Raw genomic sequence first — 57,671 nt, 5'->3', positions numbered from 1 at the left:
GTCCCTTCTTCCCGACCGGCCGCACAGCCTTCGACCACGTCGGAAAAGGCTTCATTCATCGTAACCCGATAAGGTGATTGCTGGTGAAAGCGCTTCATACTGCGGCTGAGGTGAAAACGGTCTGGGAGTAACACCGCGCGAGGGTCGGGTGACCACCACAGAATCGGATCGCCTGGGGAAAACCAGGGAAAAATCCCCTGCTGATAGGCGTTGAGCAGGCGCGCAGGCGAGAGATCACCGCCCATAGCCAGCAGGCCATTGGGCTCGCGCAGCGCCGTTTCCGGAGGAGGAAACAGCAACGATTCCCGTGACAGTTGAACCAGTCTCATCGCGTTAAGTTATCCATCAGCTTTTACAAAACTATAACGCAAAGCGTTGCTGGAAACGCCAGTAACGTCCACCTTTTGCGACTAATTCGGAATGATTTCCCTGCTCAATGATCTTCCCGCCGTCCATAACGCAAATTTTATCCATCTGCGCCAGTCCGGTCAGACGATGGGTAACCATAATCACGGTCTTACCCGCTGTCAGCTGCTGCAACAGGGACAGAATATGCTGCTCGGTCGCGGCATCCAGCCCTTCCGTCGGCTCATCCAGCAACCACAGGTCGCCGTTGTGCAGCAGCGCACGGGCAATCGCCAGGCGTCGCAGTTCGCCGCCCGACAGCGGCCGGCCGCCTTCGCCCAGCCAGGCATTTAATCCTTCTTCGTTATCCAGCAGACTCTGCAGGCCGGTCTGCATTAACGCCACGGTAAGGGTTTCATCACTGGCATTAGGGCAGGCCAGCAATAAATTATCACGCAGGGTCTGGCTGAAAAGATGAACGCGCTGGGTGACAACGCTGATGCGCTGGCGGAGTTGCGCTTCATCCCATTCGGCAAGCGGGACGTTGTTCAGCGCTATCTCGCCATGCTCAACATCCCAGGCGCGCGTCAGGAGGCCAAGCAGGGTGGATTTTCCGCAGCCGGTAGGCCCGAGTAGCGCGACATGTTCACCCGCCGTAATGTGCAGGGAAAACTGGTTTAACACGTTTTCAGGCCGGCCCGGATAGCTGAATTCAAGCGCCTGCACGCTCATGCTGAGCGCGCCGGGTGGGACAGCGGCTGCGGAGGGGAAAACGATCGCCGGCGTTTGCTCGATGATCTCATTGACGCGCTGGGCGGCGGTAATCACCTGAGACAGGGGCAGAAAGGCACCCGCGACCGGGGCCAGCGCTTCAAAAGCGGCCAGGGCACAGAACACCACCAGCGCAATAAAGGGACCGGGAAGATGCTGCTGCGCAATGCTTTCAGCGCTAAGCCAGAGCAGGGCGGTCACCGTAATACCGCTGCACATCAGCAACAGACTCTGCGCCAGTGCCTCTAAACGTGCCTGCTGGCGCTGCGCGTCCTGCCACTGTCGTTCGCTGCTGTCCAGCCGTGCGCGCCAGGCGGAGGCGTTACCGTACAACGTCAGTTCTGCCTGGCCCGCCAGCCAGTGCATTAACTGCACGCGCCAGTGCGAACGCTGCCGGGTTATCGCCACGCCCGCCGGGGCACCCAGATGGTAAAACAGGGGAGGGAAAAGACAGAGCAGGGCAAGCAGGGTACCGCCCAGCAGCAGTGCCAGCTGCGGATCAATCAGGCTTAAACCGGCTGTCACCACCACAATAACGATAAATGCGCCAAGCAGTGGCGATATTACCCGCAGGTAGAGGTGATCCAGCGTATCCACATCCCCAACAAAACGGTTTAACAGATCCGCCTGGCGAAAGGCCGCAAGCTGACCCGGTGCCAGTGAAATCAGACGGCTGAAGGTGAAAACGCGCAAATGCTGCAGCACCCGGAACGTGGCATCGTGCGTAACCAGCCGTTCGAAGTAACGTGCCGCGGTACGTATAATGGCCGCGCCACGCACGCCGGCGGCCGGGAGCATATAGTTAAAACTGTACAGGCCCGCGACGCCAACAACGGACGACGCCGCCAGAAACCAGCCAGACAGGGTGAGCAGGCCAACACTGGCCAGCAACGTGACTATCGCCAGTATAATGCCCAGCGCCAGCCGGAAGGGATGACGCAGCCACAGCCGCAGAAAAGGACGCAGAGCAGACATCAGATGCACTCCTGTTGACGATGTTGCAGCAGTGCACGGAAAGGACCGGGCTGGGTCGTCAGTGCCTGCCAACTGCCTTGCTGTACTATTTTTCCCGCCTCCATGAGCCAGATTTCATCCCAGTCGCGTAGCGAATCGATCTGATGCGTAATCATCAGGGTGGTTTGCTGTCGCGCGGCCTGATGAAGTGCCTGCATGACATGATGTTCACTCAGCACATCCAGACTGGCTGCAGGCTCATCAAGGAGCAATAGCTGAGCCGGTTTGTACAGCGCCCGCGCAACCGCAATGCGCTGTGCCTGACCCACGGAGAGCGCGCTGCTGGCATCGCCCGGCGCGGTATTCAACCCGTCAGGCAGTCGTGAGAGAAACTCGTGGATGCCACAAGCCGCTGTTAAGGCATCCAGACGTGCGGCGTCGAGGGGCGCGCCCATCAGGATATTTTCACTTAGAGTTTCTGCCGGTAACTGGGGGTTTTGTCCGACCCAGGCAAGATGCCGATGCCAGTCGCGTTGAACCAAATCGCGTAACTCAATCCCATTGGCTTTAAGCGAGCCCTGATAAGGTAAAAATCCCAGCAGCGCATTCATCAGCGCGGTTTTGCCTGCGCCGCTTTTACCGACCAGCGCGATGCGTCCGCCCGAGCGCAGCGTGAAATGTAAAGGGCCACAGAGGATTTTACCGTCAGGCGCGCAGACCATCAGGTTGTCAGCAACCAGCTCCAGCGGTGCGGCGGCGGCAAACGGGACAGTGCCGTTGCTCGCTTCCGACTGCGGCGTCGCCTGCATAAAGCGCTCAATGGCATCGGCGCCGCCAATGGCCTGCGCTTTAGCATGGTAAAAGGTGCCGAGATCGCGCAAAGGCTGAAAGAATTCCGGGGCCAGAATCAACACCAGAAAACCGGCAAACAGCGTAACGCCCTTGCCATAATCGCCAAAGTGCAACTCACCCAGATAGGAGAAACCAAAATAGACCGCGACCACAGCGATAGCTAATGACGCAAAAAACTCCAGAACGGAGGAGGAGAGAAAAGCCAGCCTTAAGACATCCATGGTGCGTTGACGAAAGTCCGTCGTGGTGGCGGCAATGGCCTGTTTTTCTGCTTCGGCCCGATGAAACAGCCTCAGCGTCTCCCGTCCGCGCAGGCGATCAAGAAAGTCACCACTCAGGCGCGCCAGGGCCAGAAAATTGCGCCGATTGGCATCGGCCGCGCCCATGCCCACCAGCGCCATAAACAGCGGAATCAACGGTGCCGTAGCCAGCAGAATCAATCCGGCAGCCCAGTTTAAAGGAAACAGCGCAAGCAAAATGGCACAGGGGATGACGGCCGCCAGCGTCATCTGCGGCAGGTAGCGCGCATAGTACGCCTGCATATCTTCTGTCTGTTCCAGTAGCAAGGTTGCCCAACTGCCGGCCGGTTTACCCTGAATCCAGGCGGGACCCAGCGCGGATAAACGGTCCAGAATCTGTTTGCGCAGCGCCTGGCGAATAGCCTGACCGGCGCGTAATCCTGCCTGCTCGCGCGCATAGTTCAGCATCGCCCGCAGCACGAAGCACAGCAGCAGTAACATAAACAGTGAAAGAAGCGACGGGGGCGATTGGTGCGACACAATGAATGCCTGAAGCAACGACGCCAGCAGCCAGGCCTGCAGAATAATCAGCAACGCACTGGCGGAACCTGACAGTGAGGCGAGCCGTAACCAGGGACCGGCATGATGCCGCTGTTGACGAAGCCAACGGGTAAGGTGCTGCTGCCGTGATTTATTCATGCGAAACCCACAGTGGCGAAGAAAAAGGAAAAGAGGAGAGCCCCTCCCGCCTGGCGCATGAATTTAGCATGGTGATAATAAAAAAGGCGACTGAAAAACAGTCGCCTCAAACAATTAAGATCAGGTTATTAACAACTTACTTATCGTTTTTAACCAGACCATCAAGATAACGTTCTGCATCCAGAGCAGCCATACAGCCGGTGCCCGCAGAGGTAATTGCCTGGCGATAGATATGGTCCATCACATCACCTGCGGCAAACACACCCGGAATACTGGTCTGAGTTGCATTGCCGTGCAGGCCGGACTGAACCTTGATATAGCCATTTTCCAGCGCTAACTGGCCGTCGAAAATCGCTGTATTTGGGCTGTGACCAATCGCCACAAACAGGCCAGCAACTTCCAGCGACTCGGTTTTTTCGTCCAGCGTTGAACGCAGCGTCAGTCCGGTCACGCCCATCTGATCGCCAACCACTTCTTCCAGCGTACGGTGGGTATGCAGCACAATGTTGCCGTTGCTGACTTTTTCCATCAGGCGATCGATCAAAATTTTCTCGGCGCGGAAGCTGTCGCGACGGTGAATTAAGTGCACTTCAGCGGCGATATTGGCCAGATAAAGTGCTTCTTCTACTGCTGTATTACCGCCCCCGATCACGGCGACTTTCTGGTTACGGTAAAAGAAGCCATCACAGGTCGCGCAGGCCGAAACGCCTTTGCCTTTAAACGCGTCCTCTGACGGCAAGCCGAGGTAGCGTGCCGATGCACCTGTGGCAATAATCAGAGCATCTGCGGTGTATTCGCCGCTGTCACCAGTTAAACGGAACGGACGATTCTGCAGATCCACCGAATGGATGTGGTCAAAAATGATCTCAGTGTTAAATTTCTCGGCATGCTCATGCATGCGTTCCATTAACGATGGACCTGTCAGATCGTGCGGGTCGCCCGGCCAGTTTTCCACTTCCGTCGTGGTCGTCAGCTGTCCGCCTTTTTCCAGACCGGTAATTAACACCGGATTCAGATTCGCGCGTGCAGCATAAACGGCTGCGGTATAACCTGCTGGACCAGAGCCCAGAATGAGCAACTTACTGTGTTTAGCCGTACTCATGCGTTCCTCAGTTTCATTCGCCTGACATAGCCAGCGATTGTAGGGAATAAGCCGTGCCATTGACAACATTTGCGCGTCTTTGTTAGCGATTACTGCAAACGGCGTAGACGATGAATGCGCTTTTTGCCTGGGGTTTGCGCCAAAAGGGGGCAAAAATTCACGTTGTTGCACCTTATCACCCGAAAATACTCATTTAAAAACAGTGACCCAGCGATGTGTCTGGCATCTTGTCCTGAATTTAGACATTTTACTTTGACAATCGCCTGCGCATTTGCGAAAACAGTGTGAGAAGCGAATGACATCTTCGGAACAAAACGGGTTTTGCCGGCGGGTTTTGGGCAATGTGCCGAACGAATTTTGTCGTCTGATATGAGTCATGACGCATGATGTGGACAGACAACATGCGTCATACACATAAGTGCGACAGCACTGAGACGCCGTTATTTCACTTCAAAAAATGCCCCGAACAATGAGCGTTTTCAGGGGATGGCAGGTAAAGGGAAGGAATGAAGAGAGACAATAATAATGGTAGATAATAAGAAACGCCCCGGTAAAGACCTCGACAGGATCGACAGAAATATTCTGAATGAATTGCAGAAAGACGGTCGTATCTCAAACGTGGAACTTTCCAAACGTGTAGGATTATCGCCTACACCTTGTCTTGAGCGTGTACGTCGTCTTGAACGCCAGGGATTCATCCTTGGTTACACTGCGCAACTTAACCCTCACTACCTGGACGCCTCATTACTGGTATTCGTTGAGATTACTCTGAATCGTGGCGCACCAGATGTGTTTGAGCAATTTAACGCCGCTGTGCAAAAACTTGAGGAAACTCAAGAGTGTCACCTGGTTTCTGGTGATTTCGACTACCTGCTGAAAACACGCGTGCCTGATATGTCCGCCTACCGCAAGCTGCTGGGGGAAACCCTGCTGCGCCTGCCGGGTGTAAACGACACGCGTACTTACGTGGTGATGGAAGAGGTCAAACAGAGTAACCGTCTGGTGATCAAAACGCGCTGATGCGTGGCAGGTGCAAAGCCTGTGAAATTTCGGTACACTCCTGTGAATACATACAGGACCAGCGTCGGGTGAGCCCGACGCTGTTGTTTCTTACTTTACAGGCACCTGGAGAGTTCTCTTGAGCCAGGAATACACAGAAGATAAAGACGTTTCGTTACAGTCGCTGAGCAGTGGACGCCGTCTGCTGGAAGCGTTGCTCATTCTGGTGGCGCTGTTTGCCGTCTACCTGATGGTTTCCCTGGTCAGTTTTAATCCTTCCGACCCGAGCTGGTCGCAGACGGCCTGGCACGAGCCTATCCATAATATTGGCGGCACGGTAGGAGCATGGCTGGCTGACACGCTGTTGTTCATCTTTGGCGTGATGGCTTACGCCATTCCACCGGTGATCCTTGGATTGTGCTGGATAGCCTTTCGCCAGCGCGATAATCAAGATTACTTCGACTATTTCGCCGTAGGTTTGCGCTTAATTGGCGTACTGGCCCTGGTCGTGACGACCTGCGGCATGGCTGCACTGAATGCTGACGACATCTGGTACTTTGCTTCAGGCGGCGTGATCGGCAGCCTCGTCAGCAATGCGATTTCACCCTGGTTTAGTCCTGCTGGTGGCACCCTCACTCTGCTTTGCATCTGGGCAGCGGGCATTACGCTGTATACCGGTTGGTCGTGGTTGACCATTGCAGAACGAATCGGTGGCGTGGTTATGGGCGTGCTGACATTTGCCAGCAACCGTTCACGTCACGACGAACCCTGGCAGGAAGAGGACGAGGGCGAACATCATGAAGATGATGCGCCTGTTCTTCACGCGCAGCCCCATGACGACGATGACGTTCTGCTCTCTGCGCCCCGTAAGGTGCAGCCCGATCTGGACGAGCACGATCCGCTGCTGGCTAAGGCGGCAACAGCGACCCGCGCTGCCGTTGCGGCAACCACCGACGCTGCTGAAATGCCGGTGGCTCCCGTCCAGCAACCTGCAGCCAGCGTGGCGCCAACCTTTACCCCGGCTGCCGTGCCGCCGTCAGCCCCATCTGCAGCCCAGCCTGCGGTTGCGCCCGTGCATTCTGTCGCCGCGCCCGCTCAGGAAACGTCTGTACCTCATCCTGCTCCAGAGCGTCATTTTGCACCGCGTGATCCTGTTCCGCAGGATAAACCGGTCAGTGAACCGCCTCTGTACCGGTTTGAAATGCCGGATGAAACTCCCGCATCCTCAGCACCCTTTACGGCCTATGAGGATGATGCGCCGAAGATGGGCAACTGGCGCGAGGCAGCCTCTGCCGCAACCCTGAGCAGTGCGGTAACGGCAGGCGCGGCAGGAAAAGCCGCGGCCTCGATGTCGCCGCTGTTTGAACCTGTGCCTGAAAATCAGGCAAATCCACAGGTGAAGCAGGGGATAGGTCCGGCGTTACCGCGGCCAAACCCGGTTAAATTACCGACCCGACGCGAACTGGCTTCTTACGGAATTAAACTTCCTTCCCAGCGCATGGCAGAAGAGAAAGCCAGACTGTCTGAAGCCCCGGCGGCTTCGCAGGCTTCCGATCAGCCACACAGTTCAGACTGGTCAGCGGAGGAGCAGGATGCCCTGCAACAGGCTGAGTTACGTCAGGCGTTTCAGTCTGAGCAGCAACAGCGTTATGGCGAGAGCTGGCAACAGGATGAACAGAGTGAAGACGATGAACTGGCTCTGGAGCAGGCATCCCTGGCCCGTCAGTTCGCCGAGCAGCAGCAGCAGCGTTATGAGACCGAACCTGCCAATAATGCGGCGGCATTTAATCTGGACACGTCTGCGGCCTTTGATTTCTCACCGATGAAAGATCTGATTGACGATGGCCCGGTTGAGCCGCTGTTCACCATTGCGGCATCGCCGGAAACGGATGAGGTCGCGGCAAAACATGAGCCGTGGCAGCAAGTACAGGCTGCGCCGACGCATGCGGCCGCGCAGAGAAGCATGCCGACGCAGAACGTTGCGTCGGATACCTTCGCGGCCCCTGTCGAGCCGCCCGAACCTGTGGAAGAGGCGAAGCCGTCGTTGCATGACAGCCTGATTCATCCTTTCCTGATGCGTCATGAACAGCCGCTGGAAAAACCCTCCACGCCGTTGCCTTCTCTGGATCTGTTAACCGCACCGCCTGCAGAAGAAGAGCCGGTTGACATGTTTGCCCTTGAGCAGACGGCGCGCCTGGTTGAGTCGCGCCTGGGCGATTATCGTGTTAAGGCCGAGGTCGTTGGCATCTCTCCCGGCCCGGTGATCACCCGCTTTGAACTGGATCTGGCGCCTGGCGTGAAAGCCGCGCGTATTTCTAACCTGTCACGCGATCTGGCCCGTTCACTGTCCACCACGGCGGTGCGTGTTGTTGAAGTGATTCCAGGTAAGCCCTACGTCGGACTGGAATTACCGAATAAGCACCGTCAGACCGTTTACTTACGTGAAGTGCTGGATTGTCCAAAATTCCGTGACAATCCTTCACCTCTGGCCGTGGTACTGGGGAAAGACATTGCTGGTCAGCCGGTAGTGGCCGATTTGGCGAAGATGCCACACTTACTGGTAGCGGGTACCACCGGTTCGGGTAAGTCAGTCGGTGTGAACGCCATGATTCTCAGCATGTTGTATAAAGCCACGCCGGAAGAAGTGCGCTTTATTATGATCGACCCGAAAATGCTTGAGCTGTCGGTCTATGAAGGCATTCCGCATCTACTCACCGAAGTCGTCACCGATATGAAAGATGCGGCGAATGCGCTGCGCTGGAGCGTCGGTGAGATGGAGCGCCGCTATAAACTGATGTCGGCACTTGGCGTGCGTAATCTTGCGGGCTACAACGAGAAAGTTGAGCAGGCTGAGGCGATGGGCCGTCCAATCCCCGATCCCTTCTGGAAACCGGGCGACAGTATGGACATGACGCCGCCGGTGCTGGAAAAACTGCCTTACATTGTGGTGATGGTGGATGAGTTCGCCGACCTGATGATGGCCGTGGGTAAAAAAGTCGAAGAGCTGATTGCCCGCCTGGCGCAGAAAGCGCGTGCGGCCGGTATCCACCTGGTGCTGGCCACCCAGCGTCCCTCGGTGGATGTGATTACCGGCCTGATCAAGGCTAACATTCCAACGCGTATCGCCTTTACCGTGTCGAGCAAAATTGACTCGCGTACTATTCTCGACCAGGGCGGCGCGGAGTCGTTGCTGGGCATGGGTGACATGCTGTATATGCCGCCAAACTCCTCCATGCCGGTTCGGGTTCACGGTGCCTTCGTGCGCGATCAGGAAGTGCATGCGGTGGTCCAGGACTGGAAAGCGCGTGGACGTCCGCAATACATTGAAAGCATTACAGCGGGCGAAGAGAGCGAAGGTGCGGGCGGCATCGACAGCGATGAAGAACTGGATCCGTTGTTCGATCAGGCGGTGGGTTTCGTGGTGGACAAGCGCCGCGCCTCGATTTCAGGCGTTCAGCGTCAGTTCCGTATTGGCTATAACCGCGCCGCGCGCATCATTGAGCAGATGGAAGCCCAAGGCATCGTTTCGGCACCGGGACATAACGGTAACCGCGAAGTGCTGTCACCGCCTCCCCATGATATGTAGAGCCTGAACGATAAGCTTTGAAACATAAAACAATGAGCCAGTTCTTGCTGGCTCATTGTTTTTTAGCCGTTTACCCCCATAGTTGATTAGGCTTTCGGTTTTTTCTCCTGTATTAAACGCAGGACAGCGACCAAGCTTAGTAGCGTTATCAACGGGAAACGATTTAATAAGGATTTAAGCAGATGAAACTACGCGTAATTGCCTTAGGCCTGTTGGCCGCTTTGGGCTCAGCCAGCGCTTTCGCTGATGCATCAAGTGACCTGCAACAGCGTTTGAATAAAGTGAACAGCTTCCACGCCAGCTTTACGCAAAAGGTGACCGATGGCAGTGGAGCTAACGTGCAGGATGGAGAAGGTGAACTGTGGGTCAAGCGCCCAAGCCTGTTTAACTGGCACATGACCGCGCCTGACGAGAGCATTATTGTCTCTGACGGAAAATCGTTGTGGTTCTACAACCCGTTTGTAGAGCAGGTTACGGTAAGTCTGTTAAAGAATGCCACCAGCAATACGCCGTTTATGTTAATTGCCCGCAATCAGTCCAGCGACTGGCAGCAATACAACGTTAAGCAGCAGGGCGATAAATTTGAACTGACGCCGAAGAAAAGCGACGGCAACCTCAAGCAGTTCACTATCGACGTCACGCCAGATGGCACGATTAATCAGTTCAGCGCTGTAGAGCAGGATGGACAGCGCAGTAACTACCAGCTGAAGAGCCAGAAAAACGGCCCTGTCAGCCCGGATAAATTCACCTTCACCCCGCCGAAAGGCGTCACGGTGGATGATCAACGTCAGTGAGGTGGTAGTGGGCAACCTGTCTCTGGATTTCTCCAGCGAAGATTTTAAACCTCTGGCCGCGCGTATGCGGCCAGAAACCCTGAAGCACTATATTGGTCAGCAGCACCTGCTGGCCGCGGGCAAACCGCTGCCGCGCGCCATTGAGGCTGGCCATTTGCATTCAATGATTCTCTGGGGACCGCCAGGAACAGGCAAAACCACACTGGCCGAGATTATCGCGCACTATGGTAATGCGGACGTTGAACGCATCTCTGCCGTTACCTCCGGCGTCAAAGAAATTCGTGAAGCGATAGAGCGTGCGCGCTTGAGCAAGCAGGCAGGCCGTCGCAACATCCTTTTCGTGGATGAGGTGCACCGTTTCAATAAAAGTCAGCAGGATGCCTTCCTGCCCCATATTGAAGACGGCACCATTACCTTCATTGGCGCCACCACTGAAAATCCCAGTTTCGAACTTAATTCCGCACTGCTGTCACGCGCCCGCGTTTATCTACTGAAGTCCCTGACCACAGAAGATATTGAGCAGGTGCTTGACCAGGCCATGCACGATGCCGATCGCGGCTATGGCAACAGCGATATCCTGTTACCGAATAATACGCGCCGCATGATCGCTGAGCTAGTGAGCGGCGATGCGCGCCGTGCGCTGAACACGCTGGAGATGATGGCCGATATGGCCGAAACCAACGCGCAAGGCAAAAGAGAACTAACGCCACAGCTGTTGACTGAAGTGGCCGGTGAGCGCTCTGCCCGGTTTGATAACAAGGGTGACCGCTTTTACGATCTTATCTCAGCATTACATAAATCGGTCCGGGGCTCGGCACCCGATGCCGCCCTGTACTGGTACGCCCGAATCATTACTGCAGGGGGCGATCCGCTGTATGTCGCGCGTCGTCTGTTGGCCATTGCCTCTGAAGACGTGGGCAATGCCGATCCGCGCGGCATGCAGGTGGCGATATCGGCGTGGGACTGTTTCACCCGCGTCGGTCCGGCAGAAGGGGAGCGGGCAATTGCCCAGGCCATCGTCTATCTCGCCTGTGCGCCAAAAAGTAATGCCGTTTATACTGCCTTTAAAGCGGCGATGCGCGATGCGCGCGACCACCCTGATTTTGATGTTCCCGATCATCTGCGCAATGCCCCCACTAAGCTGATGAAAGAAATGGGCCTGGGTGAAAGCTATCGCTATGCCCATGATGAAGCTAACGCCTATGCGGCCGGTGAGGTCTATTTCCCTCCGGAAATGGCACAAACACGTTACTATCATCCCACCCAACGCGGTCTTGAAGGCAAAATTGGCGAAAAGCTGGCCTGGCTTACTGAACTCGATCAAAATAGCCCGACAAAACGCTACCGCTAAAACAGACGTTGCGGTAATGTGGTCAATGTTTTCAACGCATTCCAGCTGGAATGCGTCCCTTCTTTCAACTCATAAATACACAGGATAAGCATGCTCGATCCCAATCTGCTGCGTAATGAGCCAGACGCAGTCGCAGAAAAACTGGCACGCCGAGGATTTAAACTGGATGTGGAAATGCTGCGTTCGCTCGAAGAGCGTCGCAAAGTCTTGCAGGTAGAAACTGAAAATCTGCAGGCCGAGCGTAATTCCCGATCCAAATCCATCGGTCAGGCCAAAGCACGTGGGGAAGACATCGAGCCACTGCGTCAGGAAGTGAACAGCCTGGGCGAACGCCTTGATGCTGCCAAAGCAGAACTGGATGAACTGCAAAACCAGATTCGTGACTTCAGCCTGGCGCTGCCGAATCTGCCTGCAGACGTTGTGCCGCTGGGTAAAGACGATACCGAGAACCTGGAAATCAGCCGCTGGGGTGAACCGCGTCAGTTTGATTTTCAGGTGAAAGATCATGTTGAGCTGGGCGAAGCCGCGAAAGGCCTGGATTTTGCTGCGGCGGTCAAACTCACCGGTTCACGCTTTGTCGTGATGCAGGGCCAGATTGCCCGCCTGCACCGGGCGCTCAGCCAGTTTATGATTGACTTGCATACCGAGCAGCATGGCTATCTGGAAACCTATGTGCCTTATCTGGTCAACCATGCAACCCTGTACGGAACAGGACAGTTGCCAAAGTTTGGTGAAGATCTGTTTCACACCCGACCGCTGGAAGAAGAGTCAGAAAGCAGCCACTATGCGTTGATTCCTACTGCCGAAGTGCCGCTGACCAATCTGGTGCGCGATGAAATCGTCGAGGAAGAAAACCTGCCGCTTAAGCTAACGGCTCACACGCCGTGCTTCCGCTCTGAAGCGGGTTCCTATGGCCGTGACACGCGCGGGCTTATCCGTATGCACCAGTTCGATAAAGTCGAGATGGTACAGATAGTGGCGCCTGAAACCTCAATGGATGCCCTGGAAGAGCTGGTCGGTCACGCCGAAAAAGTCTTACAGCTGCTGAATCTGCCTTATCGTAAAGTGCTGCTGTGCACCGGCGATATGGGCTTTGGTGCGACCAAAACCTACGATTTAGAAGTGTGGTTGCCGGCGCAGAATACGTACCGTGAAATCTCCTCTTGTTCAAACATGGGGGATTTCCAGGCTCGCCGTATGCAGGCAAGGACCCGCAGTAAGCAGGATAAAAAGCCGCGTCTGGTGCATACCCTGAATGGTTCTGGCCTGGCCGTTGGCCGCACCTTGGTGGCGGTGCTGGAAAACTACCAGCAGCAGGATGGCCGCATCGCCGTGCCTGAAGTATTACGTCCTTATATGAACGGCCTGGAATTTATTGGTTAATCGCCCGTTATTCTCTGAAAAACCCAGCGGCTGCTGGGTTTTTTTTTGGTCCGAAAAGGCGGATCGATGCCAAAGGAGGGGATGAGAATTTATCACAAATAAACGTTATCGATGTCTCCCGGTGCCGAAAGCGTAAAAATCTACATTATCAGTAAGATAGCTTTATTTCCCCTGCGGTAAATTATGCCGCTAACTTACTGAAGATAAATAAATTAAATTGTCGGCCAGCAAAATGTGCTGCGGTGCGTTTGGCCCCGTTGACTTTAAAAAACGCAGTGGCAAACTGCGCGCAATTTCTTTCATTTCTTTTGGTTTTAATTCCCTATGTCGACCTGGTCACGTCCTGTGATACTGCTGCTTTGCGGCCTGCTGTTAATGACAGTTGCAATTGCTGTGCTGAATACGTTAGTGCCTCTCTGGCTGACGCATGATGCTCTGGCTACCTGGCAGGTGGGCGTGGTGAGTTCGTCGTATTACACCGGCAATCTGCTTGGCACGTTGCTGGCGGGCTGGCTGATTAAAAAGTATGGATTTAACCGTAGTTATTATCTGGCAACTGGCCTGTTTGCGGTGGCAACCCTGTGTATGATGGTGCTGGCAGGCTTCTGGTCATGGACGCTGTTGCGTTTTAGCGCGGGTGTTGGCTGCGCCTTAGTCTGGGTCGTGGTTGAAAGCGCTTTATTGTGCAGCGGCACAGTGCGTAACCGTGGGCAGCTGCTGGCTGCCTATATGATTGTCTATTATCTGGGAACGGTTGCCGGGCAGCTACTGGTGAGCAAACTTTCCACAGCGCTGTTGAGTGTGATCCCCTGGGTAACCGCGACGGTGATTTGTGCCATTTTACCGCTGATCTTCACCCAGGTTGCTGCCAGCAGTGATCCGGCAGAAGCTTTGCTTGGTGGCCGTATCTTACCCATGCTACGCCGCCGCACTTCGCGCCTGGGCATCAATGGCTGCATCATCGCCGGGATTGTTTTAGGTTCGTTGTATGGCTTGATGCCGCTCTATCTTTCCCATCAGGGTATGAGCGATGCAAACGTAGGTTACTGGATGGCGTTACTCGTGAGCTCAGGTATTGTCGGGCAGTGGCCAATTGGGCGCCTTGCCGATCGCTTTGGCCGCATGATGGTATTGCGTGTGCAGGTATTTGTGGTCATCCTGGGCGCGATTGCCATGCTGACCAATGCCGCAATGGCACCTGCCTTGTTTGTTCTGGGCCTGGCGGGTTTTACGCTTTACCCTGTGGCGATGTCGTGGGCCTGCGAAACCGTGGCGCATCACGAACTGGTGGCCATGAATCAGGCGCTGTTACTGAGCTATACGCTGGGCAGTCTGGCGGGACCGAGCATGACGGCAATGCTGATGCAGAGTTACTCAGACCGTTTGTTGTTCGTGATGATTGCGGCAGTGGCGCTGGTATACCTGGTGATGCTGTTGCGTAAAGCCGATCATCATGCCACGCCCGTGGCGCATGCCTGAATGTCTTCTGGAGAGGAGGGCAGCACTGTGCCTCATTGTTGCATGGTGGTCGGTGCGCCTTCCTGTGTTCCTGCGGGGCGATAGAGATTTCCGCCCCGTTTTCAATACATGACTTCATGTCCGTAGCGGAGAAGAATGTTTTTTACCCGCTCCATCGTCTCTTTAGTGGGCGGTTTCACGCCATCAAGCTTGTACTCTTCGCCCATCGCGATCCACTTATGTTTACCCAGTTCGTGATAAGGCAGAAGCTCGATCTTTTCAACGTTCGCCATATCCTGGGTAAACGCCCCCAGGCGATGAACGGTATCGTCGTCATCTGAGTAGCCAGGCACGACGACAAAACGGATCCATGTCCGTTTGCCTTTTTTCTGTAGATAGCGGGCGAAATCAAGCGTGCGATGGTTAGATACGCCAACCAGAATCTGGTGAACCTCGTCATTCATCTGTTTAAGGTCCAGCATCACTAAATCTGTTGCGTCCAGTAACTCATCAATGACCGGATCGTAGCGGCGAACAAAACCATTGGTATCCAGACAGGTATGTATGCCTTCTGCCTTGCAGGCACGAAACCAGTCACGCACAAACTCAGCCTGAAGAATAGCTTCGCCACCCGATGCGGTGACGCCACCGCCAGAGGCATTCATAAAGTGACGGTAGGACAGAACGTCCGCCATCAGCGCCTCAACGGTGATTTCTTTACCGGCGTGCGTGTCCCAGGTATCGCGGTTGTGGCAGTAAAGGCAACGCATCAGGCAACCCTGGAAAAAGGTAATAAACCGGATGCCGGGACCGTCTACGGTTCCGCATGATTCGAATGAGTGGATGCGACCTATGGCTGACATTGCGATGTTTCTCCAGGTAAGCCTGCGGAGCAGGTGGCACACTCTCTGGTGTGCTCTGAACAGGAAATCAATTTTGGTGGTTATCCGTATGTCAGATAACGACCAAAGCAGACTTTGAATATGAGGCTCCATGAAGGAGCCTCAGAAAGGGCTGATGGCGACAGCGCTTACAGCGATTGTGTAAAGGTACGGGTGATCACGTCCTGCTGTTGCTCTTTTGTCAGCGAATTAAAGCGAACGGCGTAGCCGGAGACGCGAATAGTTAACTGAGGATATTTTTCAGGATTATCCATCGCGTCCATTAACATCTCCCGGTTCATTACGTTCACATTAAGATGCTGACCGCCTTCAATACTGGTCTCATGATGGAAGTAACCGTCCATCAAGCCTGCCAGATTGGTTTTACGCACGTTGTCATCTTTGCCTAACGCATTTGGAACGATAGAGAAAGTGTAGGAGATACCGTCTTTTGCGTAAGCAAAGGGCAGTTTCGCCACCGAGGTCAGCGAGGCCACGGCACCTTTCTGATCGCGACCGTGCATCGGGTTAGCGCCCGGACCAAAAGGCGCGCCTGCACGGCGACCGTCTGGCGTATTACCGGTTTTCTTGCCGTAAACCACGTTAGAGGTAATGGTCAGCACAGACTGGGTCGGTACAGCGTTGCGGTAGGTTTCGAGTTGCTGAATCTTTTTCATAAAGCGTTCAACAAGGTCGCAGGCCAGATCGTCAACGCGGGGATCGTTATTCCCGAACTGCGGATACTCTCCTTCGATGTCGAAATCGATGGCCAGGCCATCTTCGTCACGCACCGGTTTCACCTTCGCGTATTTGATGGCAGACAGCGAGTCGGCCGCGACAGAGAGTCCGGCAATACCGCATGCCATGGTGCGGTAAACGTCACGATCGTGCAGTGCCATCAGCGCGGCTTCATAGCTGTATTTATCGTGCATGAAATGGATGATGTTCAGTGCAGTGACGTACTGTTTCGCCAGCCAGTCCATAAAGTGATCCAGACGCGCCATTACCACGTCAAAATCAAGCACCTCATCGGTAATCCTGGCTTCTTTTGGTCCGACCTGCATTTTCAGTTTTTCGTCCACGCCGCCATTGATTGCGTAGAGCAGGGTTTTCGCCAGGTTGGCGCGGGCACCGAAGAATTGCATTTGCTTACCGACAATCATCGGGCTGACGCAGCAGGCAATTGCATAGTCATCGTTGTCGAAATCGGGACGCATCAGGTCGTCGTTTTCATACTGCAATGATGACGTATCAATAGACACTTTCGCCGCATACTTTTTAAAGTTAACCGGCAGCTTCTCAGACCACAGAATGGTCATGTTAGGCTCAGGTGAAGGGCCCATGGTGTAGAGGGTATTGAGGAAACGGAAGGTGGTTTTACTCACCAGCGTACGCCCGTCAACGCCCATACCGGCCAGCGATTCCGTTGCCCAGATGGGGTCGCCAGAGAACAGTTCATCGTACTCAGGCGTGCGCAGGAAGCGGACCATGCGCAGTTTCATCACCAGGTGGTCAATCAGTTCCTGCGCCTGCGCTTCGTTCAGCTTACCGGCGTTGAGATCGCGCTCAATGAACACGTCCAGGAAGGTTGACACACGGCCAAAGGACATGGCTGCACCGTTCTGTGATTTTACTGCGGCAAGATAGCCGTAATAGGTCCACTGAACGGCTTCGACGGCATTGGTCGCCGGACCTGAGATATCATGACCATATTTGGCTGCCATCTCTTTGATTTGTCCAAGCGCCCGATGCTGGTCAGCAATTTCCTCGCGTAAACGAATGGTGGCTTCCAGGTTGACGCCATTTTCCAAATCGCTTTGCAGAGACGCAAACTGAGCAAACTTATCGGCCATCAGGTAATCAATGCCGTATAAGGCGATACGACGGTAGTCACCGATGATGCGTCCACGACCATAGGCATCAGGCAGGCCGGTTAATATACCTGATTTACGGCAGCGTAAAATGTCAGGGGTATAAACATCAAACACGCCCTGATTGTGCGTTTTACGATAGTCGGTGAAGATTTTTTTCAGTGACGCATCAAGTTCGCGCCCGTAAACTTTGCAGGAACCCTCGACCATCTTAATGCCGCCATAAGGAATAATGGCGCGTTTCAGCGGCGCTTCCGTTTGCAGGCCAACGACTTTTTCCAGCGATTTATTGATATAACCGGCATCGTGCGAGGTGATGGTAGAAGCAAGATCGGTATCGAAATCGACGGGTGCGTGGGTTCGGTTTTCAACTTTGATGCCTTCCAGCACGCTTTCCCACAATTTAGTGGTGGCTTCGGTGGCGCCAGCGAGGAAAGATTCATCGCCCTCATACGGCGTATAGTTTTTCTGAATGAAGTCGCGTACGTTGACGCTGTTCTGCCATTCGCCTTCAGTAAAACCCTGCCAGGCTGAGGCCAGTTTTGCGTTAAGTTCGGTCATATTATACCTGCCTTATTTAAGGAGACTTTTGCTCTTGGGTCAATCCGGTTGGGATGAACCCTCGAGGCTGGATTAGTGCGCTTCGTGTCCACCGCGTAAGTAAATTACCCAGTAGGTCAATCCGACCAGCACGCCACCGCCGATAATGTTGCCGAGCGTGACTGGAATCAGATTGTCGAAAATAAAGTTTTTCACAGAAAGGGCCGGAAACTGCGCTGCTGTCGCGCCTGCAGCATGCCAAAACTCCGGGCCAGAAAAATCGCGAATGATGATGGCGAAAGGAATTAAAAACATATTTGCGATACTGTGTTCAAAACCACAGGCAACAAACATCGCCACCGGCAAAATCATAATCAGGCTTTTATCCATTAAGGTCCGTCCTGAATAACTCATCCAGACCGCCAGACAGACCATCAAATTAGCCAGAATACCCAGACAGACCGCTTCAACAAACGTGTGATGCATTTTATGGTCGGCAGTCTGCAACACGTTTAAACCCCATGCGCCGTTGGCCACCATATGCTCACCGGAAAACCACATCAGCGCGACAAAAAACAGCGCACCGACCAGGTTACCGACATAAACGTTGATCCAGTTACGTGCCAGCTGCCCCCAGGTGATGCGGCCACTCGCTTTCGCAACGACGATCAGCACGGTGGAGGTAAACAGGTCGGCACCGCATACCACAACGAGTATCAACCCGAGTGAGAAACAGATACCCCCGACGAGCTTAGCCATACCGAAAGCCATTTCACCGCTGCCGGTGGTGGCTGTGATGTAAAAGACGAAAGCAATGGAGATAAACATGCCTGCGGTAAACGCGAGAAAGGTTGTTGTCAGTGGATGCTTGGTGGCTTTGTAAACGCCAGCGTCTTCAGCCACTTTTGCCATCGCGGCGGGTAATAACAGATTAAAAGGATTGTCAGCTTTCACACTAACTCACTCCAAAAGTTGTCTGAAAAAAATAATAACAAATACACCTGTCATGAACGTTGATATAGATCATGTCCAGCAGAGCAACAACGGTAAAGGTTTAATAAGAAAGGGGGTTTTTTTGGGTAACGTCATGAAAAATAATGAATAAATTTATTTTAAATAATGCAAGTTTTGTTTAAAGAGAGGGCGCAATCAAGGCTGAGTATTGTAGATTCGTTAACAAGGTAGGTTGTTGGTGGCGCTATTTAGCAGAAAAATAATGACGTTGATCTATTAATGGCAGGAATACATAAGGATCAATAAAAAGGCACTGAACAGGTTCAGTGCCTCAGGCATGATTCTCAGACTACCCCGCGTGAATGCTCAACGCTGGCTCAGGTATTTTTCCAGTAGCGGCGTTTAGCGCGCTGCAATTTTTCATAAGCCGCCAGTAGTGCCTGATGAGCAGGAAAAGCGGTCAGGTCGCTGTCTACCGACTGCAGACCGTTGAAGGCCGCTTCACCACTGATCGCTGCGGATGCCGCTTCTACCGCCTCTGCGCCATACATACGAACGAAGGCGGCGTGATATTCCAGTGAATTCCGCTCGTCTTCCATGGCCAGAAGGAGCAGAGTTTGCAGGCAACGATAATAATTTGCCCGCGCTGGGCTGAACACGGAGCCGTTGAATTCCATGGTCCATTCTGTCCAGATCAGTGCCTGATCCAGATCGCCGCCAGCCAGCGCCAGCATGGCTTTAAGCTCCCCAATGCGTAAGGTATACCAGCCATTATCTTTACCCGTTGCCAGGCCAAGCAGCTCACGGACGCGGGTGAAGTCATCAAAACCTTCTTCATCCAACTGCGAAATGAGATCAAGATACTCTTCTGGATTCCAGTTGCTGCCGGGCAGGGCAAGCAGCGTGTCACGAATATCAGCGCCCATGCTGTTATTTGCCAGCAGCAGGTCTTCGGCCGGATAGATATCGGACATGCCCGGCACAATAATGCGACAGGCATAAACGCCTAAGTGCTCGTAGTCCGCGATATAAACTTCCTGATCTTCGGCAGCAAAAATGGCCATCAGTGTGCTGAACTCTTGCTCGGTAGTACCTGCAAACGTCCAGTCAACAAAGGGATAATCGGCCGTTTCTTTAAACATATCCCAGGAAATCAGGCCGCTTGAATCAATAAAGTGAGTTTCCAGATTGGCGTGCTCTGCCACTTCTTCATCATCAAAGGTGGGCGGGGTAAAGACGTCCAAATCCTTGAGGCTGCGGCCCTGAAGCAGTTCAGTAACGGTGCGCTCTAGCGCAACGCCAAAGTCCGGATGCGCACCGAAGGACGCGAAACAGGTGCCATTGGCAGGGTTAAACAGGACCACACAGATAACCGGATAGTTACCGCCCAGCGACGCGTCATACGCAAAAATTGGGAAGCCTTCCGCTTCCAGGCGCGCAATGGCCTCGACCACGGAAGGGTAGCGCGCCATCACTGACTCAGGGATGGCTGGGAGGCTGATCGATTCGGCAATGATACGGTTCTTAATGTAGCGCTCAAAGACCTCGGATAATCCCTGTACCCGCGCCTCATTGGCCGTATTGCCGGCCGACATGCCGTTCGATACGTAAAGGTTGCCAATGATATTCATCGGGATATAGACGGTTTGCTGATCCGACTGGCGGGTAAAAGGCAGGGCGCAAATACCGCGTTCGCTGTTACCCGACTGGAGATCGATCAGGTCTGATGCGGCCACCGCATTTTCAGGATCGTAAAAGGCACGCAGGCGTGAGTCCAGGATCCCCTCAGGCAGGCTGTCATCTTCCGGAAGCGCAAACCATTTTTCATTTGGGTAATGAACAAAATCGCTTTGAGCGATGCGGTTACCCAGCCAGAAATCGGCAAAAAAATAGTTCGTGGACAGGCGCTCAAAATATTCACCCAATGCGGAGGCCAGGGCGGCTTTCTTGCTGGCACCTTTACCGTTGGTAAAGCAGAGTGGACAGTCGCGGTCGCGAATATGCACAGACCAGACGTGTGGAACAGGATTAAGCCAGGAAGCTTCTTCTATATTAAAGCCCAGATCCTGCAATTTGGTCTGGAAACGCGTAATGGAGTCTTCCAGGGCGGCATCTTTGCCCGGGATAAAAGTTTGCGTCATGGTGCCGCTCTCTCTGTGTATAGGGTGCCTAAAGCGCGCAATGATACGTTTTTTACCGCCTGTTCGCTATCAAGTCGCTGCAATTTTACTGGACGTTTTCTCATGTCAGGGTTTGTCTGCCAATACCGGCAATGAGTGAAAGGAACGCCCCTCACAATATTTTGTGTTGGCTTGCATTGGTAACATAACCTCCGGTGCGCCGTGCTGAAAAAATGTGACCGGTGTTAGATTTATGATTGCAGCCACCAGAATGCAGTGATAAAACCGAATCGTTATTCATAACCGTTCGATATGACAGTGGTGAGGGAAATGACGCAAATTTATAATTTTAGCTCTGGCCCAGCGATGCTGCCGAGCGAAGTGCTCCGCCGTGCAGAACAAGAATTGACAAACTGGCATGGTCTGGGGACTTCAGTAATGGAGATCAGTCACCGCAGTAAAGAGTTTATTCAGGTGGCCGAGGAAGCGGAAGCGGACTTCCGTGATCTGCTAAAAATCCCCTCTAATTACAAAGTTTTATTCTGCCACGGCGGCGCACGTGCGCAGTTTGCTGCGGTACCGGGCAACCTGCTGGGCAGCGCCACCAGTGCAGATTATGCCGACGGCGGCTACTGGGCGCACAGCGCCATTAAAGAAGCGGCAAAATATTGTTCGCCCCGCACGCTGGATGTCAAAACGACCCTTGAGGGGAAACGCGCCATTCTGCCTATGCGTGAGTGGGACGTGAGCGATGCCGCAGCCTATTTGCACTTCTGCCCGAATGAAACCATTGACGGCGTTGCCATTGATGAAGAACCTGATTTCGGCGACAAGGTCGTCGTGGCCGATCTCTCTTCCACGATTTTATCCCGCTCTATTGATGTCAGCCGCTATGGCGTGATTTATGCGGGCGCCCAGAAAAATATTGGTCCGGCGGGCATTACCCTGGTCATCGTCCGGGACGATCTGTTAGGTAAAGCGCATCAAAGTGTACCTTCCATTCTGGATTACAGTGTTCTGGCGGAAAACGACTCCATGTTCAACACGCCGCCAACGTTCGCCTGGTATCTGAGCGGTCTGGTCTTCAAGTGGTTGAAGCAGAAAGGCGGCGTCGGTGAAATTGAAAAAATTAATCAGGCAAAAGCCGGCTTGCTTTACGCCCTCATCGATAAGAGTGATTTCTACCGTAATGATGTCGCTCTGCTGAACCGTTCGCGAATGAATATTCCTTTCCAGCTGGCGGATGCGTCACTCGACGGCCTGTTCCTGGAGGAGTCATTTAAAGCAGGTTTGCATGCCTTAAAAGGCCATCGCGTTGTTGGCGGCATGCGTGCATCCATCTACAATGCAATGCCGCTGGAAGGTGTTAAAGCCCTCACAGACTTCATGATCGATTTCGAACGCCGCCACGGCTGATTAGTCCCCAGTCAGTGGGGTTGCTGACACCTGACTCCGCCATACGGCGGAGTTGTCGTTTTTTTGAGGATAGAGTTTCACATGCAAGATTCCCTGACCCTTCAGCCCATTGCTCGCGTAAATGGCACGGTTAATTTGCCCGGCTCCAAGAGTGTTTCAAACCGCGCGCTGTTGCTGGCCGCATTGGCGAACGGCAAAACCCGACTCACTAATCTGCTGGACAGTGATGATGTTAAGCACATGCTTAATGCGCTTAAGGCTCTGGGCGTCGATTTCACGCTTTCCAGCGATCGTACCGTTTGCGACGTTATCGGAAAGGGCGGACCGCTTCAGGCGTCACAGCCCGTTGAACTCTTCCTGGGCAATGCGGGTACGGCTATGCGTCCGCTGGCTGCGGCGCTGTGCCTTGGCGAGCAGGATGTGGTGCTGACGGGCGAACCGCGGATGAAAGAGCGGCCGATAGGGCATCTGGTTGACGCGCTACGTCAGGGCGGCGCCCAAATCGATTACCTTGAGAATACGGATTATCCCCCTGTTCGTCTGCGTGGCGGCTTTACGGGCGGAGAGGTCACTGTGGACGGTAGCGTATCCAGTCAGTTTTTGACCGCATTGCTGATGACGGCGCCGTTAGCTGAAGAGGACACGCGAATCACAATTAAAGGCGATCTGGTCTCGAAACCTTACATCGACATTACCCTGCACCTGATGCGCTGTTTTGGCGTGGAGGTTGAAAATCAGCACTACCAGCATTTCCTGATCCAGGGAAAACAGCAGTATCAGTCACCGGGGGAGTATCTGGTGGAGGGCGATGCGTCTTCTGCGTCCTATTTCCTGGCGGCGGCCGCGATTAAAGGCGGCACTGTGCGCGTGACCGGTATCGGTCGAGACAGCGTGCAGGGCGATATTCGTTTTGCTGACGTGCTGGAAAAAATGGGTGCCACCATTGAGTGGGGTGACGATTTCATTGCCTGTACGGCGGGCAAGTTACAGGCTGTTGATATGGATATGAACCATATTCCTGATGCCGCGATGACCATTGCCACTGCCGCGCTGTTTGCTGAAGGCACGACCCAACTGCGCAATATCTACAACTGGCGGGTTAAAGAAACCGATCGCCTGACGGCGATGGCAACAGAACTCCGTAAGGTTGGGGCTGAAGTCGAAGAAGGGCACGACTTTATCCGTATTACCCCGCCGGCAAGGCTGATGCATGCTGACATCGGAACCTATAACGACCATCGTATGGCCATGTGTTTTTCGCTGGTGGCGTTATCAGACACACCCGTAACGATTCTTGACCCGGGCTGTACTGCTAAAACCTTCCCTGACTATTTTGAGCAACTGGCGAAAATTAGCCATAACGCCTGAGTCTTGTGCCCGGTGAGTATTTCACCGGGCCGTTTCCCCCGTCCCATTTCTCGCGTCAAAAAAGCCCTTTTTCTGACGAAATTTCGCCTAACCTTCTCTCTTAAGGGTAACGCCGTGTCGCAGGGCAGCGTATAATGCCCGACATTTGTGATGGCCAACTGGCCAAAATGCGCGCAGCAACAGGAGGGAATAATGACAGCAACTGCCCCGGTCATAACTATTGATGGGCCAAGTGGTGCGGGAAAGGGCACCCTGTGCAAAGCGATGGCGGAAGCATTGCAGTGGCATTTACTGGACTCTGGCGCGATTTACCGTGTTCTGGCGTTAGCTGCTTTACATCACCAGGTTGATATCGAATCTGAAGAAGGACTGGTGCCGATTGCCGCTCACCTTGATGTGCGCTTCATCTCACAGAACGGTGAGATGCAGGTCATCCTTGAAGGCGAAGAAGTCACCAGCGAAATTCGCACCCAGGAAGTGAGCAATACCGCGTCGCGGGTTGCGGCATTTCCTCGCGTGCGTGAAGCCCTGTTACGCCGCCAGCGTGCCTTTCGCGAGGCTCCCGGCCTGATTGCCGATGGACGTGATATGGGAACCGTTGTTTTCCCCGACGCGCCTGTGAAAATTTTCCTTGATGCCAGTCCGGAAGTCCGTGCAGAACGACGTATGCTACAGTTGCAGGACAAGGGCTTTAATGTTAACTTTGATCGCCTTTTAGCCGAGATAAAAGAGCGCGATGACCGCGATCGTAACCGCGCTATAGCGCCATTAGTGCCTGCTGAAGATGCGTTAGTGTTGGATTCAACACAGATGTCTATCGAGCAAGTTATTGATAAAGCGCTGGATTATGCCCGCAAAACGCTGGGCATTTAACATTTTGGCTTAAACGAATTGTATTAACCCTGTGCCAGGGATCCGGTGCAGGGCATGTGAAACAACCCCATCCGACATGAAGTCAGATGGACGTTAAATTGAAGAATCCTAAGATTATCAATATGACTGAATCTTTTGCTCAACTATTTGAAGAATCCCTGAAAGAAATCGAAACCCGCCCGGGTTCCATCGTTCGTGGCGTCGTTGTCTCTATCGACAAAGACGTTGTTCTGGTTGATGCGGGCCTGAAATCTGAATCTGCAATTCCTGCAGAGCAGTTCAAAAACGCAGCCGGCGAACTGGAAATCCAGGTTGGTGACGAAGTTGACGTTGCTCTGGACGCAGTGGAAGACGGCTTCGGTGAAACTCTGCTGTCCCGTGAGAAAGCTAAGCGTCATGAAGCTTGGATCACGCTGGAAAAAGCTTACGAAGAAGCTGAAACTGTTACCGGTATTATCAACGGCAAAGTCAAAGGTGGCTTCACAGTTGAGCTGAACGGTATCCGTGCGTTCCTGCCAGGTTCACTGGTAGATGTGCGTCCAGTGCGTGACACGCTGCACCTGGAAGGCAAAGAGCTTGAATTCAAAGTGATCAAGCTGGATCAGAAACGCAACAACGTCGTGGTTTCACGTCGTGCGGTTATCGAATCTGAGAACAGTGCAGAGCGCGATCAGCTGCTGGAAAACCTGCAGGAAGGCATGGAAGTCAAAGGTATCGTTAAGAACCTGACTGACTACGGTGCGTTCGTTGATCTGGGCGGCGTTGACGGCCTGCTGCACATCACTGATATGGCCTGGAAGCGCGTTAAGCATCCAAGCGAGATCGTGAATGTTGGCGATGAAATCAACGTTAAAGTCCTGAAATTCGACCGCGAGCGTACCCGTGTATCTCTGGGTCTGAAGCAACTGGGCGAAGATCCATGGGTGGCTATCGCTAAGCGCTATCCAGAAGGCACCAAGCTGACTGGCCGTGTGACCAACCTGACTGATTACGGCTGCTTCGTAGAAATCGAAGAAGGCGTTGAAGGTCTGGTACACGTTTCAGAAATGGACTGGACCAACAAAAACATCCATCCGTCTAAAGTTGTCAACGTAGGCGATGTGGTTGAAGTCATGGTTCTGGACATCGATGAAGAGCGTCGTCGTATCTCCCTGGGTCTGAAGCAGTGCAAATCTAACCCATGGCAGCAGTTCGCCGAGACGCACAATAAAGGCGATCGCGTTGAAGGTAAAATCAAGTCAATCACTGACTTCGGTATCTTCATCGGCCTGGACGGCGGCATCGACGGTCTGGTTCACCTGTCTGACATCTCCTGGAACGCGACTGGCGAAGAAGCCGTTCGTGAGTACAAAAAAGGTGACGAAATCGCTGCCGTTGTACTGCAGGTTGATGCAGAGCGCGAGCGTATCTCTCTGGGCGTTAAACAGCTGGCAGAAGATCCGTTCAACAACTACATCACTTTGAACAAGAAAGGTGCCATCGTCACCGGTAAAGTGACTGCAGTTGATGCTAAAGGTGCTACAGTTGAATTAGCAGACGGCGTTGAAGGTTACCTGCGCGCTTCTGAAGCTTCACTGGACCGTATCGAAGACGCTACACTGGTTCTGAACGTAGGCGACGACGTTGAAGCTAAATTCACCGGCGTTGACCGTAAAAACCGCGTTGTTAGCCTGTCTGTTCGTGCGAAAGACCAGGCTGATGAGAAAGAAGCCATCAATACTGTTAACACCAAACAGGAAGAAGGCAACTTCTCTAGCGCTATGGCTGAAGCGTTCAAAGCGGCTAAAGGCGAGTAATCGACCTTGCACCGGGCGGATTTATTCGCCCGGTTTCGGTAAAAGCTGTCATACATTCCTGTAGGGATTAACCGGAGGTTACATGACCAAGTCAGAACTGATTGAAAGGCTGGCGGGACAGCATACTCATATACCGGCGAAAGTCGTTGAGGATGCAGTCAAAGAAATGCTGGAGCACATGGCCACGACGCTGGCACAGGGCGAACGCATTGAAATCCGGGGATTCGGCAGCTTTTCGTTGCATTATCGCGCTCCGCGCACCGGTCGTAACCCGAAAACGGGTGACAAAGTGGATCTGGAAGGTAAATACGTTCCCCACTTCAAGCCGGGCAAAGAACTGCGTGATCGTGCAAACATTTACGGCTAAGCCGATACCGAACCGCCTAAACGACATCTCCGGATGTCGTTTTTTTTTGCCTGTCACCTGCGATGGATCTCTCTTCCAGAAAAATGACTCTTCGCTGTAACGGCCGATTTTTACTGCGATCCTTCACCTGCTGAACAACGAATGCACTTTATCCTGAGAAGTCGTGCGGCATACTTGTGGCACGACAGGAGCGGGATGCATTATGTTGACATGGATTTTACTGGCAAGAATCGCCGCGATCACGACGTTACCCTTACTGGTGTTACCCGGGCTGCCTTCCCCTTTCACCATGGTGGTGCTGCTGTTAAGTGGTGTCTGCCTGCTTGCCTTGTCTCATCAAAATATCCGCATCGCCGGCGTGACGCTCCTGTTCACGGCATGGGGGCTTTTTAATGCACAATCACTGGTAAACGATACCGAAATGATGATTGCTGCCCCGGGGAAGTTTGATGTGCAAATTGAGGACGTCCAGCAGGCGCATTCGCGCATCAAAGTCAGATTGCTAAAAATGGACGACCACATTCTCTTCCCGCCACGCTTTGCGTGGCTTTCGTTGCCGGATAACGCCAGTGAGTATTGCCCCGGTCAGCGTGGAAAGATGATGCTCAGGCTGAGAGCGGTGCATGCCAGGCTCAACGAAGGGGCGTTCGATGCGCAGCGCTTCGCCATGGCGAATCATGCACCCGTGCAGGGACGCATTGTTTCCCAGACCATCACGCACGCCTCCTGCAGCGTGCGCTGGCGATTTATCACTCACCATCGTCAGCAAAACGGCCACTTGTCTGCCTCAGCCACGCTTGAAGCGTTAGCCTTTGGCATTCGGGACAACCTCAGTGAGGCGACCCGACAGCTGTTACGGGAGACCGGTACCGCGCATCTTATGGCAATTTCAGGCATGCACATTGCTTTGGCAGCAGGGACAGGGTGGTTACTGGCACGAGGAAGCCAGATTCTGTTCCCGGCCCGCGCTGTCAGCTATTTGTATCCTGTCATCATGGGCTGGCTTTTTGCCGCGCTGTATACCTGGCTTTCCGGGGCGCATGCACCTGCGCAGCGGGCATTACTGGCACTGACACTCTGGGCTGTAACACGTTTCGTTGGCGTGCAGTTGAGTAGCTGGCAAGTCTGGACGCTGTGTGTGGGTTTACTGCTTGCCGTCAACCCGCTTACGGTACTCTCTGACAGCTTCTGGCTTTCTGTGATGGCGGTAGCCATGCTGTTAACCTGGTACCACTGGTTCCCACTGGCAGCACGCTTTCGGCACGCACGCCGCTGGTTACCGATACAGCTTCTCCACCTGCAGTCAGGCATGATGATTATGATGCTACCGTTACAGGCGGGCATGTTCCACGGCATCAGTACAACGGCGCTGATCGCCAATCTGCTGGCCATTCCGGTGGTGTCATTTATCACGGTGCCGTTAATACTGGTTGCGATGCTGCTACCGGTGCCGGCACTCTCCACCTGGTTTTGGCTGGCGGCTGAGGGATCTCTTCGTTTTCTGTTAACCAGCCTGGCGCTGTTGCCGCCGGGCTGGTGGCCGTTGCAGGGGGCAACCTTTTTTATGCTCATGGTGTGGGGCGGCTTGCTGGTCTGGCGCACTGGTGCACTGTTCAGCCTGCCGTGGAGTTGCAGCGCTATCGCACTGGCCATGGTGTTTTCCCGCCACTATAAACCGGAAAGGGAATGGCGCATTGATATGCTGGATGTCGGGCATGGCTTGAGCGTGGTCATAAGTCAGGGCCGTGAGGCCGTGCTGTACGATACGGGACCACGCTGGCAAAACAGTGATGCAGGAACACGCGTGATTACGCCCTGGTTACAACATAAAGGTCTGGTACTGCAGGAGGTTATCCTGAGCCACAGACATCTCGATCATACCGGCGGGCTCGATGCCATTCTGCAACGCTGGCCTGGGATAAAGGTGCGCAGCAGCCTGGGGGGAACGCACCACTTGGCCTGCGTTCGGGGAGCAACATGGCGTTGGAAGCAGCTAAATTTCAGCGTGCTCTGGCCACTCCGTTCACCTAATAACGGTGAAAATAACGACTCCTGTGTGGTGAGCGTTGATGACGGAAATGTCCGGCTGTTACTGACCGGCGATCTGGAAAAACTGGCTGAGCAACAGTTGGTCAGGCTGGAGAAGCAGCAGCTAAAAGCCGATATTTTGCAGGTTCCCCATCATGGCAGCCGCACGTCATCCTCCCGATTACTGCTTCGTAGCGTGGCCGGGCACACCGCAATTGCCTCTCTGGCGCGCTATAATGCATGGCGAATGCCGGCTAAATCTGTATTACGTAATTACCATGAATATGGCTATAACTGGCTCGATACAGGGCAATCTGGTCAGATAAGCATCAGAGTGGGTCAAGGTAAAATGCAGGTTTTTACCCTCAGAGAACAATTAATGCCCCGTTGGTATCATCAGTGGTTTGGCGTCAAACGCGAATCCAGGTAGAATGGCCGGCTATTTCCAACAACGTGAATAAATAATGCATCAAGATAAAGATCTCTCAACGTGGCAGACATTCCGTCGACTCTGGCCGATGATCGCACCCAACAAAGCTGGCTTAATTGTGGCGGCTACGGCCCTGATTATTAATGCCGCAGGCGATACGTTAATGCTCTCCCTGTTGAAGCCTTTGCTGGATGACGGCTTTGGTAAAGCGGACAGGTCCGTGATGCTGTGGATGCCGTTGGCAGTTATTGGCTTGATGCTGGTTCGCGGCGTAAGTAGCTATATTTCCAGCTACTGCATTTCCTGGGTGTCCGGGAATGTGGTCATGAATATGCGCCGGCGTCTGTTCAGTCATATGATGGGCATGCCGGTGGCCTTCTTCGATCAGCAGTCTACGGGTACGCTCCTCTCGCGTATCACCTATGACTCGGAGCAGGTTGCATCGTCTTCATCAGGCGCACTGGTCACGGTCGTGCGCGAAGGCGCGTCCATCATCGGCCTGTTTATCATGATGTTCTATTACAGCTGGCAGCTGTCGCTGATTCTCATCGTGCTCGCCCCCATTGTTTCCTTTGCCATTCGTATGGTGTCGAAGCGCTTCCGCAACATCAGCAAATCCATGCAAAACACCATGGGGCAGGTGACAACCAGCGCCGAGCAGATGCTGAAAGGGCATAAAGAAGTGCTGATTTTTGGCGGACAGGAAATCGAATCGGCGCGTTTTGCCAAGGTCAGCAACCGTATGCGCCAGCAGGGTATGAAGCTGGTGTCAGCGTCCTCAATCTCCGATCCGGTTATTCAGCTAATCGCCTCGCTGGCGCTGGCGTTTGTGCTTTATGCGGCGAGTTTCCCCAGCGTGATGGATACCTTGACCGCCGGTACGATCACGGTGGTGTTCTCATCCATGATTGCGCTGATGCGCCCGCTGAAGTCACTGACCAACGTGAATGCTCAGTTCCAGCGTGGTATGGCGGCCTGCCAGACGCTGTTCTCCATTCTGGACAGCGAGCAGGAAATTGACAACGGTAAGCGTGAAATTACCCGCGCGAAAGGGGATGTCGAGTTCCGTAATGTGACCTTTACCTATCCGGGCCGTGAAACGCCTGCCTTAAAAGAGATCAATCTGGCGCTGCCGGCAGGCAAAACGGTAGCCCTGGTGGGGCGTTCAGGCTCGGGTAAATCGACCATGGCAAGCCTGCTGACCCGTTTTTATGATATTCAGCAGGGCAACATTTTGCTGGATGGCTACGATTTGCGCGAGTACACCTTATCGTCATTGCGTAATCAGGTCGCGCTGGTGTCCCAAAATGTGCATCTGTTTAATGATACCGTCGCCAATAACATTGCCTATGCGCGCAGCGAGCAGTACAGCCGTGAGGAGATTGAAAAAGCGGCGACCATGGCTCATGCCATGGATTTTATCAATAAAATGGATAAAGGGCTGGATACGGTTATCGGCGAAAACGGCGTCCTGTTGTCTGGCGGTCAGCGTCAACGCATCGCCATTGCGCGTGCGTTACTGCGCGACTGTCCTATCCTGATTCTTGACGAGGCCACTTCGGCGCTGGATACGGAATCTGAGCGTGCTATTCAGTCAGCCCTGGATGAGTTGCAGAAAAACCGTACCTCCCTGGTGATTGCACACCGCCTGTCGACTATCGAAAAAGCGGATGAAATTGTGGTCGTGGAAGAGGGCAAAATCATTGAGCGCGGCACGCACGCTGTGCTCCTTGCTGAAAAAGGCGCCTATGCCCAACTTCATAAAATGCAATTTGGCCAATGATTGAGCGCATCTGGAGCGGGCGATCGCCCTTATGGGTGCTGTTATGGCCCCTTAGTGTGCTATACGGGGCGATTACGGCATTGATCCGCTTCAGTTTTCAACGCGGCTGGCGCAAAAGCTGGCGTGCGCCCGTGCCTGTCGTGGTCGTCGGGAATTTAACCGCAGGCGGGAACGGCAAAACGCCGGTGGTGATTTGGCTGGTAGAGGCCCTGCAACAACGCGGCCTGCGTGTTGGCGTGATTTCACGAGGCTATGGCGGTAAAGCAGACCATTATCCGTTGCAGGTCACTGCCGCAACCGCCACTGAACAGGCGGGTGACGAACCCGTTCTGATCGCCCAGCGCACGGGCGCGCCCGTGGCTGTTGCGCCGCGCCGCCGTGAGGCCATTGACGTTCTCCTGAAGCATCACGAACTGGATCTGATTGTGACTGACGATGGTCTGCAGCATTACGCCTTGCAGCGCGATCGGGAGATTGTCGTGGTGGATGGCGTGCGCCGTTTCGGCAACGGCTGGTGGTTACCTGCTGGCCCAATGCGCGAACGCGCTTCACGTCTCAAAACGGTGGATGCCGTTATCGTCAACGGCGGCGAACCGCAGGCAGGTGAAATTGCGATGCAACTGCGCCCGGGCAGGGCGACGCATCTACTGAGCGGTGAACAACGCCCGCTCAGCACCTTTCATAACGTTGTTGCTATGGCGGGAATTGGTCATCCTCCACGCTTCTTTAACACCTTAAAGCAGCAGGGGTTAACGCCTGTAGCGGAAATCGCTTTTGCCGACCACCATGCTTACAGCGTAGAAGAACTTTCGCGTCTGCTGCAGCCTGAGCAGATGCTGTTGATGACCGAAAAAGATGCGGTAAAGTGCCGGGCATTCGCACAACCCTCGTGGTGGTATCTGCCGGTTGATGCACAGCTGCACGCCGAGGCAGCCACCTTGCTGTTAAAGGATATCGAAAACCTTTGCCGTACGTCTGGACACCGGGCAAAGTACTGACCTCCCCATCTGATAAGGAAGAGAATGAACATACATTCACTTTCGCGACAGCAGGCACGTAACATCCACCTCGCAGCTCAGGGGCTGCTTCGTCCGGCAGCCCGCCGGGCGCGTCAGCAGGACATCCCAGACTGTATTAGCCGAATGGCCTTACTACAAATCGACACCATCAATGTGGTTGCCCGAAGCCCTTATCTGGTGCTGTTTAGTCGCTTAGGTGATTACCCTCAATCCTGGCTGGATACATCCCTGGCTCAGGGGGACATTTTTGAGTACTGGGCCCACGAAGCCTGCTTTATTCCACGCAACGATTACAAATTACTGCGACATCGCATGCTCTCGCCCGAACGCCTGGGCTGGAAATACAGTGCGCAGTGGGCTGCCGAGTATCAGCAGGAGATGGCCGATTTACTGACCTATATCCGCGATAACGGCCCCGTCAGATCGGCCGATTTTGCCACCGAAAAAAATCATAAACCGGGATGGTGGGCGTGGAAACCGCACAAGAGGCATCTTGAAAATCTGTTTAGTGCAGGTGAATTGATGGTAGCAGAGCGCCGAAATTTTCAGCGAGTCTACGATTTACGCACCCGGGTGATGCCGGACTGGCAGGATGCGATCCACGCGATCGGCGAGGATGAAGCGGTACGATTGATGTTGATGAACAGTGCGCGCAGCCTGGGAATTTTTCGCAGTGAATGGCTGGCCGATTATTACCGGCTGAAACAGGCACCGATCAAAGACTTTATCCAATCGGCACAGGCCACGGGAGATATTATTCCGGTTGAGGTGAAGGGGATGGGCGCGATGTGGCTGCACCAGAACGCGCTGCCCGGATTAACGACGCCTTTGAAAGCGACGCACACCGCGCTGTTATCCCCGTTTGATCCCGTGGTCTGGGATCGAAAGCGGGCGCGAGAACTGTTTGATTTTGACTACCGTATCGAATGCTACACGCCTGCCGAAAAGCGCAGGTACGGTTACTTCGTTTTACCTTTGCTGCATCGTGGTCAGCTTAAAGCCCGGCTGGATGCACGAATGATTCGCGCGTCACGTCAGTTGGAGATCAAAAATATCTGGCTGGAGCACGACGTCTCCGTCACCGCCTCCTTTCTTCAGGATGCACAACGGGCAATTACCCGTTTCGCGCGCTGGCAGGGTGCAGAGACGGTCGTGATACAGCAGGCTCCTCCGGCGTTGCGGGCACACTGGCCGCGGTTGTGGCCGCTGGATAATTCGTGATGCCACAGTCGGTGTGGTTTACCCGCTCTTATCAACGCTGTGATATGCTTTAGCGCTTACGCTATCGGTCCGTGATGGAGGATATATGGATCACCGTTTACTCGAAATCGTTGCCTGCCCGGTTTGCAATGGCAAGCTGTATTACAACAACGAACAGCAAGAACTGATCTGCAAGCCTGATGCACTGGCTTTTCCGGTGCGCGATGGCATTCCGGTCCTGTTGGAAAACGAAGCCCGTACCTTGTCGGTTGAAGAGATCCATCCATGAGTTTTATTGCCATCATTCCTGCTCGTTATGCCTCAACCCGTCTACCCGGTAAACCCTTGGTCGATATTCATGGCAAGCCGATGGTGGTACATGTGATGGAACGCGCGCGAGAATCCGGTGCCAGCCGGGTTATCGTGGCGACCGATCACCCGGATGTGGCCAGCGCAGTGGAAGCGGCGGGAGGCGAAGTCTGCATCACGCGCGCCGATCATCATTCAGGCACAGAACGCCTTGCTGAGGTGATCGAGAAGTATCAGTTTGCAGACGATCAAATTATCGTCAATGTTCAGGGTGATGAGCCGATGATCCCGGCCGACATCGTGCACCAGGTGGCGAATAATCTGGCGCAGTCTGAGGCCGGTATGGCGACGCTGGCCGTGCCCATTACCGATGCAGAAGAAGCCTTTAATCCTAACGCCGTGAAAGTGGTTATGGATGCCAAAGGCTATGCGCTGTATTTTTCTCGCGCGACCATTCCCTGGGACCGTGAGCGCTATGCGGAATCACGCGATCGAATCGGCGATACGCTGCTACGGCACATTGGCATTTACGCCTACCGGGCAGGCTTTATTCGCCGTTACATCGACTGGGCACCTTGTCCCCTTGAGCAGATTGAATTACTCGAGCAGCTCCGGGTGCTGTGGTACGGCGAAAAGATTCACGTGGCGGTAGCAAAAACGGTGCCGGGCGTTGGGGTCGATACGCCAGAGGACCTGATTCGTGTGCGTGCTGCCATGCGCGGCTGAGGTTATCCGTCAGGTTCAGGGCGTGAAAACGGCTATCCGCTCTTCTGATCACCCAACTTAAGGATACGCGCGGCGTCGTGCGCATCCTTTTAGGCTTTTACGAAGCGGGTGTTTCGGGGGCGGGATTAATGCGTTGCAATACACTGCCAAGCGTTTCATAGATGGCGCGTTCGCTGTGGCTCATCCACAGCGGAGAAGGAAAAGCCCGCTCCCACCAGTTGAGCGGGGAGGTAATTGCCAACTGGTTCGCCGGTGCGGCAATCGGGTTAAGCCCTGCCTGCTGGAAGAAACGCATGGCACGCGGCATATGATTTGCTGATGTGACCAGCAAAAAGGAATGATGCCCAATCACTGCGCTGACCGCCCGCGCTTCCTGCTCAGTATCCTTGGGTTGATCCAGAATATGAATATGAGCGTCAGGCACGCCAAGGCTTTTGGCGACCTGTGCGGCCACCCACGCATTACTTTTGGGATTGTGCCCTGCAGCAGCACCAGTAAAGACCATCGTTGCCTGCGGGTTACGCAGCCACTGACGCACGCCCTCTGTCACGCGAGGCAAACTGTTGTTCAACAAGTTTGAGCTGGGTGCCCAGGCAGGATTGTAGGTATAGCCTCCACCCAGTACCACTATGTAGTCCACTTTCTGGCTACCATTCCATGTCGAATAGTGCGACTCCACCGGCAATAACAGGCGGTCTGCCACAGGCTGTAGGCTTATCAGTAATATCATCAGCCAGCTCACCGAGATGAGTATTTTGCCGCTTTTCTGCCAGCGGCTGAACCAAAGCAGTAAAATGCCTGCCGCCATCAGTAAAAGCAGAAAAGGCAAGGGCAGCAACAGGCTACCGACGGCCTTTTTCAGCATGAAAACCATGTAAAAAACCTCTTGTTGTCCGAAAAAACAGCAGCCAGAGCGCAAGAATGGTATCAAAGCTTCATTCTTACTGTACCTGTGACAAAATAGCATATGTTTCACCGCAGCATACCGGAGCCCACGCCATGCAGGATCGTAACTTTGACGATCTCGCGGATAAATTTTCGCAAAACATTTACGGCACAACCAAAGGCCTGGTGCGTCAGGCCATCTTATGGGATGAGCTGGAAACGATTCTTCCCAGCCTGTCATCCTCCGCGCTGAACGTACTGGATGCGGGCGGCGGCATCGGTCAGATGTCCAGCGGGCTGGCTGGGCGGGGCCACCAGATACTGCTGTGCGATCTTTCCGGAGAGATGTTACGCCGAGCCCAGGAAAATGCGGATGCGCTGGGTGTGAGCCACAACATGCAATTCAAACAAATTAGCGCGCAGCAGGTTGGTGAACATTTGGATAAGCCGGTGGATCTGGTATTGTTTCACGCTGTGCTTGAGTGGGTTGCGGAACCTGAGGCGGTGTTAAAAGCCTTGTTTGATACACTGCGCCCCGGCGGCGTGCTGTCGTTGATGTTTTACAACCTGCATGGGTTAACATTACGCACCCTGACGCTGGGCAACTTGGGTTATCTCCGCACTAACTTGACCAAACGCAAGAAGCGCACGCTGTCACCGGACTATCCCCGCGATCCCGATGACGTGTATCGTTGGCTGCAGAACTGTGGTTTTCAGATTGAACGGCGCGCCGGGATTCGCGTATTCAGCGATTATATGAAGCCGCCTAAAGGCGAGCCAAAGAGCGACGACGAAATTATTGAGATGGAGCGGCGCTTTTGCCGCCAGGAACCCTTTTTAAGCTTAGGGCGTTACATCCACGTGACCGCGCGCAAACCCGGGCAGAAGGACGAATTATGAGTGAATTTTCCCAGACGGTACCGGAGCTGGTATCCTGGGCGCGCAAGAATGACTTCTCGCTTGCGCTGCCAGTTGAACGTCTGGCTTTTTTGCTGGCCATCGCCACGCTAAATGGCGAACGCATGGACGGTGAAATGAGCGAAGGTGACCTGATTGATGCGTTTCGTCACGTCAGTAAAGCCTTTGAGCAAACCAGTGAAACGGTGTTGGCACGCGCCAACAACGCCATCAACGATATGGTGCGCCAGCGCCTGTTAAACCGCTTTACCAGTGAGTTAACCGAGGGCAATGCGATTTATCGGCTGACCCCGTTGGCCATTGGCATCACTGATTACTATATTCGCCAGCGGGAATTCTCCACGCTGCGCCTGTCAATGCAGCTTTCTATCGTGGCGGCGGAGCTGAAGCGCGCCGCGGATGCGGCTCAGGAAAACGGCGATGAATTTCACTGGCACCGCAACGTGTTCGCGCCGCTGAAATATTCGGTGGCCGAAATCTTCGACAGTATCGATATGACGCAGCGCCTGATGGATGAGCAACAGCAGGCGGTTAAGACGGATATTGCCGAATTGCTGAACAAAGACTGGCGAGCCGCGATTTCAAGCTGTGAAATGTTGCTGTCGGAAACCTCAGGTACGCTGCGTGAACTGCAGGATACGCTGGAGGCGGCGGGCGATAAGCTGCAGGAAAATCTGCTGCGCATTCAGGATGCCACGCTGGACAGCCCGGATCTGGGGTTTGTCGACAAACTGGTTTTCGATTTGCAAAGCAAACTCGATCGCATTACCAGTTGGGGGCAGCAGGCCATCGATCTCTGGATTGGCTACGATCGCCACGTGCACAAATTTATTCGTACCGCCATCGATATGGACAAAAACCGCGTTTTCGCCCAGCGTTTGCGTGTTTCTGTGCAGAACTATTTTGATGCGCCCTGGGCGCTCACCTATGCCAACGCCGAACGTCTGTACGATATGCGTGACGATGAACTGACGCTGCGCAATGACGAAGTGATGGGCGAATTGCCGGCCGAGCTGGAGTTTGAAGAATTCAATGAAATTCGCGAGCAGCTGGCGGCCATGATTGAAGAAGCCTTAGAGATTTATAAAACGCAGCAAAAACCGCTCAACCTCGCCGCTGTGATGCGCGACTATCTGGCTCAATATCCACGCGCGCGTCACTTTGACCTGGCGCGTATTGTGGTGGATCAGGCCGTGCGGCTGGGCGTAGCGGAAGCCGATTTAGCCGGCTTGCCTGTGGAATGGCAAGCCATTAATGATTACGGAGCCAAGGTGCAGGCACATGTCATCGACAAATATTGAACAAGTGATGCCGGTTAAACTGGCACAGGCACTGGCAAATCCGATTTTTCCGGCACTGGACAGCCAGTTACGCGCCGGACGCCACATTGGCATCGAAGAGCTGGACAATCACGCTTTTCTGATGGATTACCAGCAGTATCTGGAAGAGTTTTATACGCGCTACAACGTTGAGCTGATTCGTGCGCCAGAGGGATTTTTCTATCTGCGTCCGCGTTCAACCACGCTCATTCCCCGCTCTGTCCTGTCTGAGCTGGACATGATGGTCGGTAAAATCCTTTGTTATCTCTATCTCAGCCCGGAGCGCCTGGCGAATGAAGGCATTTTTACCCAGCAGGAGCTTTATGACGAGCTACTGTCTCTGGCGGATGAAAGTAAACTGCTGAAACTGGTTAATCAGCGCTCAACCGGCTCGGATCTCGATCGCGCCAAGCTGCAGGAAAAAATGCGTGCGTCTTTAAGCCGCCTGCGGCGTCTTGGCATGGTGTGGTTTTTTGGCAACGACAGCAGCAAGTTCCGTATTATTGAGTCCGTTTTTCGCTTCGGCGCCGATGTGCGCAGCGGTGACGATCCGCGGGAAGCACAGCTGCGGCTGATTCGTGACGGTGAGGCAATGTTGCTGGATAACGCCACGGCCACGACTGAGGCTGATGACAGTGATGAGAATGACAGCGATGCGGGTGATATCGCGGAGGAAGAACAGGCATGATTGAACGCGGCAAATTTCGTTCGCTAACGCTGATCAACTGGAACGGTTTTTTTGCCCGAACCTTTGATCTCGATGAACTGGTCACCACGCTGTCGGGCGGTAACGGGGCAGGCAAGTCAACCACCATGGCGGCCTTTGTAACGGCGCTGATCCCTGACTTAACGCTGCTGCACTTCCGTAACACGACCGAAGCGGGCGCGACTTCAGGCTCACGTGATAAAGGCCTGCACGGTAAACTCCGGGCCGGTGTTTGCTATGCCATGCTGGACGTCGTCAATTCACGTCACCAACGCGTGGTGGCGGGCGTCAGACTGCAGCAGATCGCCGGACGTGATAAGAAAGTCGATATCAAACCTTTCAGTATTCATGGTTTACCTACAGATACGCTGCCTACCGATATGCTGACGGAAATCCTCAATAGCCGTCAGGCGCGCGTATTACCGCTTAATGAGGTAAAAGAACGCGTTGAGGCGCTGGAAGGCGTGCAGTTCCGTCAGTACAGCTCGGTCACCGACTATCACGCCATGATGTTTGATCTCGGCGTTGTCCCGCGTCGTCTGCGTTCGGCCAGCGATCGCAGCAAGTTTTATCGCCTGATTGAAGCCTCACTTTACGGCGGTATCTCCAGTGCGATTACCCGCTCGCTACGTGATTATCTGTTGCCGGAAAACAGCGGCGTGCGTAAAGCCTTTCAGGATATGGAAGCGGCGCTGCGTGAGAACCGTATGACGCTGGAAGCGATCCGCGTCACCCAGTCGGATCGTGACCTGTTTAAGCACCTTATTTCTGAGGCCACCAGCTATGTGTCGGCGGATTATATGCGTCATGCCAACGAGCGACGCATCCACCTCGACAGCGCCTTACAGCTGCGCAATGAACTGCTCAGCGGTCGCAAGCAGCTGGCTTCTGAACAGTACCGCCATGTAGAGATGGCGCGTGAGCTGGCCGAACACAGCGGGGCAGAAAACGATCTCGAAGTCGATTATCAGGCGGCGAGCGATCACCTGAATCTGGTGCAGACGGCGATGCGCCAGCAGGAAAAAATTACGCGCTATGACAGCGATATTGACGATCTTACGATCCGTCTGGAAGAGCAGAGCGAAGTCGTTGCTGAAGCGCGCGAAATCCAGGAAGAAAATGAGGCTCGTGCCGAAGCCGCAGAACTGGAAGTGGATGAGCTGAAGAGCCAGTTGGCCGATTTTCAGCAGGCGCTGGACGTGCAGCAGACCCGTGCTATTCAGTATCAACAGGCATTACAGGCGCTGGAACGCGCCCGCACGCTCTGTGAGTTGCCAGACTTAACTATCGATAATGCCGCCGAATGGCAGGCCCGTTTCCAGGCAAAAGAAGAAGAAGCCACCGGGCAACTGCTGAATCTGGAGCAGAAGCTGAGCGTAGCGGAAGCGGCCCACAGCCAGTTTGAACAGGCATTATCACTGGTCACCAGCATTGCCGGTGAGGTTAGCCGCAAAGAAGCCTGGCAGGTCGGGCGCGATCTGCTGCGCGATGCCAGCAATCAACGTCACCATGCCGATCAGCTTTCCTCTCTGCGCCTGCGCCTGAATGAACTTGAACAGCGCCTGCGTGAGCAGCAGGAAGCCGAGCGTCTGCTGGCAGAGTTCTGTAAACGTCAGGGGCAGCACTACGATGCTGACGCGCTGGAAGGCCTTCAGCGTGAGCTTGAAGCGCAAATCGAGCAGCTGAACAGCAGCGTGGCAGATGCGGGCGAACAGCGCATGATGATGCGTCAGGAACTTGAGCAACTGCGCGAACGCATCACCGTGCTGACCGCGCGCGCGCCGCACTGGCTGGCCGCGCAAGAAATCCTGACTCAGCTCAGTGAGCAAACCGGTCAGGACCTGGCTAACAGCCAGGATGTGACGGAATACATGCAGCAGCTGCTGGAGCGCGAGCGTGAAACCACCGTTGAGCGTGACGAAGTCGCAGCCCGCAAGCGTGAAATTGAGCAGCAGATTGAACGCCTCAGCCAACCGGGCGGTGCCGAAGATCCTCGGCTGAATCAGCTGGCTGAGCGATTTGGCGGCGTACTGTTGTCGGAAATTTATGATGACGTAACGCTGGACGATGCGCCTTACTTCTCTGCCTTGTACGGCCCATCGCGCCACGCCATTGTCGTACCCGATCTGTCGCTGGTGCGCGAGCAACTCGATGGTTTAGAAGAGTGTCCGGAAGATCTGTACCTGATCGAAGGAGATCCGCAGTCGTTTGATGACAGCGTGTTTAGCGTAGACGAGCTACAGAACGCCGTCGTGGTAAAAGTTGCCGAGCGTCAGTGGCGCTATTCCCGCTTCCCGAAAATCCCGCTGTTTGGTCGGGCGGCGCGCGAAAACCAGCTTGAATTACTCAATAACGAGCGCGACCGGCTGGCGGAACGTTACGCCACCTTGTCGTTTGACGTGCAGAAGACGCAACGTCTGCATCAGTCATTTAGTCGCTTTATCGGCAGCCATCTTGCGGTAGCCTTTGATGATGACCCGGAAGCGCAAATCCGTCAGCTCGGCGCCCGTCGCGGTGAGCTGGAACGTGCGCTTAATCAGCATGAAAGTAATAATCAGCAACAGCGTCAGCAGTATGAACTGGCCAAAGAGGGCGTTGCACAGCTTAACCGCCTGCTGCCGCGCATCAGTCTGCTGCGGGATGAGACGCTGGCGGATCGCTGTGAGGAGATTCGCGAGCAGGTTGAAGAGGCACAGGAGGCCGCGCGTTTCCTCCATTTACATGGCGCAAAACTGGCCAGACTGGAGCCGATGCTTGCGGTACTGCAAAGCGATCCTGAACAGCATGAGCAGTTGCAGGCGGATTACCAGCAGGCCCAGCAACAGCAACGTAACGCGCGTCAGCAGGCGTTTGCCCTGACCGAAGTGGTGCAGCGTCGTGCGCATTTCGGCTATGACGACTCTGCCAGCATGCTGGGCGGCAACAACGATCTCAGCGACAAACTGCGTCAAAGGCTGGAGCAGGCAGAAGCCGAGCGCAGCCGCTGTCGTGAGCGTTTGCGCGCCCATCAGTCGCAGCTGACGCAATATTCTCAGGTGCTGGCATCGCTTAAAAGCGCCTATGATGCCAAGCGCGATATGCTGAAAGAGCTGCAGCAGGAAATGCAGGATATCGGTGTTCAGGCCGATGCCAGCGCGGAAGAACGCGCGCGTATCCGCCGCGATGAACTTTATACGGCGTTAAGTCACAACCGCGCCCGCCGTAATCAGCTGGAGAAACAGCTCACTTTCTGCGAAGCAGAAATGGACAACCTGCAGAAAAAACTGCGCCAGCTTGAACGTCACTATCACCAGAACCGCGAACAGGTGGTGAGTGCTAAGGCGGGCTGGTGCCTGGTGCTGCGTCTGGTGAAAGATAACGGTGTTGAACGTCGTCTGTATCGTCGTGAACTGGCTTATCTCAGCGGCGATGAACTGCGTTCCATGTCGGATAAGGCACTGGGCGCACTGCGCCTGGCGGTGGCCGATAACGAACATCTGCGCGATGTGCTGCGTTTGTCTGAAGATCCGAAACGCCCGGAACGTAAGATTCAGTTTTTCATCGCCGTGTATCAACATCTGCGCGAACGTATCCGCCAGGATATCATCCGCACGGACGATCCGGTTGAAGCCATCGAGCAGATGGAGATTGAACTCAATCGACTAACGGAAGAGCTGACGGCCCGTGAGCAGACCCTGGCTATCAGTTCACGCAGCGTCGCGAATATTATTCGTAAAACGATTCAGCGTGAACAGAACCGTATCCGCCAGCTGAATCAGGGGCTGCAAACCGTGAGCTTTGGTCAGGTGCGCAGCGTCCGGTTGAACGTCAACGTGCGCGAAACACATGCCATGCTGCTGGACACTTTGTCTGAAGAGCACGAACAGCATCAGGATCTGTTTAACAGCAATCGACTCACGTTCTCGGAAGCGCTGGCTAAACTTTACCAGCGCCTGAATCCGCATATTGATATGGGGCAGCGTACACCACAAACCATCGGTGAAGAGCTACTGGATTACCGTAACTATCTTGAGATGGAAGTCGAGGTCAACCGGGGTTCAGATGGCTGGTTGCGTGCCGAAAGTGGCGCGCTTTCCACCGGTGAGGCCATTGGTACGGGGATGTCAATTCTGGTCATGGTGGTGCAGAGCTGGGAAGAGGAATCACGTCGCCTGCGCGGTAAAGATATTTCGCCTTGCCGTTTGCTGTTCCTGGATGAAGCCGCACGTCTGGATGCGCGCTCAATCGCGACGCTGTTTGAACTCTGTGAGCGACTGGAGATGCAGCTGGTGATTGCGGCACCGGAAAATATCAGTCCGGAGAAGGGCACCACCTATAAACTCATGCGTAAAGTGTTCAACAACACCGAGCATGTTCACGTGGTGGGATTACGGGGATTTGCCGCCGATCCCCTGCCGGCAAAGCGCAGCAGCGAAGCCGATCCGGCGAGCGAAACAACGACATAATATTCCAGCGGCAGTGATAGTCAAAAACAGCGCCATTAGTTAATCTGGTAACGGCATTTGTCACAGGAGGCAAATGCCGTTTTTATTTGTATACTCAGTCATATGGGTAACAGCCCGATCGCAGTTGTTTCCTGACAGGCTGCGCGGTAGATCAATGAAGGGGGCAGGGATGTTACTGTATAAACGCTTCAAAATTCATCAGGTTAGTTCGTGGCTGACGCTTGCGCTTACGCTCATTCCCTGTGCAATGGCTCAGGCTGCGATCATCGCCGCGATGCCTGGTACGCACGCGGCGTACGCCACCACATCCGTCAGTGAGAGTCAGCAGAAGATTCGCCAGGCTTTTTCAGGCGACAGCCAGCCTTTTTACGGTGCTTCTCTGGCCGCGCTCTATGCTGCGCGAAACATGCAGCCGATCTGGCAGGATCATGACGTCGTACAGAAATTTCAGCAGCAACTGGCGGAGGTTGCCCTCTCCGGCGTACAGCCGCAGTTTACCCGCTGGGTTGATCGCCTGACCGATCCTGATATCACAGGCTTTGCCCGTGATGTCACATTGTCTGATGCGATGCTGGGCTATCTGCAGTTTGTCTCCTCGGTGCCTGCCCAGGGAGAAACCTGGCTCTACAGCACCACGCCCTACAAGCTGGCTGTGCCTTCTGTATCCGTGATCAATGCCTGGCAAAATGCCGTGAATGCAGGCACTTCGGCGGCGTTTGTTAATTCCCTGGTGCCGCAGCATCCGCAGTATCCACTCATGCATAAGGCCCTGAAAAGCCTGCTTGAAGATAAACAACCCTGGCCACAAATTAAAAATCGCGACACGTTACGACCTGGACAGGTCAGTGACGATGTGCCGGCGTTGCGGGAAATTCTTCGCCGCAGCGGCATGCTGAGTGCACAGGTAACCGCACCCGCGCCCAATGAGGATGCCGTTCCCACCGCACCCGTTGCCGTCAGCCACAGCGAGCAGCCTGTCGCCGTCAGCCCTTCGGCAGTCACGGTTAACGATATACCTGCTGCGGCACCTGGTGTTCAGGGTAACGTCCAGAATGCTCCCGCTGCGCCCGGCGGTGTGAATGTTTATAACGATGAGCTGGTCGCGGCGGTAAAACGCTTTCAACAGTGGCAGGGGCTGGACGCCGATGGGGCGATTGGCCTGCGTACACGGGAATGGCTGAATGTCTCTCCTCAACAGCGTGCGGCCTTGCTGGCGCTGAATATCCAGCGGTTGCGTTTGCTGCCGGATGATATGCACAACGGCATTATGGTGAACATTCCCAACTATTCGCTGAATTATTACAACAACGGCACTAAAGTGCTGTCCTCCCGGGTCATCGTGGGACGCCCCGATCGTAAAACGCCGTTGATGCGAAGCGCTCTGAATAATGTGGTGTTGAATCCGCCCTGGAATGTGCCGACCACTCTGGTGCGTCAGGATATTATTCCTAAGGTGAAACAGGACCCAACCTATCTGTATAAACATGGATATACGCTGCTGTCTGGCTGGAGCGCCGATTCCGAAGTCATCGATCCCAGCATGATTGACTGGAGCATGGTGTCAGCCTCATCTTTCCCTTACCGCATACGTCAGGCACCGGGGCAAACCAACTCACTCGGTCGCTATAAGTTTAATATGCCGAGCTCGGATGCGATTTATCTGCATGACACGCCGAACCACAATCTGTTTCAGCGCGATATTCGTGCGCTCAGCTCGGGCTGCGTGCGCGTGAATAAAGCTTCGGAACTGGCCGGTATTCTGTTGCAGGATGTCGGCTGGAATGACGCGCGTATCTCTGACACGCTCAAGCAGGGCGACACGCGCTATGTACCCATTCGCCATCGCATCCCGGTTAACTTGTACTATTTAACGGCCTGGGTTGCGGATGATGGCAAAACGCAGTTCCGTACAGATATTTACAATTATGATAATACGGCGCGTTCGGCGAGCCAGGTCTTAAGCCGTGCGCAGCAGTTATTGCTCTAATAGTTGATTTTCAATCGTTAATCGTACGGTATGTCCGATATTCACTCCTGTCATTCAGGCGGCTTTATCTGGAGCCGCCTTCCAAACTTGCCCATAATGGGTTGACGTGCTACCGCCATAAAGTTATGGTTCGCCAGTACGTTTTTTGCACATGTCTTTGTGCTCTGCTTTCAGGTAAACCGCTCCATGTCTACAATCGATTCTTTACGTCGCAAACTGCTGCTTTGCGGAAGTGCCGCTGCCGGCCTGGCTTTACTGCCAGAGACCGCGATGGCTTCACTCTCCACTTCACGCCCGCGGATATTAACGCTCAATAATCTTCACACTGGTGAAACCCTTAAAACAGAATTCTTTAACGGTAAAAGTTACGACAAAAGCGAATTATCACGTCTGAACCACTTTTTCCGTGATTACCGCGCGAATAAAACCAAAAGTATCGATCCCCACTTATTTGACCAGCTCTATCGCCTTCAGGCGCTGTTGGAAACGCGCAAACCCGTCCAGCTCGTCTCCGGCTATCGCTCACTGGCGACGAACAATATGCTGCGGGAATCCGGACCCGGTGTGGCAAAACACAGTTATCACACTAAAGGCCAGGCGATGGATTTCCACATTGAAGGCGTGACGCTGGCGAATGTTCGCAAAGCCGCATTAAAAATGCGTGCCGGTGGTGTAGGATATTATCCCAGCAGCAACTTTGTACATATTGATACCGGTCCCGTCAGGCACTGGTAGTAACGTCGGCAACGCTGCGGATGCCGACCATGGAGCGTTATGAATTATCACATTATCCCCGTCACCGCCTTCGCCCAGAACTGTTCGGTTATCTGGTGCGAAACCACGCGTGAATCGGCGCTGGTGGACCCGGGTGGCGATGCCGATACCATCAGGCAAACGCTGGCGCAGCTTGATTTAAGGCCTGCACAGATTCTGCTTACGCATGGTCACCTCGATCACGTTGGGGCAGCGGCAGAACTGGCTGCATTCTGGCAGGTGCCGCTGGTTGGCCCGCAAAAGCAGGATGCTTTCTGGCTGGAATCCTTGCCTACTCAAAGCCAAATGTTTGGGCTGGAATATTGTGCCCCGTTGACGCCGGATCGCTGGCTGGAGGAGGGGGATACCGTTCAGGTTGGTCAGGTCACGCTTGAGGTGCTGCACTGTCCGGGACATACGCCGGGGCACATTGTATTTTTTGATGCCAAAGGTCGCTTACTGATTTCGGGTGATGTGATTTTTAGCGGTGGTGTAGGGCGCACTGATTTCCCGCAGGGCAATCATCAGCATCTCATCGATGCGATAAATAATAAGCTGCTGCCGCTAGGCGACGATGTCACGTTTTTACCCGGTCACGGGCCTGTCTCAACGCTGGGGCGTGAACGTCTGACCAATCCTTTCCTGCAATAAAAAATGGGCCAGAGTGGCCCATTTTTTTATATGCGATGCGCTTAGAGCACGGCGACAATCGCCTCGCACAGTGCAGACATATTATCAGGCGTCATCCCGGCCACGTTTACGCGGCCTGAATTAACGGCATAAACCCCAAACTCCTCGCGCAGGCGAATGACCTGATCTTTGGTCAGTCCGCTGAACGAGAACATGCCATTCTGCTTAATGATAAAGCTGAAGTCCTGCTGCGCGCCTTTATCCTCAAGGGTGTTCACAAACAGTTGGCGCATGCGCTGGATACGCTGACGCATATCAGACAGCTCTTGCTGCCAGATAGTGCGGAGCGCATCGTTGCCCAGAATCGTGGCCACCACGGCCGCACCGTGTGACGGCGGGTTAGAATAGTTGGCGCGGATGGTGTATTTCACCTGGCTGAATGCAGTGTCGGCCGTCGCGGCATCGCCAGCAACCAGCGTAATCGCACCCACACGTTCGTTATACAGGCCGAAGTTCTTGGAATAAGAACTGGCCACAATCAGTTCCTGATGGCTGGCCGCAAAAATGCGCAGACCTTCAGCATCCTCTTCCAGACCACGGGCAAAGCCCTGGTAGGCAAAGTCAAACAGAGGCAGCCAGCCGTTAGCCAGAGAGAGCTGTGCCAGCTGTTGCCACTGCTCTGCAGTAGGATCGATACCGGTCGGGTTATGGCAGCAGCCATGGAACAGCACTACATCACCGGCTTTCACCTCTTTCAGTGAGGCCAGCATGCCGTCAAAATCCAGGGTATGGTTTGCTGCGTCATAGTACTGGTATTCGCATACCTCAAGCCCGGCGGCATTAAACACGTTTTTGTGATTCGGCCAGCTCGGGTTGCTCACCCACACGCGCTTAACGGCGGTCTGCGTAGACAGGAAGTCCGCGGCGACGCGCAGTGCGCCTGTACCGCCCGGTGTCTGTGCCGTACGGGCTCTGCCCGCCGCGATCAGGGCATTGCCTTGACCAAATAACAATTCCTGCGTGCAGTGCGCGAAATCTGGCAGACCGTCAATGCTCAGGTAATTTTTGCTGGTTTCGTGTTCAAGCAGGTACTGCTCTGCTTTCTTAACGCTGGTGAGCACCGGGGTTTTGCCGGTTTCATCTTTGTAAACGCCAATACCGAGATTAATTTTATTGGGGCGGTCGTCGGCACGAAAGAGATCGGCCAGGCCAAGAATGGGGTCAGCGGGTGCAGCAGAGATCGATTCAAACATGAGTCGGGTCCAGTAGCGTGAACTTTAGCAAATGAACCATCAGGTTAACGTCAGCACGGCGAAATGCCAACCGTTTGCGATAAAATTCATCGTCTGTGCGACAGAATTACCCGTTTTAATGTTGTTTGGGAGATATAACCGGGGAGTGGGTGAGAAAACGGCAATAAAAAACGGAGCCAGAGCTCCGTTTTTTGTACTGCAGTAACAAAACTTAGAACTGGTAAACCAGACCAACACCAACTACGTCATCATTAGGAATGCCGAGTGGGTTGTTTTTGTCCAGCTGGTTGATTTTGTAATCAACGTAGGTGGCCATGTTTTTGTTGAAGTAGTAGGTTGCGCCCACATCGAAGTATTTGTACAGGTCAGCATCGCCGATATTTTCGATGTCTTTGGCTTTAGACTGAACGTAGGCCAGTGATGGACGAAGACCGAAGTCGAACTGATATTGTGCCACCAGTTCAATGATCTGAGCTTTATTGGCATAACCGCTTAAAGAAGCGTTGGTAAATGTCTGGCCGTTAACATTGAAGGTGCCTGTTGTTGAGCGTGAGATTGGTGCAGCATTACGCATTTCACCATACATCGCTGCCAAATAGATGTTGTTCGCATCATATTTCAGAGCAGTTGCCCAGCTCTCAGCACGTTTGCCAGCGCCTTCACCCGTTGTGCTTGTAGCGGTGGTGGTGCTGCCGGAGTTACTAAATGTGGTCTGTGCACCTGCCGCCTGTGCATTGGTACGGTCGCTGCTGCTATAAGCACCTACGATACCTACGCCAATTGGAGAGGTGTAAGAGGTTGATACACCCCAGCCGTCACCGTTTGCACGGCGGGTATCAGTACGGTCATTTTTGCCCTGATACTGAACAGCAAAGTTCCAGCCATCCACCAGACCAAAGAAGTTGGTGTTGCGGTAGGTCAGCAGACCGGTGCTACGACCGTTCATGAAGTTATCGGAGTTACCTGAGTCACCACCGAATACAGGCAGCATATCGGTCCAGCCGATTGCATCGTAAACCACACCGTAGTTACGGCCGTAGTCGATTGAGCCTGCATCACCGAACTTCAGACCAGCAAAGCCCAGACGGGTTTTGTTGTCAGTTTGCGCATCAGAACCTTCAGAGTTGTTCGCCTGAATGTTGTATTCCCACTGACCGTAACCGGTCATCTGGTCATTAATCTGGGTTTCACCTTTGAAACCGAAGCGAACATAAGTCTGATCGCCATCGTCGCCAGCGTTATCAGAAAAAGTATGACGTGCATCCACTTTACCGTACAGGTCCAGCTTGTTGCCGTCTTTGTTATAAACTTCTGCTGCGTTGGCTGCGCCGGCGGCGAGCAGAGCAGGGATAACCACTGCCAGAATGTTGCGCTTCATCATTATTTATTACCCTCATTGGAGTTATTTGGACACCTGCCACTGCTGTCAAGAAAACTTTACGCGAACCTTGAAAGAAGTTTGGTGTCTCCTGTGTCTGCACGCATCTTTCCATCCCCCATCGGGTAATTCTACTGCGAAAATGCTACAAAAGTCGTAATCTTGTTTCAAATATAAAAAATGTATTACAAGATGTAAAAATAACGGAACTTTGTGAGTCATATCAAAATTTACAAAAATAAAAAAAGGCCGGCGATGCCGACCTCTATATATATATGAATTTCTTATATTTAATGCTGAAAATCAGAAGCTCGCGTTGCGTGGCGTCCGTGGGAAGGGGATAACATCTCTTACATTTTGTACGCCGGTGACATAGGCGATTAAACGTTCGAAACCTAATCCAAACCCTGAATGTGGCACGGTGCCATAGCGACGCAGATCGCGATACCACCAGTAATCTTCTTTTTTCAGCCCCATCTCTTCCAGACGCGCATCCAGCACATCCAGACGTTCCTCACGCTGAGAACCGCCAATAATTTCACCAATACCCGGCGCTAACACATCCATCGCGGCCACGGTTTTCCCGTCGTCGTTAAGGCGCATGTAGAACGCCTTAATGTCCTTGGGATAGTTTTTCACTACCACAGGCGCTTTGAAATGCTTCTCGGCAAGATAACGTTCGTGTTCGGAGGACAGATCGATGCCCCATGACACAGGGTTTTCAAAGGTCTGCCCGCAGTTCATCAGGATATCGACGGCATCGGTATAATTGACCTGGGCGAAATCGGTGGTAACAAAACGCTCCAGGCGATTAATCGCATCGTTGTCTACGCGCTCGGCAAAAAATGCCATATCGTCTGCACGCTCATCCAGCACCGCTTTGAAGACATACTTGAGCATGGCTTCCGCCAGGGCTGCTGCATCGTCTAATGAGGCGAACGCAATCTCGGGTTCCAGCATCCAGAACTCTGCCAGATGGCGGCTGGTATTGGAGTTTTCCGCACGGAACGTGGGGCCGAAGGTGTAGATTTTCGACAGGGCGCTGGCGTAGGTTTCACCGTTCAACTGACCTGAAACCGTCAGGAAGGCCTCTTTCCCAAAGAAATCCTCCGAATAGTCGACTTTGCCCTTATCGTTGCGCGGCAGGTTTTCCATGTCCAGCGTCGAAACGCGGAACATCTCACCAGCCCCTTCGGTGTCAGAGGCGGTGATCAGGGGCGTGGAAACCCAAAAGTAGCCGTTCTCATGGAAGAAGCGGTGCAGCGCCTGGGCCAGGGTATGACGAACGCGCGCCACGGCGCCAATCAGGTTGGTACGCGGACGCAGGTGGGCCACCTCACGCAGGTATTCGATACTGTGGCGTTTTGCCGCCATTGGATAGCTGTCGGGATCTTCTACCCAGCCCACGACCTCCAGCTTTGTCGCCTGAATTTCGAATGCCTGACCCTGACCCGGAGAGGCAACGACCTTACCGGTGACGATGACGGAACAGCCGGTGGTCAGGTGCAGCACTTCGTCCTGATAATTATTCAGAGAATTATTGACGACAGCCTGAACGGGATTAAAGCAGGAGCCGTCATAGACAGCGATAAAGGAAAGACCGGCTTTTGAATCTCTTCGGGTACGCACCCAACCACGTACGGTGACTTCACTGTCAACCGCGACGCGACCGTGCAGTACATCCGCTACAGGCACTACGCTCATAAATATCTCTCTATATAGAAGAAGTGTGTGAATGAATTCCCCAGACTGGGGTGTAGCTATGTTACTTGTGAGTCAACAGGAAACAAGCAAAATTCAGGGGAATAACCGATTTATTGCAGGAAGGCGGGGCGCGATAACGCCCCGATAACAAAGACGCTAGCTGGCTTTTTTAACCAGTGGCAGATCAAAGGCTTTTCTCAGGGCCTTAACGAACGCTTTATCCTGACAGATAGTTTTACCTGGGCTGTCGGAAAGCTTGGCGACCGGCTTGCCATTACATTGCACCAGCTTAATCACGATATTGAGCGGCGTAACGCCAGGAATATCACAAGTCAGGCGCGTGCCGATGCCGAAGACGACGTTGGTACGCTGACCAAAGTGGCGATACAGCGCCAGCGATTTTTCCAGATTGAGATTATCTGAGAACACCAGCATTTTCGTGAGCGGATCGATACCCAACTGCTGATAGTGGGCCAGCGCTTTTTCGCCCCACTCAACCGGGTCACCTGAATCGTGACGCAGCCCCTGGTAACGCCGGGCGAACACCGGGCCGAAATCGCGCAGGAAGGCATCCATGGCGATACAGTCTGTGAGTGCAATGCCCAGCTTGTCATCATATTCATCCAGCCAGGCCTGTAAGGCGGCGCGCTGACTGTTCGCCAGTACCGGACTGATTTGCTGAAAAGCCTGGAACCACTCGTGGGCCTGGGTACCCACTGGCGTGAGTGCGAGGCGACGGGCCAGATCGTAGTTACTGGTGCCCATCAGCCAGGGAAAATCCTGTTTCAGCGTGCTGACGATCGATTCCTGCACATCCTGGGAATAGCGGCGGCGGGTACCAAAATCCATCAGGCGAAAACGTGACATGTCAGTGTCGGCAACCTGAGTCTTAAAGGCAGCGAGTTTCTGATGCAGAAAATCCACGGCCTGCTGGCTGCTGATGGCTGGGGTACGGTGGCGATGGACCACTTCACTGATCAAGGCCAGCAGGGGGACTTCCCACATGATCACTTCCCGCCAGGGGCCCTGGATACGAATAGCCAGCTTGCCATGATGATTGCGAACGTCTACCTGCTGCGGGTCGTAGCGAAAATTTCGCAGCCAGTTAAGGTAGTCATCAGCAAAGAAGGGCAGATCAGATAACCAGGCATATTCAGCATCGGTCAGCGCCAGTGCCTGCATGGCGTCAATGGCTGCACGGATCTCGTCAGCATAAAAACCCAGCAATTCGTCGCTACGGCAGCGAAACTCCGCGGCCACCGTGACATCATGGTAACGGTGGAATACGGCTTGCTGCATATGGAGTTTATAAGCATCCGTATCCAGCAGCGAAGTCAGTATCGGGGAAGCATGTCCTGTCATGGCGCGTTTCGGCATCCTGTTCGGTGGCGCAGAGCCCGGTGTATTAAACGTCGTAAAAGACGCAAAAGTATAAATCACTAAGAGACAGCGATCACAGCATATTTCAGGATAGCGAGTCGAGGACGAAATGTGTCATTGTTAACAAATTGTAGCCATTTTACCAGATGTACACGTTGTGCGTGCTAAGCTCGGCGCATCATGCTTAGACGTTTGACGCGTAAGGCTTATACTTGAGTGAATAATGCAAAGACGTTGATGAATAACTACTTAATGCGGGACGGAATATGACGCAGCAGCCACAAATAAAATATCGACACGATTATCGTGCACCAGACTACACCATCACTGATATCGATTTAACCTTTGAACTCGATGAAAGCACTACGCGGGTGACGGCGGTGAGTCAGGTTAAGCGTCAGGGAGACAGCCAGGCTGAACTGCGTCTGGACGGCGAAGATCTGACGCTAGTCTCGCTGGAAGTGGATGGTCAGGCCTGGACGGCCTGGCGTGAAGAGGCGGGTTGCCTGGTGCTCAGCCAGTTACCGGACAGCTTTACGCTGAAAATCGTTAATGACATTCATCCCGATCGTAACAGTGCCCTTGAAGGCTTATATAAATCGGGTGAAGCGCTCTGTACCCAGTGTGAAGCTGAAGGTTTTCGTCATATTACCTGGTATCTGGATCGCCCGGACGTGCTGGCGCGCTTTACCACCACGATTATTGCTGACGGCAGCCGCTATCCCTTCCTGCTGTCAAACGGGAACCGTGTTGACAGTGGCCAGGATGACAAAGGCCGTAACTGGGTGAAGTGGCAGGATCCTTTCCCGAAACCCTGCTATCTGTTTGCGCTGGTCGCGGGCGATTTTGACGTGCTGCGTGACAGCTTTACGACGCGTTCGGGTCGGAATGTAGCGTTGGAGATCTTCGTCGATCGCGGCAATCTGGATCGTGCCGACTGGGCGATGACGTCATTAAAGAACAGCATGAAGTGGGATGAGGAGCGTTTCGGCCTGGAGTATGACCTCGACATCTTTATGATTGTTGCGGTGGACTTCTTCAACATGGGGGCCATGGAGAATAAAGGGCTTAACGTTTTCAACTCCAAATACGTGCTGGCCAAAGCCGAAACCGCCACCGATAAAGATTATCTGGGGATTGAGGCAGTCATCGGTCATGAATATTTCCACAACTGGACCGGTAACCGTGTGACCTGTCGCGACTGGTTCCAGCTGAGCCTGAAAGAGGGGCTGACCGTGTTTCGCGATCAGGAGTTCAGTTCCGACCTGGGATCGCGTGCGGTAAACCGAATCGATAATGTGCGCATCATGCGCGGCGCGCAGTTTGCCGAGGACGCCAGCCCGATGGCGCACCCTATCCGCCCGGATCAGGTTATCGAGATGAACAATTTCTACACCTTGACGGTGTATGAAAAGGGATCGGAAGTGATCCGTATGATGCACACCTTGCTGGGCGAAGCGAATTTCCAGAAGGGCATGCAGCTCTATTTCGAACGTCATGACGGTAGCGCGGCGACCTGTGATGATTTCGTTCAGGCCATGGAAGACGCGTCTAACGTTGATCTTTCCCAGTTTCGTCGCTGGTACAGTCAGTCAGGCACGCCTACGCTCTCGGTACGCGATGACTACAATCCGGAACTGGAACAGTACACGCTTCACGTGACGCAGCACACGCCGCCGACGGCCGGGCAGAAAGAGAAACTGCCTCTGCATATCCCTCTGGACATCGAACTGTATGACGGACAGGGTAAGGTCATTCCGTTGCAGCACAACGGTCATCCGGTGCATAACGTGTTGAACGTAACGGAAGAGTTCCAGACCTTTATTTTCGACAACGTTTACTTCCAGCCGGTGCCATCGCTGCTGCGTGAGTTTTCCGCGCCGGTGAAGCTCGACTACAAGTGGAGCGACGCGCAGCTGACGTTCCTGATGCGTCATGCAAGCAACGATTTTTCACGTTGGGACGCGGCGCAAAGTCTGTTGGCAACCTACCTGCGCCTCAATGTCGCACGCCATCAGCAGGGCCAGCATCTGTCGCTGCCGTTGCATGTCGCGGATGCTTTCCGCACGGTGCTGCTGGATGCCAACAGCGATCCGGCGCTGACCGCTCTGATTCTGTCGCTGCCTGGCGAAAACGAAATCGCCGAACTGTTTGAGATTATCGATCCTCAGGCAATTGCACTGGTGCGCGAAGCTCTGGTCCGTACCCTGGCGCGGGAACTGGCAGATGAATTCTTTGCCGTTTATAACGCGAATCAGCAGGCGGAGTACCACGTTGATCATGCGGAAATCGGCAAACGTTCGCTGAAGAATATCTGTCTGTACTATCTGGCATTTGGTGATATGGATCTGGCGGATAAACTGGTGCAGGCGCAATACCACCATGCCAATAACATGACGGATTCACTGGCGGCACTCTCCGCAGCGGTGGCGGCGCAGTTGCCTTGCCGTGATACGTTGTTAGCGGACTATGATGAACGCTGGCACAAGGATGGCCTGGTGATGGACAAATGGTTTATGTTGCAGGCTACCAGTCCAGCGCAGAATGCCTTACTCAACGTGCGCCGTTTACTGTCACATCGTTCCTTCAGTATGGGCAACCCGAATCGCATCCGTTCACTGATTGGCGCTTTTGCTTCGGGTAATCCTTCCGCCTTCCACGCCGAAGACGGCAGCGGATATCGTTTCCTGGTGGAGATGCTGACGGATCTGAACACCCGCAATCCGCAGGTGGCTTCGCGTATGATTGAGCCGTTGATTCGTCTGAAACGTTACGATGCCCACCGTCAGGCGCTGATGCGCCAGGCGCTGGAACAGTTACAAGGACTGGATAAACTGTCTGGCGATCTGTACGAGAAAATTACCAAGGCACTGAATGCCTGATAAGAAACGGCGGGCAAATGCCCGCCGTTTCTTTAACGCTGTTGCGCGTAGCGGGGAGGCTTTTCTGCCGCGCCGTGGCGCATCACCCGATCCAGCACTTTGGCTTCCAGCTCTGCCAGACGCGCCGATCCTCGTCGCCGTGGCCGGGGCAAATCGATCTGCAAATCCAGGCCTGTCTGGCCTTCCTCTATCAGTAATACCCGATCAGCCATCGCGACCGCTTCACTGACATCGTGCGTGACCAACAGAACCGTGAAGTGGTACTGCTGCCACAGCGATTCGATGAGCGCCTGCATCTCGATTCGCGTTAAGGCGTCCAGCGCACCCAGAGGTTCATCCAGCAACAGCAGGCCGGGACGGTGAATTAACGCCCGTGCCAGTGCCACGCGCTGTTTCTGCCCACCGGATAAAGCGGCAGGCCAGTCTTGCGCTCTGTCCGCCAGGCCTACGGCTTCCAGTGCCTCCAGTGCGGCTTTACGCCATACCTTGCCACGCAGGCCGAGAGCGACGTTATCAATCACTTTTTTCCACGGCAGCAGTCGCGCATCCTGGAACATTAACCGGGTTTCTTCACGTGCGGTCTGCAGCGGCGCATTGCCTGCCAGTAGCTCGCCCTGGGTCGTACTTTCCAGACCGGCCAGCAGACGCAGTAGGGTGCTTTTACCGCAGCCGCTGCGGCCCACTATGGCAACAAACTGGCCGGAAGGAATATGCAGATCGATATGATTCAGAATGGTGCGTTCACCGTACTTTTTACTGACGCCCTTTAAACCTACGGGGGTACCCGCATTCAGACGCGCCGGGCTGGCGGAGTGTATCATGCTGTTTTCTCCTGACGTTGATAGGCCGGATGCCAGCGTAACCAGACGCGCTCCAGCAGCAGTGCGCTGACATCAGCCAGTTTTCCCAGCAGGGCATAAAGAATAATGGCGACCATCACCACATCGGTTTGCAGAAATTCACGTGCATTCATGGCCAGATAGCCAATCCCTGCGTTAGCCGAAATTGTCTCGGCGACGATCAGGGTCAGCCACATCAACCCCAAAGCAAAGCGGACGCCCACCATGATGCTTGGTAACGCGCCCGGCAGGATCACCTGAACAAACAGGCTCCAGCCGGATAAGCCGTAGCTACGGGCCATCTCAACCAGCCCACGATCCACATTACGAATACCGTGATAGGTATTCAGGTAGATGGGAAACAGCGTACCCAGCGCCACCAGAAAAATTTTGGCTGACTCATCAATGCCAAACCACAGAATGACCAATGGGATCAGCGCAAGATGGGGCACGTTACGTAACATTTGCAGCGAGGTATCCAGCAAACGCTCACCCATTCGCGAAGTACCGGTAATTAATCCCAGTACCAGGCCGAGCGATCCGCCAATGCTGAAACCAAGCAACGCTCGCCAGCTGCTGATGGCGAGATGCTGCCAGAGCTCTCCGCTGACAGCCAACTGCCAAAAGGTCGTCACAATCTTTTCCGGCGCGGGCAAAATACGGGTAGACAGCCAACCGGTCTGTGACGCAATTTGCCAGACCACCACCAGTAATACCGGCAGTAGCCAGGGCACCAGCGCCGCTGAGAAGGCGTTACGTCGTCTCGTCATCGTTATCTCCTCAGGCCCGCGCGGCTTTTTTCTCTGGGGTGAAATCATTGGCGACCGCTTCACCGTGCGCCTGAATAACACGAGGCTGGGGGACCTGGGGAATAGCCAGATCCAGATGGGGGAACAGCAGCTCACCGACGCGATAAGCCTCTTCCAGATGCGGATAACCAGAGAGAATAAAGGTTTCAATGCCCAGGGCTTCGTACTCTTTCATGCGAGCCGCTACGGTAGGCGCATCGCCAACCAGCGCGGTGCCTGCCCCGCTGCGCACCAGCCCAACGCCCGCCCAAAGGTTGGGGCTGATTTCCAGTTTATCGCGGCGTCCGCCGTGCAGGGCGGCCATGCGCTGTTGGCCTACCGAGTCGGTGCGCTGAAAGGCACTTTGCGCTTTGGCGATGGTGGCATCATCCACATTCGCGATCAGCTTATCGGCTGCCTGCCAGGCTTCCTCATTGGTTTCGCGCACGATGACATGCAGTCGGATGCCAAACCGGACCTTTCGGCCCTGTGCTGCGGCTTTCGCCCGCACCTGCTCAATTTTTTCTTTCACCAGCGCAGGGGGTTCGCCCCATGTCAGATAAACATCGACCTGTTCGGCAGCTAAATCCTGAGCGGGCTCTGACGATCCCCCGAACCACAGCGGCGGACGAGGCTGCTGTACCGGCTTAAACATCAGACGCGCACCTCGTACATGCACGTGCTTGCCTTCGTAATCCACGGTTTCGCCTTCCAGCACGCGGCGCCAGACGCGGGTGAATTCGGCCGATTCTGCATAGCGCTCTCGGTGGTCAAGAAAGACGCCATCACCGGCCAGTTCCTCAGGATCACCCCCGGTGACCAGGTTGAACAACGCGCGTCCGTTGGAAAGACGATCGAGCGTTGCAGCCTGGCGCGCCGCCTGGGTGGGGGAAATCACGCCAGGACGCAGCGCGACAAGAAAGCGCAGACGCTGCGTAACGGGGATCAGCGATGCCGCCACCAGCCAGGCATCCTCGCAGGAACGCCCGGTAGGGATCAGTACGCCGCCAAATCCCAGACGGTCGGCAGCCTGGGCGACCTGTTGTAAATAGGCATGATCAACCGGACGCGCGCCCTCAGCCGTGCCAAGATAATGGCCGTCACCATGGGTTGGAAGGAACCAGAATACGGAAACACTCATTTTTTTCTCCTTATTGCGTCACGGCCTGGGGATGCCAGATGCGCTCGGCAATCGATACTTTTACGGGAATCAGATGATTGGCATAAAACAGATCGGCGGTTTTCTGCTGCATAGCAACCGTGCGCGCACTGACCGGACTGACCGGGCTGGGTGGACGGTGGTCCAGGTTGCTGGCAATGACGGCTTCAGGCAGACCGATCGATGTCGAGAGCAGATGAATACTCTGGTCACGTTCGCTACGCGTGAGGGCTTCGGCATCACTAAAGGCTTTTAACGTCGCTAAGACGAAGTCATTGTGTTCCTGCGCGAAATGGCGGGTTGCAAGGTAGAACGGTCCCGTCTGGTTCAGCGTGGTGCCGTCTTTCAATACGCGGACATTGCCCTGAAGCAGTACGGCAGAATAGTAGGGGTCCCATATTGCCCAGGCGTCCACGTTACCCTGCTGGAAA

The 57,671-nt window shown here is 54.1% G+C and carries 42 protein-coding genes (2 of these 42 cut by a window edge); 25 read left to right on the top strand and 17 right to left on the bottom strand.

The window, feature by feature from the left end:
- The 4 genes from aat to trxB all read right to left on the bottom strand — a co-directional run.
- A protein-coding gene (aat, locus tag GKC68_RS15040; RefSeq protein WP_013025223.1) for a leucyl/phenylalanyl-tRNA--protein transferase crosses the window boundary here: on the bottom strand, positions 1 to 329 show its beginning. The gene continues 364 nt to the left of window position 1, outside the view; only the first 329 of its 693 coding nucleotides appear in the window; the start codon lies at positions 327 to 329; the stop codon falls past the left edge of the window.
- Between the two features lie 31 nt (positions 330 to 360).
- The gene (cydC, locus tag GKC68_RS15035; RefSeq protein ID WP_342656301.1) at positions 361 to 2,091 is read right to left on the bottom strand and encodes a cysteine/glutathione ABC transporter ATP-binding protein/permease CydC; all 1,731 of its coding nucleotides are present in this window, start codon (positions 2,089 to 2,091) and stop codon (positions 361 to 363) included.
- The gene (gene cydD / locus GKC68_RS15030) at positions 2,091 to 3,860 is read right to left on the bottom strand and encodes a cysteine/glutathione ABC transporter permease/ATP-binding protein CydD (protein WP_342656300.1); all 1,770 of its coding nucleotides are present in this window, start codon (positions 3,858 to 3,860) and stop codon (positions 2,091 to 2,093) included. The genes cydC and cydD overlap by 1 nt, the downstream gene beginning before the upstream one ends.
- A gap of 136 nt (positions 3,861 to 3,996) precedes the next feature.
- On the bottom strand, positions 3,997 to 4,962 hold the full coding sequence (trxB, locus tag GKC68_RS15025) for a thioredoxin-disulfide reductase (protein ID WP_028723714.1): 966 nt from the start codon (positions 4,960 to 4,962) through the stop codon (positions 3,997 to 3,999).
- Between the two features lie 525 nt (positions 4,963 to 5,487).
- Between trxB and lrp the strand changes: the two genes are divergently transcribed.
- The 6 genes from lrp (at position 5,488) to GKC68_RS14995 (ending at position 14,554) form a co-directional block, all read left to right on the top strand.
- Entirely contained in the window at positions 5,488 to 5,982 is a 495-nt protein-coding gene (gene lrp / locus GKC68_RS15020; RefSeq protein ID WP_006118610.1) for a leucine-responsive transcriptional regulator Lrp, read from the top strand.
- A 118-nt stretch (positions 5,983 to 6,100) separates the two neighbouring features.
- Positions 6,101 to 9,547, top strand: coding sequence for a DNA translocase FtsK 4TM domain-containing protein (locus tag GKC68_RS15015; RefSeq protein ID WP_342656299.1), 3,447 nt, complete (start codon positions 6,101 to 6,103; stop codon positions 9,545 to 9,547).
- A 182-nt stretch (positions 9,548 to 9,729) separates the two neighbouring features.
- Positions 9,730 to 10,341: an outer membrane lipoprotein chaperone LolA gene (gene lolA, locus GKC68_RS15010; RefSeq protein WP_028723712.1), complete on the top strand. Its 612-nt coding sequence runs from the start codon at positions 9,730 to 9,732 to the stop codon at positions 10,339 to 10,341.
- 7 nt (positions 10,342 to 10,348) lie between these two features.
- Positions 10,349 to 11,692, top strand: coding sequence for a replication-associated recombination protein A (locus GKC68_RS15005; RefSeq protein WP_342656901.1), 1,344 nt, complete (start codon positions 10,349 to 10,351; stop codon positions 11,690 to 11,692).
- A gap of 90 nt (positions 11,693 to 11,782) precedes the next feature.
- A complete protein-coding gene (serS, locus tag GKC68_RS15000; protein ID WP_028723710.1) occupies positions 11,783 to 13,075 on the top strand; it encodes a serine--tRNA ligase in 1,293 nt (430 codons plus the stop codon).
- A 324-nt stretch (positions 13,076 to 13,399) separates the two neighbouring features.
- Positions 13,400 to 14,554, top strand: a complete 1,155-nt coding sequence (locus GKC68_RS14995) for an MFS transporter (protein WP_342656298.1) — start codon at positions 13,400 to 13,402, stop codon at positions 14,552 to 14,554.
- Positions 14,555 to 14,655: 101 nt separating this feature from the next.
- On the opposite strand, the gene pflA is transcribed toward GKC68_RS14995, so the two are convergent.
- The 4 genes from pflA to ycaO all read right to left on the bottom strand — a co-directional run bounded on the left by pflA (position 14,656) and on the right by ycaO (position 20,920).
- Positions 14,656 to 15,396, bottom strand: a complete 741-nt coding sequence (gene pflA, locus GKC68_RS14990; protein WP_014606197.1) for a pyruvate formate lyase 1-activating protein — start codon at positions 15,394 to 15,396, stop codon at positions 14,656 to 14,658.
- 167 nt (positions 15,397 to 15,563) lie between these two features.
- Entirely contained in the window at positions 15,564 to 17,846 is a 2,283-nt protein-coding gene (gene pflB, locus GKC68_RS14985) for a formate C-acetyltransferase (RefSeq protein ID WP_028723707.1), read from the bottom strand.
- A 72-nt stretch (positions 17,847 to 17,918) separates the two neighbouring features.
- Complete coding sequence (focA, locus tag GKC68_RS14980; RefSeq protein ID WP_028723706.1) at positions 17,919 to 18,779, bottom strand: formate transporter FocA; 861 nt, start codon at positions 18,777 to 18,779, stop codon at positions 17,919 to 17,921.
- Between the two features lie 377 nt (positions 18,780 to 19,156).
- The gene (gene ycaO / locus GKC68_RS14975; RefSeq protein WP_342656297.1) at positions 19,157 to 20,920 is read right to left on the bottom strand and encodes a 30S ribosomal protein S12 methylthiotransferase accessory factor YcaO; all 1,764 of its coding nucleotides are present in this window, start codon (positions 20,918 to 20,920) and stop codon (positions 19,157 to 19,159) included.
- Between the two features lie 309 nt (positions 20,921 to 21,229).
- Here ycaO and serC point away from each other — a divergent pair, with 309 nt between their 5' ends.
- From serC to kdsB, 11 genes are all read left to right on the top strand, one after another.
- Positions 21,230 to 22,315 (top strand): 3-phosphoserine/phosphohydroxythreonine transaminase, encoded by a 1,086-nt coding sequence (gene serC / locus GKC68_RS14970; RefSeq protein WP_342656296.1) that lies wholly within the window; start codon positions 21,230 to 21,232, stop codon positions 22,313 to 22,315.
- Between the two features lie 81 nt (positions 22,316 to 22,396).
- Positions 22,397 to 23,683, top strand: a complete 1,287-nt coding sequence (gene aroA, locus GKC68_RS14965) for a 3-phosphoshikimate 1-carboxyvinyltransferase (protein ID WP_110956793.1) — start codon at positions 22,397 to 22,399, stop codon at positions 23,681 to 23,683.
- A gap of 192 nt (positions 23,684 to 23,875) precedes the next feature.
- Complete coding sequence (gene cmk / locus GKC68_RS14960) at positions 23,876 to 24,556, top strand: (d)CMP kinase (RefSeq protein ID WP_014606194.1); 681 nt, start codon at positions 23,876 to 23,878, stop codon at positions 24,554 to 24,556.
- A gap of 122 nt (positions 24,557 to 24,678) precedes the next feature.
- Positions 24,679 to 26,352, top strand: coding sequence for a 30S ribosomal protein S1 (gene rpsA, locus GKC68_RS14955; protein ID WP_026021040.1), 1,674 nt, complete (start codon positions 24,679 to 24,681; stop codon positions 26,350 to 26,352).
- A gap of 82 nt (positions 26,353 to 26,434) precedes the next feature.
- The gene (gene ihfB / locus GKC68_RS14950; protein ID WP_003849360.1) at positions 26,435 to 26,719 is read left to right on the top strand and encodes an integration host factor subunit beta; all 285 of its coding nucleotides are present in this window, start codon (positions 26,435 to 26,437) and stop codon (positions 26,717 to 26,719) included.
- Positions 26,720 to 26,921: 202 nt separating this feature from the next.
- Positions 26,922 to 29,177 (top strand): DNA internalization-related competence protein ComEC/Rec2, encoded by a 2,256-nt coding sequence (locus GKC68_RS14945; RefSeq protein WP_342656295.1) that lies wholly within the window; start codon positions 26,922 to 26,924, stop codon positions 29,175 to 29,177.
- Between the two features lie 34 nt (positions 29,178 to 29,211).
- Positions 29,212 to 30,960 carry a lipid A ABC transporter ATP-binding protein/permease MsbA gene (gene msbA / locus GKC68_RS14940; protein WP_110956791.1) on the top strand — a complete coding sequence of 583 codons (1,749 nt, stop codon included), beginning with the start codon at positions 29,212 to 29,214 and terminating at the stop codon, positions 30,958 to 30,960.
- Positions 30,957 to 31,958 (top strand): tetraacyldisaccharide 4'-kinase, encoded by a 1,002-nt coding sequence (lpxK, locus tag GKC68_RS14935; protein WP_342656294.1) that lies wholly within the window; start codon positions 30,957 to 30,959, stop codon positions 31,956 to 31,958. Before msbA ends, lpxK begins: the two co-directional genes overlap by 4 nt.
- A gap of 24 nt (positions 31,959 to 31,982) precedes the next feature.
- Positions 31,983 to 33,200, top strand: coding sequence for a winged helix-turn-helix domain-containing protein (locus GKC68_RS14930; RefSeq protein ID WP_342656293.1), 1,218 nt, complete (start codon positions 31,983 to 31,985; stop codon positions 33,198 to 33,200).
- Between the two features lie 85 nt (positions 33,201 to 33,285).
- The gene (locus GKC68_RS14925; protein WP_013025246.1) at positions 33,286 to 33,468 is read left to right on the top strand and encodes a Trm112 family protein; all 183 of its coding nucleotides are present in this window, start codon (positions 33,286 to 33,288) and stop codon (positions 33,466 to 33,468) included.
- On the top strand, positions 33,465 to 34,214 hold the full coding sequence (kdsB, locus tag GKC68_RS14920; RefSeq protein WP_028723698.1) for a 3-deoxy-manno-octulosonate cytidylyltransferase: 750 nt from the start codon (positions 33,465 to 33,467) through the stop codon (positions 34,212 to 34,214). The genes GKC68_RS14925 and kdsB overlap by 4 nt, the downstream gene beginning before the upstream one ends.
- Before the next feature lie 97 nt (positions 34,215 to 34,311).
- On the opposite strand, the gene elyC is transcribed toward kdsB, so the two are convergent.
- Positions 34,312 to 35,088: an envelope biogenesis factor ElyC gene (elyC, locus tag GKC68_RS14915; RefSeq protein ID WP_263793259.1), complete on the bottom strand. Its 777-nt coding sequence runs from the start codon at positions 35,086 to 35,088 to the stop codon at positions 34,312 to 34,314.
- A 125-nt stretch (positions 35,089 to 35,213) separates the two neighbouring features.
- Here elyC and cmoM point away from each other — a divergent pair, with 125 nt between their 5' ends.
- From cmoM to GKC68_RS14880, 7 genes are all read left to right on the top strand, one after another.
- The gene (gene cmoM, locus GKC68_RS14910) at positions 35,214 to 35,999 is read left to right on the top strand and encodes a tRNA uridine 5-oxyacetic acid(34) methyltransferase CmoM (protein ID WP_342656292.1); all 786 of its coding nucleotides are present in this window, start codon (positions 35,214 to 35,216) and stop codon (positions 35,997 to 35,999) included.
- Positions 35,996 to 37,318 (top strand): chromosome partition protein MukF, encoded by a 1,323-nt coding sequence (gene mukF, locus GKC68_RS14905; RefSeq protein ID WP_058706749.1) that lies wholly within the window; start codon positions 35,996 to 35,998, stop codon positions 37,316 to 37,318. The genes cmoM and mukF overlap by 4 nt, the downstream gene beginning before the upstream one ends.
- Complete coding sequence (mukE, locus tag GKC68_RS14900; RefSeq protein ID WP_014606188.1) at positions 37,299 to 38,024, top strand: chromosome partition protein MukE; 726 nt, start codon at positions 37,299 to 37,301, stop codon at positions 38,022 to 38,024. Before mukF ends, mukE begins: the two co-directional genes overlap by 20 nt.
- Positions 38,021 to 42,487, top strand: a complete 4,467-nt coding sequence (gene mukB, locus GKC68_RS14895) for a chromosome partition protein MukB (RefSeq protein ID WP_342656291.1) — start codon at positions 38,021 to 38,023, stop codon at positions 42,485 to 42,487. The genes mukE and mukB overlap by 4 nt, the downstream gene beginning before the upstream one ends.
- Before the next feature lie 169 nt (positions 42,488 to 42,656).
- Positions 42,657 to 44,474: a L,D-transpeptidase gene (gene ldtD / locus GKC68_RS14890; RefSeq protein ID WP_221611112.1), complete on the top strand. Its 1,818-nt coding sequence runs from the start codon at positions 42,657 to 42,659 to the stop codon at positions 44,472 to 44,474.
- A 186-nt stretch (positions 44,475 to 44,660) separates the two neighbouring features.
- Positions 44,661 to 45,209: a YcbK family protein gene (locus GKC68_RS14885; protein ID WP_013025254.1), complete on the top strand. Its 549-nt coding sequence runs from the start codon at positions 44,661 to 44,663 to the stop codon at positions 45,207 to 45,209.
- A 39-nt stretch (positions 45,210 to 45,248) separates the two neighbouring features.
- Positions 45,249 to 45,878, top strand: coding sequence for an MBL fold metallo-hydrolase (locus GKC68_RS14880; protein ID WP_028723691.1), 630 nt, complete (start codon positions 45,249 to 45,251; stop codon positions 45,876 to 45,878).
- A 41-nt stretch (positions 45,879 to 45,919) separates the two neighbouring features.
- Here GKC68_RS14880 and GKC68_RS14875 read toward each other — a convergent pair whose 3' ends face one another.
- The 4 genes from GKC68_RS14875 to pncB all read right to left on the bottom strand — a co-directional run bounded on the left by GKC68_RS14875 (position 45,920) and on the right by pncB (position 51,554).
- Complete coding sequence (locus tag GKC68_RS14875; RefSeq protein WP_221611111.1) at positions 45,920 to 47,110, bottom strand: amino acid aminotransferase; 1,191 nt, start codon at positions 47,108 to 47,110, stop codon at positions 45,920 to 45,922.
- A 211-nt stretch (positions 47,111 to 47,321) separates the two neighbouring features.
- A complete protein-coding gene (locus tag GKC68_RS14870) occupies positions 47,322 to 48,491 on the bottom strand; it encodes a porin (protein ID WP_342656290.1) in 1,170 nt (389 codons plus the stop codon).
- A 300-nt stretch (positions 48,492 to 48,791) separates the two neighbouring features.
- Complete coding sequence (gene asnS, locus GKC68_RS14865) at positions 48,792 to 50,192, bottom strand: asparagine--tRNA ligase (protein ID WP_206114498.1); 1,401 nt, start codon at positions 50,190 to 50,192, stop codon at positions 48,792 to 48,794.
- Positions 50,193 to 50,348: 156 nt separating this feature from the next.
- Complete coding sequence (pncB, locus tag GKC68_RS14860) at positions 50,349 to 51,554, bottom strand: nicotinate phosphoribosyltransferase (RefSeq protein WP_342656289.1); 1,206 nt, start codon at positions 51,552 to 51,554, stop codon at positions 50,349 to 50,351.
- A 284-nt stretch (positions 51,555 to 51,838) separates the two neighbouring features.
- On the opposite strand from pncB, the gene pepN reads away from it, so the two are divergent.
- Entirely contained in the window at positions 51,839 to 54,454 is a 2,616-nt protein-coding gene (gene pepN / locus GKC68_RS14855; RefSeq protein WP_028723686.1) for an aminopeptidase N, read from the top strand.
- 32 nt (positions 54,455 to 54,486) lie between these two features.
- Here pepN and ssuB read toward each other — a convergent pair whose 3' ends face one another.
- The 4 genes in view from ssuB to GKC68_RS14835 are tightly spaced (at most 10 nt apart) and all read right to left on the bottom strand, a layout consistent with a single transcriptional unit that may run on beyond the window.
- On the bottom strand, positions 54,487 to 55,275 hold the full coding sequence (gene ssuB / locus GKC68_RS14850; protein WP_342656288.1) for an aliphatic sulfonates ABC transporter ATP-binding protein: 789 nt from the start codon (positions 55,273 to 55,275) through the stop codon (positions 54,487 to 54,489).
- A complete protein-coding gene (gene ssuC / locus GKC68_RS14845) occupies positions 55,272 to 56,063 on the bottom strand; it encodes an aliphatic sulfonate ABC transporter permease SsuC (RefSeq protein WP_047715536.1) in 792 nt (263 codons plus the stop codon). Before ssuC ends, ssuB begins: the two co-directional genes overlap by 4 nt.
- A 10-nt stretch (positions 56,064 to 56,073) precedes the next feature.
- A complete protein-coding gene (gene ssuD / locus GKC68_RS14840) occupies positions 56,074 to 57,222 on the bottom strand; it encodes an FMNH2-dependent alkanesulfonate monooxygenase (protein ID WP_047715537.1) in 1,149 nt (382 codons plus the stop codon).
- Positions 57,223 to 57,232: 10 nt separating this feature from the next.
- Positions 57,233 to 57,671, bottom strand: partial view of a sulfonate ABC transporter substrate-binding protein gene (locus GKC68_RS14835; RefSeq protein ID WP_342656900.1) — the end only. The gene runs 515 nt beyond the window's last position; 439 of the gene's 954 nt are visible here — the last part of the coding sequence; the start codon falls outside the window, past its right edge; it ends in the stop codon at positions 57,233 to 57,235.

It is taken from the genome of Pantoea sp. RSPAM1, from assembly GCF_038816185.1.
Classification (GTDB): Bacteria; Pseudomonadota; Gammaproteobacteria; order Enterobacterales; family Enterobacteriaceae; genus Pantoea; species Pantoea ananatis.
The sequence above is the reverse complement of the archived record's forward strand: the minus strand, read 5'-3'. Positions and strand labels throughout refer to the sequence as shown.

Excerpts from the sequence above, each read along its gene's own strand:
- cydC (WP_342656301.1), bottom strand. The coding sequence starts at position 2,091 with ATGTCTGCTCTGCGTCCTTTTCTGCGGCTGTGGCTGCGTCATCCCTTC.
- cydD (WP_342656300.1), bottom strand. The coding sequence starts at position 3,860 with ATGAATAAATCACGGCAGCAGCACCTTACCCGTTGGCTTCGTCAACAG.
- trxB (WP_028723714.1), bottom strand. The coding sequence starts at position 4,962 with ATGAGTACGGCTAAACACAGTAAGTTGCTCATTCTGGGCTCTGGTCCA.
- lrp (WP_006118610.1), top strand. The coding sequence starts at position 5,488 with ATGGTAGATAATAAGAAACGCCCCGGTAAAGACCTCGACAGGATCGAC.
- lolA (WP_028723712.1), top strand. The coding sequence starts at position 9,730 with ATGAAACTACGCGTAATTGCCTTAGGCCTGTTGGCCGCTTTGGGCTCA.
- serS (WP_028723710.1), top strand. The coding sequence starts at position 11,783 with ATGCTCGATCCCAATCTGCTGCGTAATGAGCCAGACGCAGTCGCAGAA.
- GKC68_RS14995 (WP_342656298.1), top strand. The coding sequence starts at position 13,400 with ATGTCGACCTGGTCACGTCCTGTGATACTGCTGCTTTGCGGCCTGCTG.
- pflA (WP_014606197.1), bottom strand. The coding sequence starts at position 15,396 with ATGTCAGCCATAGGTCGCATCCACTCATTCGAATCATGCGGAACCGTA.
- pflB (WP_028723707.1), bottom strand. The coding sequence starts at position 17,846 with ATGACCGAACTTAACGCAAAACTGGCCTCAGCCTGGCAGGGTTTTACT.
- ycaO (WP_342656297.1), bottom strand. The coding sequence starts at position 20,920 with ATGACGCAAACTTTTATCCCGGGCAAAGATGCCGCCCTGGAAGACTCC.
- serC (WP_342656296.1), top strand. The coding sequence starts at position 21,230 with ATGACGCAAATTTATAATTTTAGCTCTGGCCCAGCGATGCTGCCGAGC.
- aroA (WP_110956793.1), top strand. The coding sequence starts at position 22,397 with ATGCAAGATTCCCTGACCCTTCAGCCCATTGCTCGCGTAAATGGCACG.
- cmk (WP_014606194.1), top strand. The coding sequence starts at position 23,876 with ATGACAGCAACTGCCCCGGTCATAACTATTGATGGGCCAAGTGGTGCG.
- rpsA (WP_026021040.1), top strand. The coding sequence starts at position 24,679 with ATGACTGAATCTTTTGCTCAACTATTTGAAGAATCCCTGAAAGAAATC.
- ihfB (WP_003849360.1), top strand. The coding sequence starts at position 26,435 with ATGACCAAGTCAGAACTGATTGAAAGGCTGGCGGGACAGCATACTCAT.
- GKC68_RS14945 (WP_342656295.1), top strand. The coding sequence starts at position 26,922 with ATGTTGACATGGATTTTACTGGCAAGAATCGCCGCGATCACGACGTTA.
- msbA (WP_110956791.1), top strand. The coding sequence starts at position 29,212 with ATGCATCAAGATAAAGATCTCTCAACGTGGCAGACATTCCGTCGACTC.
- lpxK (WP_342656294.1), top strand. The coding sequence starts at position 30,957 with ATGATTGAGCGCATCTGGAGCGGGCGATCGCCCTTATGGGTGCTGTTA.
- GKC68_RS14930 (WP_342656293.1), top strand. The coding sequence starts at position 31,983 with ATGAACATACATTCACTTTCGCGACAGCAGGCACGTAACATCCACCTC.
- GKC68_RS14925 (WP_013025246.1), top strand. The coding sequence starts at position 33,286 with ATGGATCACCGTTTACTCGAAATCGTTGCCTGCCCGGTTTGCAATGGC.
- kdsB (WP_028723698.1), top strand. The coding sequence starts at position 33,465 with ATGAGTTTTATTGCCATCATTCCTGCTCGTTATGCCTCAACCCGTCTA.
- elyC (WP_263793259.1), bottom strand. The coding sequence starts at position 35,088 with ATGGTTTTCATGCTGAAAAAGGCCGTCGGTAGCCTGTTGCTGCCCTTG.
- cmoM (WP_342656292.1), top strand. The coding sequence starts at position 35,214 with ATGCAGGATCGTAACTTTGACGATCTCGCGGATAAATTTTCGCAAAAC.
- mukF (WP_058706749.1), top strand. The coding sequence starts at position 35,996 with ATGAGTGAATTTTCCCAGACGGTACCGGAGCTGGTATCCTGGGCGCGC.
- mukE (WP_014606188.1), top strand. The coding sequence starts at position 37,299 with ATGTCATCGACAAATATTGAACAAGTGATGCCGGTTAAACTGGCACAG.
- mukB (WP_342656291.1), top strand. The coding sequence starts at position 38,021 with ATGATTGAACGCGGCAAATTTCGTTCGCTAACGCTGATCAACTGGAAC.
- ldtD (WP_221611112.1), top strand. The coding sequence starts at position 42,657 with ATGTTACTGTATAAACGCTTCAAAATTCATCAGGTTAGTTCGTGGCTG.
- GKC68_RS14885 (WP_013025254.1), top strand. The coding sequence starts at position 44,661 with ATGTCTACAATCGATTCTTTACGTCGCAAACTGCTGCTTTGCGGAAGT.
- GKC68_RS14880 (WP_028723691.1), top strand. The coding sequence starts at position 45,249 with ATGAATTATCACATTATCCCCGTCACCGCCTTCGCCCAGAACTGTTCG.
- GKC68_RS14875 (WP_221611111.1), bottom strand. The coding sequence starts at position 47,110 with ATGTTTGAATCGATCTCTGCTGCACCCGCTGACCCCATTCTTGGCCTG.
- GKC68_RS14870 (WP_342656290.1), bottom strand. The coding sequence starts at position 48,491 with ATGATGAAGCGCAACATTCTGGCAGTGGTTATCCCTGCTCTGCTCGCC.
- asnS (WP_206114498.1), bottom strand. The coding sequence starts at position 50,192 with ATGAGCGTAGTGCCTGTAGCGGATGTACTGCACGGTCGCGTCGCGGTT.
- pncB (WP_342656289.1), bottom strand. The coding sequence starts at position 51,554 with ATGACAGGACATGCTTCCCCGATACTGACTTCGCTGCTGGATACGGAT.
- pepN (WP_028723686.1), top strand. The coding sequence starts at position 51,839 with ATGACGCAGCAGCCACAAATAAAATATCGACACGATTATCGTGCACCA.
- ssuB (WP_342656288.1), bottom strand. The coding sequence starts at position 55,275 with ATGATACACTCCGCCAGCCCGGCGCGTCTGAATGCGGGTACCCCCGTA.
- ssuC (WP_047715536.1), bottom strand. The coding sequence starts at position 56,063 with ATGACGAGACGACGTAACGCCTTCTCAGCGGCGCTGGTGCCCTGGCTA.
- ssuD (WP_047715537.1), bottom strand. The coding sequence starts at position 57,222 with ATGAGTGTTTCCGTATTCTGGTTCCTTCCAACCCATGGTGACGGCCAT.